The 57671-nt window shown below is 70.5% G+C and carries 47 protein-coding genes and 1 pseudogene (2 of these 48 running past the window's edge); 29 read left to right on the forward strand and 19 right to left on the reverse strand.

Annotated elements, in window-relative coordinates:
• The 8 genes from yjfF to mmsB (ACFYP0_RS29360) all read left to right on the forward strand — a co-directional run.
• On the forward strand, positions 1 to 190 hold the end of the coding sequence (yjfF, locus tag ACFYP0_RS29325; protein ID WP_124860723.1) for a galactofuranose ABC transporter, permease protein YjfF. Its footprint begins 800 nt before the window's first position; 190 of the gene's 990 nt are visible here — the last part of the coding sequence; the start codon falls outside the window, past its left edge; its stop codon occupies positions 188 to 190.
• Between the two features lie 26 nt (positions 191 to 216).
• Complete coding sequence (gene araA / locus ACFYP0_RS29330) at positions 217 to 1719, forward strand: L-arabinose isomerase (protein WP_355498828.1); 1503 nt, start codon at positions 217 to 219, stop codon at positions 1717 to 1719.
• Positions 1720 to 2056: 337 nt separating this feature from the next.
• Positions 2057 to 4177 carry a family 43 glycosylhydrolase gene (locus ACFYP0_RS29335; RefSeq protein WP_355498831.1) on the forward strand — a complete coding sequence of 707 codons (2121 nt, stop codon included), beginning with the start codon at positions 2057 to 2059 and terminating at the stop codon, positions 4175 to 4177.
• 411 nt (positions 4178 to 4588) lie between these two features.
• The gene (locus tag ACFYP0_RS29340) at positions 4589 to 5575 is read left to right on the forward strand and encodes a LacI family DNA-binding transcriptional regulator (protein ID WP_181539476.1); all 987 of its coding nucleotides are present in this window, start codon (positions 4589 to 4591) and stop codon (positions 5573 to 5575) included.
• Between the two features lie 355 nt (positions 5576 to 5930).
• Positions 5931 to 7586, forward strand: a complete 1656-nt coding sequence (locus ACFYP0_RS29345; protein ID WP_124860731.1) for a glycoside hydrolase family 27 protein — start codon at positions 5931 to 5933, stop codon at positions 7584 to 7586.
• A 311-nt stretch (positions 7587 to 7897) separates the two neighbouring features.
• Positions 7898 to 9040: a multiple monosaccharide ABC transporter substrate-binding protein gene (gene chvE, locus ACFYP0_RS29350; protein ID WP_124860733.1), complete on the forward strand. Its 1143-nt coding sequence runs from the start codon at positions 7898 to 7900 to the stop codon at positions 9038 to 9040.
• 83 nt (positions 9041 to 9123) lie between these two features.
• Entirely contained in the window at positions 9124 to 10662 is a 1539-nt protein-coding gene (mmsA, locus tag ACFYP0_RS29355; RefSeq protein WP_355498833.1) for a multiple monosaccharide ABC transporter ATP-binding protein, read from the forward strand.
• Positions 10659 to 11909: a multiple monosaccharide ABC transporter permease gene (gene mmsB, locus ACFYP0_RS29360; protein WP_124860737.1), complete on the forward strand. Its 1251-nt coding sequence runs from the start codon at positions 10659 to 10661 to the stop codon at positions 11907 to 11909. The genes mmsA (ACFYP0_RS29355) and mmsB (ACFYP0_RS29360) overlap by 4 nt, the downstream gene beginning before the upstream one ends.
• Positions 11910 to 12113: 204 nt before the next feature.
• On the opposite strand, the pseudogene ACFYP0_RS29365 reads toward mmsB (ACFYP0_RS29360), so the two are convergent.
• Positions 12114 to 12701: pseudogene (locus tag ACFYP0_RS29365) on the reverse strand (metallophosphoesterase family protein); the annotation flags it as partial.
• A 62-nt stretch (positions 12702 to 12763) separates the two neighbouring features.
• On the opposite strand from ACFYP0_RS29365, the gene ACFYP0_RS29370 reads away from it, so the two are divergent.
• The 3 genes from ACFYP0_RS29370 (at position 12764) to ACFYP0_RS29380 (ending at position 15756) form a co-directional block, all read left to right on the forward strand.
• Entirely contained in the window at positions 12764 to 12919 is a 156-nt protein-coding gene (locus tag ACFYP0_RS29370; protein ID WP_356980247.1) for a hypothetical protein, read from the forward strand.
• Positions 12920 to 13138: 219 nt separating this feature from the next.
• Entirely contained in the window at positions 13139 to 14305 is a 1167-nt protein-coding gene (locus tag ACFYP0_RS29375) for a peptidoglycan DD-metalloendopeptidase family protein (protein ID WP_356980195.1), read from the forward strand.
• Between the two features lie 65 nt (positions 14306 to 14370).
• Entirely contained in the window at positions 14371 to 15756 is a 1386-nt protein-coding gene (locus tag ACFYP0_RS29380; RefSeq protein WP_124856323.1) for an N-acetylmuramoyl-L-alanine amidase, read from the forward strand.
• Between the two features lie 23 nt (positions 15757 to 15779).
• Here ACFYP0_RS29380 and ACFYP0_RS29385 read toward each other — a convergent pair whose 3' ends face one another.
• From ACFYP0_RS29385 to ACFYP0_RS29395, 3 genes are read right to left on the reverse strand one after another with little or no spacing between them, the layout of a single operon-like run.
• Entirely contained in the window at positions 15780 to 16361 is a 582-nt protein-coding gene (locus tag ACFYP0_RS29385) for a TetR/AcrR family transcriptional regulator (protein WP_124856321.1), read from the reverse strand.
• Positions 16362 to 16412: 51 nt separating this feature from the next.
• Positions 16413 to 17078 carry a hypothetical protein gene (locus tag ACFYP0_RS29390; RefSeq protein WP_124856319.1) on the reverse strand — a complete coding sequence of 222 codons (666 nt, stop codon included), beginning with the start codon at positions 17076 to 17078 and terminating at the stop codon, positions 16413 to 16415.
• The gene (locus tag ACFYP0_RS29395; RefSeq protein WP_124856317.1) at positions 17075 to 19519 is read right to left on the reverse strand and encodes a PEP/pyruvate-binding domain-containing protein; all 2445 of its coding nucleotides are present in this window, start codon (positions 19517 to 19519) and stop codon (positions 17075 to 17077) included. Before ACFYP0_RS29395 ends, ACFYP0_RS29390 begins: the two co-directional genes overlap by 4 nt.
• A gap of 122 nt (positions 19520 to 19641) precedes the next feature.
• On the opposite strand from ACFYP0_RS29395, the gene ACFYP0_RS29400 reads away from it, so the two are divergent.
• From ACFYP0_RS29400 to ACFYP0_RS29410, 3 genes are all read left to right on the forward strand, one after another.
• On the forward strand, positions 19642 to 20301 hold the full coding sequence (locus ACFYP0_RS29400; RefSeq protein ID WP_355498843.1) for a M23 family metallopeptidase: 660 nt from the start codon (positions 19642 to 19644) through the stop codon (positions 20299 to 20301).
• A gap of 74 nt (positions 20302 to 20375) precedes the next feature.
• Complete coding sequence (locus ACFYP0_RS29405; RefSeq protein ID WP_124856313.1) at positions 20376 to 20606, forward strand: DUF2188 domain-containing protein; 231 nt, start codon at positions 20376 to 20378, stop codon at positions 20604 to 20606.
• Between the two features lie 161 nt (positions 20607 to 20767).
• Positions 20768 to 23776, forward strand: a complete 3009-nt coding sequence (locus tag ACFYP0_RS29410) for a fibronectin type III domain-containing protein (protein ID WP_355498846.1) — start codon at positions 20768 to 20770, stop codon at positions 23774 to 23776.
• Between the two features lie 224 nt (positions 23777 to 24000).
• Here ACFYP0_RS29410 and ACFYP0_RS29415 read toward each other — a convergent pair whose 3' ends face one another.
• The 4 genes from ACFYP0_RS29415 to ACFYP0_RS29430 all read right to left on the reverse strand — a co-directional run bounded on the left by ACFYP0_RS29415 (position 24001) and on the right by ACFYP0_RS29430 (position 28269).
• Complete coding sequence (locus ACFYP0_RS29415) at positions 24001 to 24924, reverse strand: hypothetical protein (RefSeq protein WP_356980680.1); 924 nt, start codon at positions 24922 to 24924, stop codon at positions 24001 to 24003.
• 76 nt (positions 24925 to 25000) lie between these two features.
• Complete coding sequence (locus ACFYP0_RS29420; protein ID WP_355498852.1) at positions 25001 to 25546, reverse strand: hypothetical protein; 546 nt, start codon at positions 25544 to 25546, stop codon at positions 25001 to 25003.
• Positions 25547 to 25818: 272 nt separating this feature from the next.
• Positions 25819 to 26841, reverse strand: a complete 1023-nt coding sequence (locus ACFYP0_RS29425) for a DUF4331 family protein (protein ID WP_355498855.1) — start codon at positions 26839 to 26841, stop codon at positions 25819 to 25821.
• Positions 26842 to 27009: 168 nt separating this feature from the next.
• Complete coding sequence (locus ACFYP0_RS29430; RefSeq protein ID WP_355498858.1) at positions 27010 to 28269, reverse strand: family 16 glycosylhydrolase; 1260 nt, start codon at positions 28267 to 28269, stop codon at positions 27010 to 27012.
• Between the two features lie 376 nt (positions 28270 to 28645).
• On the opposite strand from ACFYP0_RS29430, the gene ACFYP0_RS29435 reads away from it, so the two are divergent.
• Positions 28646 to 29044, forward strand: coding sequence for a hypothetical protein (locus ACFYP0_RS29435; protein WP_112638248.1), 399 nt, complete (start codon positions 28646 to 28648; stop codon positions 29042 to 29044).
• 8 nt (positions 29045 to 29052) lie between these two features.
• Here the strand turns inward: ACFYP0_RS29435 and ACFYP0_RS29440 are convergent, their stop codons facing one another.
• From ACFYP0_RS29440 to ACFYP0_RS29450, 3 genes are all read right to left on the reverse strand, one after another.
• Positions 29053 to 30510, reverse strand: a complete 1458-nt coding sequence (locus ACFYP0_RS29440) for an aminotransferase class V-fold PLP-dependent enzyme (RefSeq protein WP_355498861.1) — start codon at positions 30508 to 30510, stop codon at positions 29053 to 29055.
• Positions 30500 to 32185 carry an ABC transporter ATP-binding protein/permease gene (locus ACFYP0_RS29445; RefSeq protein WP_355498863.1) on the reverse strand — a complete coding sequence of 562 codons (1686 nt, stop codon included), beginning with the start codon at positions 32183 to 32185 and terminating at the stop codon, positions 30500 to 30502. Before ACFYP0_RS29445 ends, ACFYP0_RS29440 begins: the two co-directional genes overlap by 11 nt.
• Before the next feature lie 112 nt (positions 32186 to 32297).
• On the reverse strand, positions 32298 to 32918 hold the full coding sequence (locus ACFYP0_RS29450) for a TetR/AcrR family transcriptional regulator (protein WP_124856297.1): 621 nt from the start codon (positions 32916 to 32918) through the stop codon (positions 32298 to 32300).
• Positions 32919 to 32986: 68 nt separating this feature from the next.
• On the opposite strand from ACFYP0_RS29450, the gene ACFYP0_RS29455 reads away from it, so the two are divergent.
• Positions 32987 to 33703: an SDR family NAD(P)-dependent oxidoreductase gene (locus tag ACFYP0_RS29455; protein ID WP_356980676.1), complete on the forward strand. Its 717-nt coding sequence runs from the start codon at positions 32987 to 32989 to the stop codon at positions 33701 to 33703.
• Positions 33704 to 33922: 219 nt separating this feature from the next.
• Here ACFYP0_RS29455 and ACFYP0_RS29460 read toward each other — a convergent pair whose 3' ends face one another.
• Both ACFYP0_RS29460 and ACFYP0_RS29465 read right to left on the reverse strand, forming a co-directional pair.
• Complete coding sequence (locus tag ACFYP0_RS29460) at positions 33923 to 34756, reverse strand: alpha/beta fold hydrolase (RefSeq protein ID WP_356980674.1); 834 nt, start codon at positions 34754 to 34756, stop codon at positions 33923 to 33925.
• Complete coding sequence (locus ACFYP0_RS29465; RefSeq protein WP_355006849.1) at positions 34753 to 35337, reverse strand: TetR/AcrR family transcriptional regulator; 585 nt, start codon at positions 35335 to 35337, stop codon at positions 34753 to 34755. The genes ACFYP0_RS29460 and ACFYP0_RS29465 overlap by 4 nt, the downstream gene beginning before the upstream one ends.
• Before the next feature lie 135 nt (positions 35338 to 35472).
• On the opposite strand from ACFYP0_RS29465, the gene ACFYP0_RS29470 reads away from it, so the two are divergent.
• From ACFYP0_RS29470 to ACFYP0_RS29505, 8 genes are all read left to right on the forward strand, one after another.
• A complete protein-coding gene (locus ACFYP0_RS29470; RefSeq protein WP_356980672.1) occupies positions 35473 to 36651 on the forward strand; it encodes an alcohol dehydrogenase catalytic domain-containing protein in 1179 nt (392 codons plus the stop codon).
• Between the two features lie 535 nt (positions 36652 to 37186).
• On the forward strand, positions 37187 to 38734 hold the full coding sequence (gene mmsA / locus ACFYP0_RS29475; RefSeq protein ID WP_356980670.1) for a multiple monosaccharide ABC transporter ATP-binding protein: 1548 nt from the start codon (positions 37187 to 37189) through the stop codon (positions 38732 to 38734).
• The gene (gene mmsB / locus ACFYP0_RS29480) at positions 38731 to 40029 is read left to right on the forward strand and encodes a multiple monosaccharide ABC transporter permease (RefSeq protein ID WP_124856285.1); all 1299 of its coding nucleotides are present in this window, start codon (positions 38731 to 38733) and stop codon (positions 40027 to 40029) included. Before mmsA (ACFYP0_RS29475) ends, mmsB (ACFYP0_RS29480) begins: the two co-directional genes overlap by 4 nt.
• Before the next feature lie 52 nt (positions 40030 to 40081).
• Positions 40082 to 41185, forward strand: coding sequence for a substrate-binding domain-containing protein (locus ACFYP0_RS29485; RefSeq protein WP_124856283.1), 1104 nt, complete (start codon positions 40082 to 40084; stop codon positions 41183 to 41185).
• A 111-nt stretch (positions 41186 to 41296) separates the two neighbouring features.
• Positions 41297 to 42559 (forward strand): ROK family transcriptional regulator, encoded by a 1263-nt coding sequence (locus ACFYP0_RS29490; RefSeq protein ID WP_355498871.1) that lies wholly within the window; start codon positions 41297 to 41299, stop codon positions 42557 to 42559.
• Between the two features lie 174 nt (positions 42560 to 42733).
• On the forward strand, positions 42734 to 43699 hold the full coding sequence (locus ACFYP0_RS29495; RefSeq protein WP_355498874.1) for an ATP-binding cassette domain-containing protein: 966 nt from the start codon (positions 42734 to 42736) through the stop codon (positions 43697 to 43699).
• The gene (locus ACFYP0_RS29500; RefSeq protein ID WP_124856277.1) at positions 43696 to 44526 is read left to right on the forward strand and encodes an ABC transporter permease; all 831 of its coding nucleotides are present in this window, start codon (positions 43696 to 43698) and stop codon (positions 44524 to 44526) included. The genes ACFYP0_RS29495 and ACFYP0_RS29500 overlap by 4 nt, the downstream gene beginning before the upstream one ends.
• 69 nt (positions 44527 to 44595) lie before the next feature.
• On the forward strand, positions 44596 to 45684 hold the full coding sequence (locus ACFYP0_RS29505) for a DNA glycosylase AlkZ-like family protein (protein ID WP_355498878.1): 1089 nt from the start codon (positions 44596 to 44598) through the stop codon (positions 45682 to 45684).
• A 48-nt stretch (positions 45685 to 45732) separates the two neighbouring features.
• Here ACFYP0_RS29505 and ACFYP0_RS29510 read toward each other — a convergent pair whose 3' ends face one another.
• From ACFYP0_RS29510 to ACFYP0_RS29520, 3 genes are read right to left on the reverse strand one after another with little or no spacing between them, the layout of a single operon-like run.
• On the reverse strand, positions 45733 to 46719 hold the full coding sequence (locus tag ACFYP0_RS29510; RefSeq protein WP_355498881.1) for an ABC transporter permease: 987 nt from the start codon (positions 46717 to 46719) through the stop codon (positions 45733 to 45735).
• Positions 46716 to 47606, reverse strand: coding sequence for an ABC transporter ATP-binding protein (locus ACFYP0_RS29515; RefSeq protein WP_355498884.1), 891 nt, complete (start codon positions 47604 to 47606; stop codon positions 46716 to 46718). The genes ACFYP0_RS29510 and ACFYP0_RS29515 overlap by 4 nt, the downstream gene beginning before the upstream one ends.
• A gap of 20 nt (positions 47607 to 47626) precedes the next feature.
• On the reverse strand, positions 47627 to 48034 hold the full coding sequence (locus ACFYP0_RS29520) for a GntR family transcriptional regulator (protein ID WP_112678633.1): 408 nt from the start codon (positions 48032 to 48034) through the stop codon (positions 47627 to 47629).
• A gap of 264 nt (positions 48035 to 48298) precedes the next feature.
• Here ACFYP0_RS29520 and ACFYP0_RS29525 point away from each other — a divergent pair, with 264 nt between their 5' ends.
• Complete coding sequence (locus ACFYP0_RS29525; RefSeq protein WP_112624877.1) at positions 48299 to 49567, forward strand: Nramp family divalent metal transporter; 1269 nt, start codon at positions 48299 to 48301, stop codon at positions 49565 to 49567.
• A 203-nt stretch (positions 49568 to 49770) separates the two neighbouring features.
• Here ACFYP0_RS29525 and ACFYP0_RS29530 read toward each other — a convergent pair whose 3' ends face one another.
• The 3 genes from ACFYP0_RS29530 to ACFYP0_RS29540 form a co-directional block, all read right to left on the reverse strand.
• Entirely contained in the window at positions 49771 to 50043 is a 273-nt protein-coding gene (locus ACFYP0_RS29530) for a hypothetical protein (protein WP_112698206.1), read from the reverse strand.
• 177 nt (positions 50044 to 50220) lie between these two features.
• On the reverse strand, positions 50221 to 52524 hold the full coding sequence (locus tag ACFYP0_RS29535; RefSeq protein WP_355498888.1) for a M64 family metallopeptidase: 2304 nt from the start codon (positions 52522 to 52524) through the stop codon (positions 50221 to 50223).
• A 137-nt stretch (positions 52525 to 52661) separates the two neighbouring features.
• A complete protein-coding gene (locus ACFYP0_RS29540; RefSeq protein ID WP_355498891.1) occupies positions 52662 to 53621 on the reverse strand; it encodes a hypothetical protein in 960 nt (319 codons plus the stop codon).
• A 151-nt stretch (positions 53622 to 53772) separates the two neighbouring features.
• Between ACFYP0_RS29540 and ACFYP0_RS29545 the strand changes: the two genes are divergently transcribed.
• From ACFYP0_RS29545 to ACFYP0_RS29560, 4 genes are all read left to right on the forward strand, one after another.
• On the forward strand, positions 53773 to 54906 hold the full coding sequence (locus tag ACFYP0_RS29545; RefSeq protein ID WP_355498894.1) for a hypothetical protein: 1134 nt from the start codon (positions 53773 to 53775) through the stop codon (positions 54904 to 54906).
• Between the two features lie 29 nt (positions 54907 to 54935).
• Positions 54936 to 55985, forward strand: coding sequence for an NAD(P)H-dependent flavin oxidoreductase (locus ACFYP0_RS29550; protein ID WP_386998298.1), 1050 nt, complete (start codon positions 54936 to 54938; stop codon positions 55983 to 55985).
• A gap of 68 nt (positions 55986 to 56053) precedes the next feature.
• Positions 56054 to 57157 (forward strand): SRPBCC domain-containing protein, encoded by a 1104-nt coding sequence (locus ACFYP0_RS29555; RefSeq protein ID WP_386998299.1) that lies wholly within the window; start codon positions 56054 to 56056, stop codon positions 57155 to 57157.
• Between the two features lie 13 nt (positions 57158 to 57170).
• Positions 57171 to 57671: the 5' portion of a CG0192-related protein gene (locus ACFYP0_RS29560; RefSeq protein WP_386998300.1), read on the forward strand. Its footprint extends 135 nt past the window's final position; 501 of the gene's 636 nt are visible here — the first part of the coding sequence; it begins with the start codon at positions 57171 to 57173; the stop codon falls past the right edge of the window.

Here is a 57671-nt window from a genome sequence, read left to right on the forward strand (position 1 = left end):
TGGCACGGTGCTCACCGGCGGCGCGGGTTACGTCTTCGGCACGGTGCTCGGCGTGCTGGTTCTCGGCGTGATCCAGACCCTCATCACCTTCGATGGGAGCCTCAACTCCTGGTGGACCAAGATCGTGATTGGCGGTCTGCTCTTCGCGTTCATCCTCCTTCAGCGCCTCATCGGAATTCGTTACAAGTGACCGCCCCTCTCGCGGAAGGCAACTCCATGGCACCACACACCGAACCCGAGATCTGGTTCCTCACCGGCAGCCAAGGCATGTACGGCGAGGAGACGCTCCGCCAGGTGGCCGAGCAGTCTCGCCAGATCGCGGCCGCACTCGACGACTCGCCGCAGATTCCCGCCCGCGTGGTCTGGAAGCCCGTCCTGACCAACAGCGGTGAGATCCTGCAGGTCTGCCGGGAGGCCGCCGCTCAGGGTGCCGTCGGGGTCATCGCCTGGATGCACACGTTCTCACCGGCCAAGATGTGGATCTCCGGTCTGGACGCGTTGCAGACACCGCTGCTGCACCTGCACACCCAGGCCAACGTTCTGCTGCCGTGGAACGACATCGACATGGACTTCATGAACCTGAACCAGGCCGCCCACGGCGACCGTGAGTTCGGGTACATCCAGACGCGTCTCGGTGTGGCCCGTAAGACCGTGGCCGGGCACGTCAGCGACCCGCGGGTGACCACTCGGATCGGGGCCTGGGCCCGCGCCGCGCTGGGCTGGTCGGCGATGCGGTCGCTGCGCCTGGCCCGCTTCGGCGACAACATGCGCGACGTCGCGGTGACCGAGGGCGACAAGGTCGAGGCCGAGCTGCGGTTCGGGGTCTCGGTCAACACCTACGGCGTCAACGACCTGGTCGAGGTGGTCGGCGAGGTCACCGACGCGCAGGTGGACGACCTGGTCAAGGAGTACGAGGACACCTACCGCATCGTCGGCGAACTGCTGCCCGGTGGCGAGCAGCACGACTCGCTGCGGTACGCCGCGCGCGTGGAGTTGGGCATGCGCGCCTTCCTGGACGCGGGCGGGTTCCGGGCCTTCACGACGAACTTCGAGGACCTCGGTGGGCTGCGTCAGCTGCCGGGCATCGCCGTGCAGCGGCTGATGGCGGACGGCTACGGCTTCGGCGGTGAGGGCGACTGGAAGACCTCGGTCCTGGTCCGCACCCTCAAGGCGATGTCGGTGGGCGTGAGCGGCGGCACGTCGTTCATGGAGGACTACACCTACGACCTCACCCCGGGCAACGAGTTGGTGCTCGGCGCCCACATGCTGGAGGTCTGCCCGACGATCGCCTCCGACGTGCCCAACGTGGAGATCCATCCGCTGAGCATCGGTGGCCGGGAGGACCCGGTCCGGCTGGTGTTCGACGCCGCGCCCGGTCCGGCCGTGGTGCTCGGGCTGTCCGACATGGGGGAGCGTTTCCGGCTGGTGGCCAACGAGATCGACGTGGTGGCGCCGCCCCAGCCGCTGCGCCGGTTGCCGGTTGCCCGCGCCGTCTGGCGTCCGCGCCCCGACCTGCCGGTCTCGGCCGAGGCGTGGATCACCGCGGGCGCCCCGCACCACACCGTGCTGTCGCAGGCGGTGGGCGTGGAGGAGCTGCACGACCTGGCGGAGATGAGCCGCACCGAACTCGTCGTCATCGACGCCACCACGGAGCCTCGCCGCTTCGCCGACGAGCTGCGCTGGAACCAGGCCTACTACCGGCTGGCCCGCGGCTTCTGATTCACGCGGTCGGACCGCACGAAACGGGTGGTCCACCCCTGCCTGCGGGCGGGGGTGGGCCACCCGTTCGCGTGTGCGCCAGCCGGGCCACGAGGCGGTTGTGTTACGCCTTGACTAACAGCATGTTATCGCTCACAGTCTATAACCAAGATGGTCGATGTCGTTGGCTGGTCCGGCCGCGCGCACGTCCTACCCCCGCGGTTTCGGCGCCTCGTCACCGCGGCGGTAGGGCGATCGGTGTTAGCGATCACATGGCCGGGCGTGGTCAGCTCGGTGCCCCGCCCGGTGCCGCGGACGCCGACCCAGACCGCACGGTTCGCGTCAGCAGAGGAGGATCATGCTTTCCATCGGTCGGGTTCCCCGGGGTGCGCCACGACGGCGCGGGTGGCTGTCGAGACTCGCCGTCGCCGCGATGGTGCTGGTGGTCGGTGGCGCGGCTGCTGCCGTCGCCTCGTCGCCCGCGTCAGCGGCCACCGTCGACACCAGCGCCTGGTACGTGTTGGTGAACCGCAACAGTGGCAAAGCCGTGGACGTGTACAACCTGGCTACGAACGACGGTGCGCGGATCACCCAGTGGACGCGTAACAACGGCAACCAGCAGCAGTGGCAGTTCGTGGACTCCGGAGGCGGCTACTACCGACTCAAGTCGAGGTTGTCGGGCAAGGTGCTGGACGTCTCGGGCTTCTCGACCGCCAACGGCGCCAGCATCGTGCAGTGGAGCGACAACAACAGCACCAACCAGCAGTTCCGGCTGGCCGACTCGGACGGCGGGTACGTCCGGTTGATCAACCGCAACAGCAACAAGGCGATGGAGGTGCAGGGCGCCTCGACCGCCGACGGCGGAAACATCGTGCAGTACGACGACTGGAACGGCACCAACCAGCAGTGGCAGCTCGCCCGCGTCGACGGCGGGACCGACCCCACGACGCCGCCCCCCACCACGCCGCCCCCGTCGAACGGTACGTTCTCGAACCCGGCTGTCTGGCAGGACTTCGCCGACGTCGACATCATCCGGGTGGACAACGCCTACTACATGTCGGCGTCCACCATGCACTACTCGCCTGGCGCTCCGGTCCTGCGCTCGTACGACCTGGTGAACTGGGAGTTCGCCGGTCACTCCGTGCCTCGACTCGACTTCGGCTCGAAGTACGACATGAGCGGTGGTAACGCCTACGTCGACGGCATCTGGGCGTCGACGCTGAACTACCGGCCGAGCAACCGGACGTACTACTGGGCCGGGTGCATCGACTTCGCGCAGACCCACATCTACACCGCGTCCGCCGTCGACAGCACCTGGAGCAAGCACACCACCATCCCCAACTGCTACTACGACGCGGGGATGCTGATCGACGACAACGACACCATGTACGTGGCGTACGGCAACGGGACCATCAGCGTGGCGCAGCTGTCCGCGGACGGGAAGTCCCAGGTTCGCGCCCAGCAGGTGTATACGACGCCGTCGAGCATCGGCACGCTGGAGGGCGCCCGCTTCTACAAGCGCAACGGTGCCTACTACATCTGGCTCACCCGCCCCGCCAACGGCCAGTACGTGCTGAAGTCGACGAACGGCCCGTTCGGCCCGTACGAGCAGCGTCAGGTGCTGCTCAACCTGCCCGGCCCGATCTCCGGTGGCGGTGTGCCGCACCAGGGTGGGCTGGTGCAGACCCAGAACGGCGACTGGTACTACATGTCCTTCGTCGACGCGTACCCCGGTGGCCGGATGCCGGCCCTGGCCCCGATCACCTGGACCGGCGACGGCTGGCCCGTGCTGCAGACGGTCAACGGCACGTGGGGCAGCTCGTACCCGAAGCCGAACCTGCCCGCGCCGCCCCGGGCGGTCAAGCCGCTCACCGGCACCGACACGTTCGCCGGCACCACGCTCGGCCCGCAGTGGGAGTGGAACCACAACCCGGACAACAGCAAGTGGTCGGTCAACAACGGGCTGAACCTGCAGACCGCCACCGTCACCGGCGACCTGTACAAGGCGCGCAACACGCTGACCCACCGCATCCAGGGCCCCACCTCGACCGCGACGATCGAGTTGGACTACTCCACCATGCGCGACGGTGATCGCACCGGCCTGGCGGTGCTACGCAACTCGTCGGCCTGGATCGGAGTCCGACGGGACAACGGCTCCACCCGACTGGTCATGCAGAACGGTCTGACGATGGACGGCAGCTGGAACACCACCAGCACCGGCAGCGAGGTGGCGAGCACCGCTGTCTCCGGTGGCCGGATCTGGTTGCGCGCCAACGCCGACATCAGACCCGGCTCCGGCCGACAGGCTCGTTTCTCGTACAGCACCGACGGGGTGAACTTCACCTCGTTCGGCAACGCCCTGACGCTGGCGAACAACTGGCAGTTCTTCATGGGCTACCGATTCGCCATCTTCAACCACGCGACGCAGTCGCTCGGTGGCGCGGTCACCGTGCGGCGGTTCGACCTGACCACCCCGTGACACCGGTCACATGACGATCGATCTGACCGGTGGCGCTGGCGACGCAGCCCTGGCGGCATGTGAAGTCCGCGCCACCGCGTCAGGTCCTCGCCGGCCTGTTCCACGCTCTGCCCAGGAGCGAGGGCAGGCCGGCGAACCACATCGGGACCCTGCCCGTACCGGTTGGTTGGTGACTCCGGGCGGGCATCGCGTCGTACGGCTTCGGCGCGTGGAGCGGTCCCCGCACAGCCGTGCCGTGTTCGGGGCCGTTGCTGGCGTAGACTGTCGGCGATCCAGCGCTGGTCACCTGGGATTCAGCACCGGCGTGGTGACTGAGCGAGGGGGATCGGGCCGGGCCGCTCCAGTCGACGTCGACGGGCCGCGGGCCGGCGATGTAGCGGGGGGAGTGAAATGGCCGTCCACGGTCCCGCGATGACGGACGTTGCTCGTCTCGCCGGTGTCTCCCATCAGACGGTGTCGCGGGTGCTCAATGGGCACCCCAACGTCCGTGAGCAGACCCGGCTTCGGGTACGCGCGGCGATCGCCGAACTCGGCTACCGCCCCAACGGCGCGGCACGCGCTCTGGTGACCGGTCGATCACAGGTCATCGGTGTGGTCGCGCAGAACACGACGCTCTACGGTCCGGCGTCGCTGCTGGCCGCCCTGGAGCAGACCGCCGCCGAAGAGGGCTTCGCGGTCAGCGTCGGCAGCGTGCGCAACCTGGACCACCGCTCCATCTCGGCGGCCGTCGAGCGGCACCTGTCGCACCGGGTCGCCGGCATCGTGGTCATCGCCCCGGTCGAGTCGGCCGGCGAGGCGCTGGAGCGCCTGCCCAAGGATGTCCCGCTGGTCACGGTCGACGGTGACCCGAGCCGGCCGGTGCCGTTGGTGACGGTCGACCAGGTGGCGGGCGCCCGGGCGGCGACGCAACATCTGCTCGACGCCGGGCACCGCACCGTCTGGCACGTCTCCGGGCCGACCGACTGGTTCGACAGCGTGGGTCGGATCGACGGCTGGCGGCAGGCGTTGCTGGCCGCCGGGCTGGATCCGCCGCCGCCGATGCCGGGGGACTGGTCCGCCGCGTCGGGTTACCGGTGCGGGCAGATGTTGGCGCGGATGCCGGAGGTCACCGCCGTCTTCACCGCCAACGACCATCTCGCGCTGGGCGTGCTGCGGGCGCTGCACGAGTTCGGTCGACGGGTGCCGCACGAGATCAGCGTTGTCGGCTTCGACGACGTGCCGGAGGCGGCGTACTTCATTCCGCCGCTGACCACCGTCCGACCGGACTTCGACGCGGTGGCGCGAGCGAGCCTGCAGATGCTGCTGTCCCAGATCGAGTCGGGCACCGGTGGGGCGCTGCGGCAGACCATCGCCCCCGCTCTGGTCGCCCGCGAGAGCGTCGCTCCACCTCGTCGCTGACGGTCGGACCGACCGGAGGTCGCCCATCGCGTAGTGCGGGGAGCGGTCCCGCCGCCGCTCTCCGCCCAGCGGCGCACGCGCGTGCGGGTCCGTGCCAGCGGCGCACGCCGTGCGGGTTCGTGCCCAGCGTGCGCCAATTTTCGGCTTCCTCGCTCGATAAGACGCAACTCGATGGGTTACGCAGCGTGCCCAATCGATGCCGAGCGATACGAAGCGGTGAAGGTATTGAACCTCGTGAAATGTCGCCGTAACATGATGGGCGTCTCTGTTAACGCTAACAAAAATTGGCGTCCAACTATCGGCGTGCCGACCATAGATCGTAATCACGGGCGGGCGTCACCGACAAGGAGGCTCGATGAACCGCAATACCCGAGGTCGTCGCTGGGGGAGCGCACTGGCTGCCGGAATTCTGCTCGCCGGTGCCCTGGTCGGCCTTCGCGCCCCGACGGCGCAGGCACTGGACAACGGCGTGGCGCGCACTCCCCCCATGGGTTGGAATTCGTGGAACTCGTTCGGCTGCAACATCAACGAGGCGCTGATCCGGCAGACGGCGGATGCGATCGTCAGCAGCGGCATGCGGGACCTGGGCTACAACTACGTCGTGGTCGACGACTGCTGGTTCAACCCCAACCGGGACAGCTCCGGCAACATCCAGGGCGACCCCGGCCGGTTCCCCAGCGGGATGAAGGCGCTCGGCGACTACCTGCACGCCCGGAACCTGAAGTTCGGCCTCTACCAGGTGCCGGTCGACAAGACCTGCGCGCAGTACTTCGGCTCCTACCCCGGCGCGACCGGCAGCCGTGGCCACGAGGTGCAGGACGCGCGCCAGTTCGCCGCCTGGGGTGTCGACTTCCTGAAGTACGACTGGTGCTCGCCGGAGGGCAGCATCAACGACCAGGTGACCACCTTCGCCAAGATGCGTGACGCGCTGGCCGCCACCGGCCGACCGATCGTCTACAGCATCAACTCCAACAGCATCCACGCCAAGACCGGCCCGCAGCGCAACTGGGGCGACGTGGCGAACATGTGGCGAACCACCGAGGACATCACCAACGCGTGGGACACCGGCCAGAGCAACGGCTACCCGATGGGCATCCAGAACATCATCAACGTGACCGTTCCGTTGGCGTCCTACGCGAGGCCGGGTGGGTTCAACGACCCCGACATGATGGAGATCGGCCGCGGCGGCATGAACGACACGGAGATGCGCAGCCACTTCGCGATGTGGGCGATCATGGCGTCTCCGCTGATCGCCGGCAACGACGTGCGGAACATGAACGCCGCGACGCAGACAATCCTCAAGAACGCCAACCTGATCGCGATCAACCAGGACTCGCTCGGGTTGCAGGGGACGCAGGTGTCGTTCGACGGCACGCGTCGGGTGCTGGCCAAGCGGCTCGCCAACGGTGACGTCGCCGTGGCCCTCTTCAACCAGGGCGGCTCGACGACGACGATCTCGACCACGGCCGCGGCCATCGGCAAGTCCGGCTCGTCGTTCACCCTGGTGGACGCGTGGACCGGTGGCACCAGCTCCAGCAGCGGGACCATCAGCGCCAGCGTCCCCGCGCACGGCACTGTGGTGTACCGGGTCAGCGGCGGCGGAACCACTCCTCCGACGACGCCTCCGCCGACCACGTCGAGCGCGTATGCCAGCGCCGCCTCCGGCCGCTGCCTCGACGTGCCGAACAGCAACACGACCAACGGCACACAACCGGTCATCTGGGACTGCAACGGCGCCGCCAACCAGCGCTGGACCCGCAGCGGTCAGGCCCTGCAAGCTCTCGGCAAGTGCCTGGACGCGCCGCTGAACGCCACGGCCGGCGCCAAGGCGCAGCTCTGGGACTGCAACGGCGGGACCAACCAGCAGTGGACGGTCAACGCCAACGGCACGATCAGCAACACGCAGTCGGGTCTCTGCCTGGACGTCAACAACAACGGCACGGCCAACGGCACCACGGTGATCCTCTGGACCTGCACCGGAGCGGCGAACCAGCGGTGGTCGCAGCGGTAGCCGATCGGGACCGCCGACCGCCGAGGTCGCGGCAACCCACCTGATCCGGCGTGATGCTGGTGCCCGCGGACGACAGACGTCGTCCGCGGGCATCGGTCTGTAGAGTGCTGCGGACGACCACGCTGAGTCGCCGCGTCCTGCCCTTCCGGTGGATCGGCCACATGGCTACGCTCGCCCAGATGCTCCGTTACGAGACCGTGACACCGGTATTACGGATCTGGTGTTGACGCAATCTATGTGAGCGCTAACACTACCCGAAAGATGACAGTTGGCCCCGGCAGTCGGCGGGGGAGTCCAGAGAGGAGAAGCCCGTGGGCAGGAAATTCCTGGTTGCTCTCGGCGGCGCGGCACTCGCGCTGAGTTTGGCGGCGTGCAGCGGCGGGGGTGCGGGCAGCGGTGAGAAGTCCGGCGACGAGAAGCCGAGCGATCTGACCATCGGTGTGTCGATGCCGACCCAGACCTCGGAGCGGTGGATCGCCGACGGCAACGCGGTGAAGTCGAAGCTCGAGGCCAAGGGCTACAAGGTCGACCTCCAGTACGCCGGCGACGACATCCCCACGCAGTCGCAGCAGGTCGACCAGATGATCACCCAGGGTGCGGACGTCCTGATCCTCGCCGCGATCGACGGCACTGCCCTCAGCAGCCAGCTGCAGGCCGCCGCGGCCGCGAAGATCCCGGTCATCTCCTACGACCGACTGATCCGTGGCAGCAAGGACGTCGACTTCTACGTCAGCTTCGACAACTACAAGGTTGGCGTCGCCCAAGGCACCGCGCTGCTCGTCGGTCTCGGCCTGCTGAACAAGGACGGCTCGAAGGGCACCGCCAAGGGGCCGCTGAACGTCGAACTCTTCGCCGGGTCGCTGGATGACAACAACACCCAGTTCTTCTTCGGCGGCGCGATGGACACGCTGAAGCCGTTCATCGACGACGGCACGCTCGTCGTCAAGTCCAAGCAGACCACCCCCGAGCAGGTAGCCACCCTGCGGTGGCAGCAGGAGACCGCGCAGAAGCGGATGGAGAACCTGCTCACCTCGGCCTACAACGACGGCTCGAAGGTCGACGGGGTGCTCTCGCCGTACGACGGCATCTCCCGCGGCATCATCACCGCCCTGCAGAACGCCGGCTACGGCAAGGGCGCGAAGAAGCTCCCCGTGGTGACCGGCCAGGACGCGGAGATCGCCTCGATCAAGCTGATCAACGACGGCGTGCAGAGCTCCACGGTCTTCAAGGACACCCGGCTGCTGGCCGAGCAGGCCGTGAACGCGGCCGAGGCCTTCCTGCAGAAGAAGCAGCCGCAGGCCAACGACACCAAGACGTACAACAACGGCGTCAAGGTCGTCCCGGCGTACCTGCTGCCGATCGCGACCGTCTACAAGGACGACATCAAGGCGACGCTGATCGACTCCGGCTACTGGACGGCGGAAGAGGTCGCCGCCGGTCAGGCCAAGAAGTAAGCCACTCGTCGGGCCCGGCGGTCACCCGCCGGGCCCGACGCCTGGGCGCGTACCACGTCCAGACCTGACGGAGGACAGTGACCATGGACGACACCATCCTCGAGATGCGTCGCATCACCAAGACCTTCCCCGGCGTGACCGCGCTGGAGGACGTCAACCTCGCAGTGCGCCGCGGGGAGATCCACGCCATCTGTGGTGAGAACGGCGCCGGCAAGTCCACCCTGATGAAGGTGCTGTCCGGCGTCTACCCGTCCGGCTCGTACGACGGCGAGATCCTCTTCGACGGCAAGCCGATGCAGTTCCGGGGCATCCGCGACAGCGAGGCCAACGGCATCGTCATCATCCACCAGGAGCTCGCCCTGGTGCCGTACCTGTCGATCGCGGAGAACATCTTCCTCGGTAACGAGCGTCGCGGCCGCAGCGGGCTCATCGACTGGAACTTCGCCAACGCCGAAGCGGCGAAGCTGCTGGCGTCCGTCGGGCTGCACGAGAACCCGGTCACCCCGGTCATCCAGCTCGGCGTCGGCAAGCAGCAGCTCGTGGAGATCGCCAAGGCGCTGTCGAAGAAGGTGCGCCTGCTCATCCTGGACGAGCCGACCGCCGCGCTCAACGACATCGACTCGGCGCACCTGCTCGACCTGTTGCGGGCCCTCAAGGAGCAGGGCATCACCTGCATCATGATCTCGCACAAGCTCAACGAGATCACCGCCATCGCCGACTCGACCACGGTCATCCGCGACGGCCGCGCCGTGGAGACCCTCGACATGCGGTCCGACGAGGTGACCCAGCAGCGGATCATCCGGGGCATGGTCGGGCGCGACCTGGACAGCTTCTACCCCGACCGCGAGTCGTCCCCCGGTGACGAGGTCCTGCGGATCGAGGACTGGACCGTGCGGCACCCGGTCCAGGACCGGATGGTCGTCGAGGGCGTCGGGCTGTCCGTACGCGCCGGCGAGGTCGTCGGCATCGCGGGCCTCATGGGCGCCGGGCGGACCGAGCTGGCCATGAGCGTCTTCGGTCGGTCCTACGGGCGCGACATCCGGGGCCGACTCTTCGTCCACGGGCGGGAGGTGCAGGCGCGCACCGTCGCCGAGGCGATCGACAACGGCATCGCCTACGTCACCGAGGACCGCAAGCGTTACGGCCTCAACCTCATCGACGACGTGCGGCGCAACGTGTCCGCCGCCGCGTTGGACCGGCTGTCCCGCCTGGGCTGGGTGAACGGCAACGAGGAGATCAAGGTTGCCGAGACGAGCCGCAAGGAGATGAACATCCGGACGCCGAGCGTCATGGCGGTGGTCGGCAAACTCTCCGGTGGCAACCAGCAGAAGGTCGTGCTGTCGAAGTGGCTGTTCACCGACCCGGACGTGCTGATCCTCGACGAGCCCACCCGCGGCATCGACGTCGGCGCCAAGTACGAGATCTACACGATCATCAACCGGCTGGTGGCCGCCGGTAAGGCGGTGATCGTCATCTCCTCCGAGCTGCCGGAGCTGCTCGGAATGTGCGACCGCATCTACACCCTCGCCGCCGGCCGGATCACCGGCGAGATGCCGGTGGCCGAGGCGACTCAGGAGAGCCTCATGGAGCTGATGACCAAGGACAAGGAGCTCGTCGGATGACCAGCATCAAGACCCCTTCGACGGAGCACCCCACGCCCCCGGACAGCCCGCCCGCCGCCGCCCTGCACAGCGGGACGAACGACCTGCGGGCGCTGGTGTTGAACAACCTGCGGCAGAGCGGGATCTACGTCGCCCTGGTCGTCATCGTCGCGCTCTTCGCGGTCCTGACCGACGGGGTGCTGCTGAGCCCCGGCAACATCACCAACATCGTCCTCCAGTACTCGTACATCCTGGTCCTCGCGATCGGGATGGTCATCCTGATCATCGGCGGGCACATCGACCTGTCGGTCGGATCGGTCGTCGCGCTCACCGGAGCGGTCTCCGCCGTCCTGGTGATCCAGCAGGGCCATCCCTGGTGGATCGGCGTCGTGGCCGCGCTGGTCGTCGGCGTCGCGGTCGGGGCGTGGCACGGGTTCTGGGTGGCGTACGCCGGCATTCCGGCCTTCATCGTGACCCTCGCCGGCATGCTGCTGTTCCGGGGTCTGACCCTGCGGGTGCTCGACAACATCTCGCTGTCGCCGTTCCCGTCCGAGTACCAGCAGGTCGCGGCCGGCTTCCTCAACGGCCTGCTCGGTGGGCAGGGCTTCGACGCCTTCACGCTGCTGATCGGCGCCATCGCCGTGGCCGGCTACGCGGTCAGCGGCTTCCGCACCCGCGTGGCGCGGATCCGCTACCAGCAGCCCGTCGAGTCGTTCCCGCTCTTCGTCGCCCGGGTCGTACTGGTCGGCGCGGTCCTCATGTACTTCGCCTGGCAGCTGGCGCACGCCCGAGGGCTGCCGATCGTGCTGATCATCCTGGCGGTCCTGGTCCTGGTCTACGGCCTGCTCACCCGGCGTACCGTCTTCGGTCGCCAGGTCTACGCGATCGGCGGCAACCTGTCGGCGGCGGCGCTGTCCGGGGTGAAGGTCCGCACCGTCAACTTCTGGATGTTCGTCAACATGGGCTTCCTGGCGGCGGTGGCCGGCGTCATCTACTCGTCGCGGTCGAACGGCGCCCAGCCCGCCGCCGGCAACATGTTCGAGCTGGACGCGATCGCCGCGGCCTTCATCGGCGGCGCGGCGGTCACCGGTGGCGTGGGCACCGTGGTGGGCGCGATGGTCGGTGGTCTGATCATGGCGGTGATGAGCAACGGCATGCAGCTGATGGGCATCGACCAGTCGACCCAGTCGGTGGTGAAGGGTCTCGTCCTGCTCGTCGCGGTCGCCTTCGACGTCTACAACAAGCGCCGCGCCGGTACGGCCCGCTGACGCTCGGCCGGTACGCACGTGCCCCCTGCCCGCCTCGCGGACAGGGGGCACGCGCGTACTAACCGACTCCGCGATCTTGCACTTTGTGTTGACGATCTGCGGCTTATGCGGCAGAAGTCGGGACAGAAAGTGCAAGATCGACGGGGGGTGGGGTGGGGTGGGGTGGGGTGGGGTGGGGTGGGGTGGAGTGGGTGGGTGGTGGGGTTAGTGGCAGGTGCTGGTGCCGCTGTCGGTGTAGGTCTGGCCGGCCACCGGTACGAACTGCCAGTCGTAGCTGTTGGAGTGCAGGGTGAACTTCAGTACGCCCCACGCCGAGCTGTTACGCGCCTCGCTGTTGGGCTGGATGGTGCCGAAGCCGTAGTGGCCGGCGCCGCCCATCCCGGCGACGAAGCTGCGCAGACCCCGGCTGGAGTCTGCGCCACCGGCCGGGTTCATCGGAGCGAACCGCTCGTAGACGTGGTTGTGCCCCCACACCACGACGTCGGCGTCGTAGTCGTAGAGGGCCTGGTACAGCGGACGCGTCGACGTCGACGGCGCGTGGTTGGAGCTGGACGTGAACAGCGGGTGGTGCCAGTACGCGATCGTGCACGGCTTGCTGCTGGCGGCCAGGTCCGCGCGCAGCCACTGCTCCTGCGTCGAGCCGGCCGACATGCTGATGTTCGAGTTCAGCGACACGACGTGCCAGTTGCCGAGGTCGAACGAGTAGTACCCGCGACCGCTCGGGCCGGCGGACGTACCGAAGTAGTTGTAGTAGCCGCTCGCCCCCGACGTGTTGTAGTCGTGGTTGCCCGGCGACGGGCGGGTGCGGGACCTGTGCCGACCCCAGGTGGGCTCGTAGTAGCTGTTGAACTGCGATGCCGTCCCAGGCCGCGTGGCTGAACAACGAAGAGCTGGCCTACACGCTGCGCCGGGACGACGGCCAGCCCGACGTCTGGAGCGTCCCGGCGGACGGGTCCGGCACACCGACGCTGGTGATCCCCGGCGCCGAGTCGCCGTCGCCGCTCACCTGACGGTCCGGCCCCCGGCCCCAACGGTCCGGAAACCTGTAGGAAACCTTCGATGAGTGCGTTGACTTCGACGGTTTACTACACAACAATCAGCTTCAATATTTATGTCTATCTCTTGAACCTTGCAGTCGCCGCTGCTCAGACCCGCCGGCACTGCACCCCTCAGCGGCCACGGGCTCTGCATCAAGCCGGCCCGAGACCCCAATCGAGAGTGAGGGCACGATGAGAAACGGTCGACGATTGGCCGGCGGCGTCGCCGCGGCCCTGTTGATGGTCACGAGTCTGATCGGGGCCGCCCCCAGCGCCGCCTCCGCGGCCGTGACCCCCACGCTCACCGCTGCGGTGACCGCCAAACTGCTCGGCACCGCCGAGCTGTCCGCCGCCGATGCGCAACCGGAGACCCGGATCACCGTCAGCCGCACCAGCGGCCGGTGGGCGTTCGGCACCGCCGTCGCGCTCGCGCCCCGACAGGAGGACGCCCACCCGACCGGTTCGATCTTCATCGCCCGGTCCGAGCCCGCCGGGTGGCGGATCGCCTTCGACGGCGAGGCCGCCTTCGGTGCGCTGGCCGCCGAGTCGCCCCTGATGGCAAGCCAGGAGAAGAGCGTGTTCACCACCACCCCCACCCCGATGTACGCGGGCGGGGACTACCGGACCGGAATGGCCCTGCCGTTCGGTGTGGGCCAGACGTGGACGCTCACCAGTGGCCCACACGGCTGGGGTGGAACCGAGTCGCCGTACAGCTCGGTCGACCTGGCCGGTGGTGACCAGGTGGTCCGCGCCGCCCGGGCCGGAGCGGCGTACATGATGTGTCAGGGGTGGATCCGGGTGATCCACGACCGGGGCTACTCGACCGACTACTACCACCTGTGGAACAGCATCTCCGTCAACGGCGCCAGCGTCGGCCAGGGCGCCGCCCTGGGCAACACGGGCACCGACGTCACCTGCGGCGGAGCCGCCTACGGCCGGCACGTCCACTTCGGGCTCCGGCAGAACAGCGCGTACGTGCCGATCGCCGGCCACGACATCGGCAAGTGGGTACTGGCCAACGGCGCCGCCGCGTACCAGGGCGGGGCGCGGCACGGGTCGGCCTGGGCCGGTGCCGGCGGCGGCCTGTACAACTACGGCGCGCTCGGCTTCAACCAGGGGGTGGTCGACGCGAACGGCGGCGGGGTGCTCACCCGACGTGCCGGGCCGGGGACCGGCTACGGCTCGCTGGGCTCGGTGGCCGACGGCGCCACGGTCACGATCTCCTGCTCCGCCAACGGCACCTCCCACACCGGCCGGTACGGCACCACGGCGCTGTGGAACCGGTTGAGCGACGGCAGTTGGGTGTCCGACGCCTACCTGTCGACCGGTGTGAACGGCCCGATCAACGGCTGGTGCTGACGAGGTTCATCCTGCGGGTTGGCGGCCCACCGGCCGCCAACCCTCAGTCACCGTAAGGAGGGCTCATGTCCGTTCGCACCTTCCACCGAGGCCGGCTCCTGCTCGCCCTGACCACCGCCCTGACCACCGCCCTGACCGGAGTCGTCGCGGTCGCGTCACCGGCTTTCGCCGACCCCGGTGGGACGCCAGCGCCGGCCACCCCGCTGGCCGTCGCGTTCGACACCGCCGCCGCGCGATACGACGTGCCACGCGACCTGCTGGTGGCGCTGGGGTACGCCGAGTCGCGGCTGGACATGCACGCCCGCACACCGAGCGCGGCGGGCGGTCACGGGCTGATGCACCTGGCGAGCGCCCCCGGCGTGCGCACCCTGGACGAGGCCGCCGCGCTGACCCGGCTCAGTCCGGCCGCGCTGCGGACCGAACCCGCGGCGAACGTGCTCGGGGCGGCGGCCGTGCTGCGCTCGTACGCCGACCAGGCGGGCCTCGACGCCGCAACGCGCGACGACGTGAACGGTTGGTACGGCGCGGTCGCCCGGTACGGCGGCGCCAGCGAGGCGTCGGTCGCGCGGCTCTACGCCGACACCGTCTACGACCTGCTGCGGACCGGGTTCACCGGGCGCGGCGAGGCGGTGGCCGGGCGACCGGTCGCGCCCCGGCGGGGTGGCCTGGAGCGGGCCGCCGTGCTCGGCGGGATCGGCACCCTCAGCACCGACTACGGGCCGGCCGCGTGGGCGCCGGCGAGCACGAGCAACTACACGGTGGCCAGTCGACCGGGCAGCCACCCGGTCACCCGCATCGTCATCCACATGACGCAGGGCTCGTACGCCGGCGCTGTCAGCTGGTTCCAGAACCCGGCCGCCCAGGCCAGCGCGCACTACACCTTCCGCTCCTCCGACGGGGCCGTCACCCAGTCGGTGCGGGAGAAGGACATCGCCTGGCACGCCGGCAACTGGACCTACAACACCGAGTCGATCGGCATCGAGCACGAGGGGTTCGTCGACAACCCCGCCTGGTTCACCGACTCGATGTACCGCGCCTCGGCCGCGCTCACCCGTAGCCTCGCCACGAAGTACGGCATACCCAGGGACCGGGCGCACATCATCGCCCACCGTGAGGTGCCCGGTGCCACCCACACCGACCCGGGCCCGAACTGGAACTGGACCTACTACATGCAGTTGGTGAATGGAATCACTGGCATCGGCTCCGGCGTGGTGACCACCGAGGCGTCCAGCCTCAACGTGCGCTCCGGCCCCGGCGCCAGCTATCCGGTCGTCGGCTCGGTCGCCGACGGCGCCACCGTCGCCGTCTACTGCCAGGCCGTCGGCAGCACGGTCACCGGCCCGTACGGCACGACCTCCGTCTGGAACCGGATCGGCACCAACCGCTACGTCTCGGACGCCTTCGTGGTGACCGGCTACGACGGGTACATACCGAACGTGCCGCGCTGCTGAGGGCGCGGTACGACCACGACCGCTCAGGCGGCCGCCGACGAGCCGAAGAGCAGGTCCAGCTGGGCGTCCAGCGCGCCCAGCGCCTGCTCGGCGGTGTACTGCCCGCCCAGCAGATAGACGCCGAGCCCCTCCATCAGCGCGAGCAGGCCGGCCGCGGCGGCGGCACCGTGGCGGTCGGGCAGGACGCTGGCGATGAACCCGGTGAACTGCGCGGTGTCCTCGTGCAGGCTCGGCGCGGCCGACGGTCGCACCGCCGTGTAGGCGAGGAACGCGAGTGCCACCCGCCCGTTGTCGCGGGTGCGTTCGTCGAGCGGCAACAGCGCGGCGAGCATCGTGCGCAGCAGCAGCCGAGGCGACGGGTTCTCGCCCAGCCCTGCCACCGCCTCGGTGACCCGGAGCTGGCTGCGCTCCCGCACCACGCTCAACGCGAACGCCATCATCTCGTCCTTGGTCCGGAAGTAGTGCTGGACCATCCCGGCGGACACGCCGGCCTCGGCAGCCACGTGTCGGAGGCTGACGGCCTCCAGGCCCTGGTCCGCGGCGACCCGCATCAGCGCGTCCGCGATGAGGGTGCGTCGCTCCTGGTGATCGACCTTCTTGGGCATGGCCTCGATCGTTTCACAGTGGGTGGCCCGGAGACTCCGCCAGCGCGACGGTCACCGGCTGACGGTCTGGCTCACCGGAGTGCCCCGCGCGCTGCGCAGCAGGCCGTCCGGGTCGTCGGCGTACAGTCGCAGCTCGTTCACCGGCGTGGACCCGGCCTTCGGCAGGTCGAAGGTCAGCGGCCGGCGCAGCAGGACGTCGATGCTGGTCTGGCTGCCGACCGAGATGGACACCACCCGACGGTCACCCTCCTGCTCGACCTGCACCGATCTGCTCGACGGCAGCGAACGGTAGCGCTTGCGCAGCGCCTCGACGTCCGTCCACGGGATCCAGATGTCGATGCCCGAGCTGAGCCGCACCCGCAGGCCCCGGTCGCCCACGACGTGGGGGTGGATCGTCATGCTGGCGAACAGGCCGATCATCCAGAGCAGACCCCAGATGCCGAGGCCCAGCACGATCCAGCGGGCGGGCCGCCACGGCACCACGTGGGTGACCACCACGTCGAAGATCGGGATCTCCACGACCGACAGGCCGATGAAGATGCCCAGGATCGGCTTGACCACGCCGAGGTAGCCGAACGGCTCGTCGCCGGGCCCCAGCGGCAGTGGACGACGCCGCGCCCACACGTACAGGCTGCGCCACGTCGCGGCCTCGGCCTCGGCCGCCCGACGCAGCAGCGGGCCCACCCGCGCCCTGGTCGGTGTCCTGGTGTCGTTCATGGTCGTCCTTCTCGCTCGGGGGCCGACGGTCCGTGCGGCGTGACGGTTCCGGCGCCGCCGTCCACTGTGACGAGCTGCCCGGTGGTGATGGTCCGGGTGGCGTCCGGCACGCAGATGACGGCGGGAATGCCGTACTCACGGGCCACCGTCGGGCCGTGCGCCATGATCGCGCCGGTCTCGGTGACCAGCGCCGCCGCGGTGAGGAACAGCGGGGTCCAGCCGGGGTCCGTGGTCGCGGCGACCAGGACTTCGCCGGGCTCGACGTGGGCCCAGCCCGGGTCGTTCACGACCCGGGCTGGGCCGGTCACCCGGCCCGCTGACGCACCCACTCCGGCGAGCGTCCCGTCGCCGGTCGATGCCGCCGGCAGGACGGTCTCCACATCCGTACCGTCGGAGAGCAGTGCCACCGGCACCGTCCGACGCCGCATCTCGCGGCGGTGCACGGCCCGTCGGGCGGCGACGGTGCCGCGCAGATCAACACCCTGGTGTACGACGGTGTGCACCTCGTCGAGGGTCAGGAACATGATGTCGTCGGGTTGGTCCAGCGACCCGCGGGCGTGCAGGTCGACGCCGATGAGCAGCAGTTGGCGACGGGTCTCGCGCAGCGGGTACAGCCCGGCGAACTTGCCGGCCTCGCGCAGGCCGGCCAACGACCGCGCCCGGCGCAACAGGAAACCGGCGATCCTGCCCCGCACCGGCCGCCGACGGCGAGCTCGGGTGACCAGTTCCTGCAGCGCTGTCTCGGCCGCCGAGGCGGCCCGCTGGAAGCGCTGGTCGGGACCCTGTTGCGGATCGGTCACCCGCAGGTAGTTGGCGACCGCGGCGAAGACCGGCGTGGGGTCCTCCGCCCAACGTGGCACCCCGAGGTCGACTTCGGCGACGCCCCGATGCCCGTAGACGTCCAGGAAGGCCGCCATGCCGATGTCGGGCAGCGTCCCGCGCAGGTGGCGTGCGGCCAACTCGGCCGGCGGGGTGTCGAGGAGAAGCCGGCGGTGCTCGCCCACGCCCTGGGCGAGCCGCCACAGGGCCAGGTCCATCTCGATGGTGACGTTGTGCGGCATGCCGCCGAGCACGGTGTGGATCTCGTCCGGGCCGGCGACGCCCTTGAGCAGCGCGGTCGGCAGGGCGGCGGCGAGCATCCCGGCGACGATCGGCCACATGATCGCGTCGGCGCGGTCGTCGGCGTCGGCGTCGTCCTGTGCCTGCACGAAGCGCAGCCGGTCGGCGGTGGTACGCAGGTCGGCGGGGGCGGCGGAGCTCACCCTCAGCTGCTCGATCGCCTCGAACATCCGGGTCCGCGCGGCCTCCGGACGGGCCAGCGCCCGCAGGATCCCCGCCACCGCGCGACGGGCCGTGCGCAGCGACGCGGCTCCCGATGCCCCACCGCGCCGGTCGCCGCCGCTGGTCGGGGCGAACCGGGGATCCGCCAGCACGTGCTGCATCACAGCCTGGGCGCGCGGCCCGAAGTCGACCGCCAGGAGCTTCACCAGTCGCTTGCGGGACGACCGGTCGCGCGCGAGGTCGGTCAGGTCGCCGTAGAGGCGGCCGCCGATGTCGACGATCTCGACCCGTACCCCGAGCGCGGCGAGCATCGCGGCGATCTGCGTCCGCAGGGTCGACATGCCCATCGGGGTGACCGGTTGAAGCATGCCCTGAACGTGCCCGAATTCCAGGTAGACGCGGGGGAGGGGCTTCTCGCTGAGCGGCGGGGCGGGGAACAGGCTGGTGATCGGCCGGGACTGGAGGAGCCACAGCGCGTCGTCCGCGTCGATGGCCCACTCGACATCCTGTGGGCAGCCGAAGTGGGCCTGCAACCGATCGCCGGTGGCGCGAAGGCGGGCCAGTTGCGGGGACGTCAGGCATCCGGCCTCGGTGCGCGTGACGTCGTCGAGGATGTAGTGGTCGACGGCGGCGGCGCCGTCCACCACTGTCGTACCGAGGCCGGCAGCGGCGTCGACGGCCATCTCGTCGCGGCGACCGGTCAGCGGGTTCGCGGTGAACAGCACTCCCGCCACCGTGGGCGTGACCATGCGCTGCACGACGACGGCCATCCGCACCGTTTGGTGATCGATGCCGCGGGCGTCGCGGTAGGCGGTCGCGCGGTCGCCGTGCAGCGAAGCCCAGCACTTCTCGATGGCGGCGATCAGCTCGGCGGTGCCGGTGACGTCGAGGACGGTGTCCTGCTGCCCGGCGAAGCTCGCGTCCGGCAGGTCCTCGGCGGTGGCGCTGGAGCGCACCGCCACCGGGCCCGCGCCGAGCCGCTGGTACGCGGCGACGACCTGGGCCGTGGGGACGACGCCGAGCCGGTATGCCTCGGTGGTGACGCAGAAACCGTCGGGGACCCGCTCGCCGTGCCGGATCAGCTCGCCCAGCCCGGCCGCCTTGCCGCCGACCAGGGCGGTCATGGTGGCGGTCACCTCGGACAACGCGATCACGTGCATGGGAGCCCACTCTCATTGCAATACAACTGCATTGCATCTGACCGTACCCTCTTGGCGATGCGACTGCAATGTCACCGCTGTGGGTGCGCCACCTCGGGATCGGAACGTTGCCGGGATCTGCCATGCTCGGGCCGGTGACGACCGGCCGCCCGACCACAGCCCGTTCCCACCGCCGCCCTCGAAGCCGTGCCATCCGCGTCCTCCTCGCGCTCGTCGCGGCGGCGGCCGTCCTGGGCGTCGCGGTGGTCGCGGTGCCGATGCTGCGACCGGCCGGGCCGCGCCCGCTCTTCCAGATGCCGGTGACCTGCGGCGAGACGTGGCAGCTCAGCACCTACCCCGGTCACGACGACTACGACGTCGATTTCTTCCCGACCGAGGGTGAGACGTGGGGGCGGCCGGTGCTCGCCTCGTACGCCGGCACGGTCACCGTGGCGGGCATCAACGGCTCGCTGGGTGGTCGGAACCCGGAGAACCCGGACGGTCCACGGGGGCGCGGCGGCGGCTACTGGGTGAAGATCGACCACGGTGGCAAGTGGGAGACGCAGTACCTGCACATGCTCGAACCGCCACTGGTCACGGTCGGTCAGAAGGTCGCCCAGGGTGACCAGATCGGGCGGCTCGGCAGCACCGGCAACTCCGGCGCACCGCACCTGCACTACGAGCAGCGCCGCGGCTGGGACAAGGTCGAGACCCACTTCGACGGCACGCCGTCGGGCATCACCACCGACGAACGCGAACAGATCCTGCGGCGGGTGAGCAACAACTGCCCGGCCGTTCCCTGAGGACCGCAGTTTGCCCGGCACGGCTCGGGGGCACTGATTCGATGGACAGTGCAGACGCAGGGGAGGAGCCGGTCATGGCCAAGGGTGACGTCGACACGTACCACGAGGACGGGCAGTGGAAGAACAAGCCGGAGGGCCACGAGCGGGCCACCAGCACGCATGACGTGAAGGCCGACGCGCAGGCCGAGGGCCGCGAGATGGCGGCCGAGCGCGGCGTCGAACACGTGATCAAGAAGCAGGACGGCACGATCGGGGAGAAGAACACCTACCCCCGCAGCCGCGACCCTCGGGACATCGAGGGCTGACAGCCTCCAGTCTCAGCGGACCGACCTCCTCGGCGTGGCAGAGGAGGTCGGTCCGCTTGTGCGTGGCCGATGCCGAACCAGCTTTATCCCCGTACGAAAAATATGGGTGTTTTGTGGGGTTATAGTCCAGTTCGGGGCTGGAGTGAAAGCTGGGAGTGGGCATGTCGTTTCGGGGCCGGCGTCGTCCGAGCAGCATCGCAGCGCTGGCGGTAGCCGTGACTGTGGGAGTTCTCGGGGTTGCGCCGCTCCCGGCGTCGGCGGCCGGTTCCGTCCTGTTCGACCAACCCTTCCACAACAACACCGCCAACGGCATCGGCCCGCTTGCGGTGCCCGCCGTGCCCGGCGCCGGCGCCACCAACGCCGCCTGCCTGAGCGCCGCAGGCAACTCCACCACCGGCCCGCTGCTCAGTTGCACCACCTCCACCGACCCGCAGGGCGCGGGCAAACTGCGCCTCACCCCCGCCACCATCAACCGGCAGGGCGGCGTGTTCGGCGCGGTGAGCGTTCCCACCTCGCAGGGCCTGCACCTCACCTTCAACACCTACCAGTACGGCGGCACGAACCCGGGCGCCGACGGCCTGGCCTTCGCCCTGGCCGCCGTGGACCCCGCCAACCCGAGGTCCCCGTCGACCCTCGGCCCATCGGGCGGCTCGCTGGGCTACTCCGCGGCGTTCAACGGCGTGTCCGCAGGTCTCTCCAACGGCTACCTGGGCGTCGGGCTCGACGTCTTCGGCAACTTCAGCAACAGCACCTACCAGGGGACCGGCTGCACCAACCCGCCGTACATCTCGACCACCGGCGGGCGGGTCCCCGGCCAGGTCGTGATCCGTGGACCAGGCGGCAACGGCGTCGGCTACTGTGCCATCGACAGCACCGCCGGAAGCACCTCGGCACCTGCCCTGCCGCTGCGGGCCAGCACCCGGGCCGCGTCCGTGGTGCCGGTCGAGGTCGTCATCAACACCACCTCGTCGCCGTACTCCACCGATACCGGTATCACCACTCCGGCCGGTCAGTACCGGGTCAGGTTCACCCCGGTCGGCGGGGCCGCCCGGACCCTGTCAGGCATGCTTCCGGTCGTGTCGCCCGGCCTGTACCCGTCGCCGACCTGGCTGAACGCCAGCGGCTACCCACGGCAGGTCGCCTTCGGCTGGGTGGGCTCGACCGGCTCGGTCACCGACTTCCACGAGGTGGACAACGCTCGGGCGGTCAGCTTCAACCCGGTGCCCGACCTGAACGTGTCACAGACCAGCTCCGTCGGCGCCTCCCCGCAGCCCGGTGACCCGGTCACCTACTCGATCACCGCCGGGGTCGATGCCGGCGCCACCGAGACGTCGCCGATCTCGGTCACCCAGACCGTTCCCGCCGGTGTCCTCCCACGCGCCGCGTACGGCTCCGGCTGGGTCTGCGCCGCACCATCCGGACAGACCGTCACCTGCACCAACAGCAACGGCCCGTTCGTCGGCGGCACCTCCCTGCCGCCCATCACCGTCGTCGCGACAGTCACCGGCACCGGTGTCACACCGACGCAGATCCAGACCACGACAGTCGCGACCTCGTCGTCGATCGACGCGAACCCGGGCCTCGCCACCAGCACCACACCTGTCGCGCCGGCCACCGCACCCAGTGGCGTCACCGTCACCCCGGCCCAGAGCTCCGTCTCCGGGGGCGTCCCGGTCACCGTCGGCGGCAGCAACCTCGCCGGCGCCACCGCGATCACCATCGGTACGGCCGCCGAACAGCAGGCCGGCACGTCCGTGCTGCTGGTGCCGTGTACCTCCGGCCCGGCCTCCGGGTGTTTCACAGTGAACCCCAACGGCACCCTCGCCATCTCCTCCATGCCCGCCCGGTCCGGCCCGGCGACGGTCACGGTCAGCGTCGTCACCCGAGGCTCGGCCGGGTCGGCGAACTTCGTCTACGCGTCCACACCGGGCACGCCCACCACCCCCACAGCGGTCGCGGGCGTCACCAGCGCCACAGTGAGCTGGACCGCGCCGGACAACAACGGCAGCCCGATCACCAGCTACCTGATCACCCCGATCCGGGACGGCGTCACCCAACCGACCCTGACCTTCGACGCCTCCACCACCAGCCGCACCCTGACCGGGCTCACCGCAGGCTCGTCGTACGCCTTCCGGGTGGCGGCGGTGAACGCGTTCGGCACCGGCGTGGCCAGCCCACCCTCGGCGGCGGTGGTCCCGTACACAGTGCCGGGAGCGCCGACGAACACCTCGGCCACCGCCGGAACCAACGCCGCCAGGGTGAGCTGGACGACCCCGGCCAACGGGGGATCGCCGATCACCGGTTACACGGTGACGCCGTATCTCGGCGCGGTGGCGCAGACACCCCGGGTCTTCAGCGGAACCGCCACGACCCAGATCGTCACGGGGCTGACCGCCGGTGCCACGTACACCTTCCGGGTGGCCGCGACGAACGCCGGCGGGACCGGCCCGCAGTCGGCCCCCTCCGGGCCGGTGACGGTCAACGCGACACCGACGCTGACCTTCCCGCCGCCCCCACCCGGCAAGGCGTACGAGCCGTACCAGTACCAGCTCACGGTGACCGGCGGCACCGGCCCGTTCACCTGGTCCGTCAGCGCCGGGAGCCTGCCCGCCGGGCTGACCCTCGACCCGGTCACCGGTCTGCTCTCCGGCACGCCCACAGTGTCCGGGACGTTCCCGTTCACCGTCCGGGTGACCGACTCGTTCAACCAGTCCGCGACCCGACCGGTCGACCTGCTCATCACCCCGCTCGGTGGACTCTCCATCAACGTCCCGGCGATCTCGGCGCTCGGCACCGTCACCTCGGGCACCACCGGCGTCTCGGGCCAACTCGGCCCGGTGACCGTCACCGACGACCGTGGCCCGTTCTCCGGCAACTGGGTCAGCGTCGTCTCCAGCACGAGCTTCACCACCGGCTCCGGCTCGGGCGGAGAGACCATCCCCAACAGCAACATCACGTACGCCTCGGGGCCTGCCCTCGCCGGCACCGGGGTCGGATCCTTCGTCCCGCAGCCCGGGGCGGTGCTGAACACCCCGCGTGTGGCCGCGGGGTGGTCCGGCCAGGCTGGAGGCCCGAACTCCGCCACCTGGAACCCCACGCTGTTTCTGACCCTCCCGTCCGGGGTGGTGGTCGGCGACTACGTGGCGGTCGTGACGCACTCCGTCATCTAGCCCCCTCCAGCCCTCGCCCTGCCGCCCCCGCCCGCACCCGCCCCCGCCCCGCCCCGCCCTCGCCCTCCCATGTCGATCATGGAGTTGTGGTGGGTGGCGAATCGGTCTTGTCGTTCTCAAGCCGGGCACCACAAGTCCATGATCGACTTGCTGGACGATGCTGCCCGGCCGTTCCGGGGAACGGCCGGGCAGGTGGTGGGTGGAGTGGGGCGGTGGGTGGGTGGTCAGGCCCACCGGGTCTGGCGCCGGCGGACGAGGTACCAGCCACCAAGGGCGACCAGCACCAGCAGGGCGATGCCGCCGACCGTGTAGACCAGCCAACTCGGCCCGCTGGACGTCGCGACCGTCATCGGCGCCGCGACGGGTAGGACGATCTTCCCGGTAGCGGTGCGTTCCACGGTGCCGCTGGCGAGCTTCGCGTGCACGTCCCAGGTCCCGGCGGGCAGGGCCTGGTTGACCTCGATCCGAACCTGACCGCTCTGGCCGGGCAGGATCGTCACGCCGTTGGTCACCTTGAACGGACCGGCCTGGACCGCCGCCTTGGTCAGCGACAGGGTGCCGGTCATGTCCAGCGCACGTTCGCCGGTATTGGTGACCTTCGCGGTGACCACGGGGAACTCCCCGGTGCCCGGCTCCGCGGCCAACCCTTCGATCCGGAAGTCCGTTGGCGGCTCACCACCGGGACCGATGTCGAGGTAGACCCGGATGCCCACCCGGTGGATCTGGGTGACGTTGCCGGTGCGCTCCTTCACGCTGGTGACCTGCGCCCAGATCGCGGCGTACCGCTCGCCCTTCGACGCCTTCTTCGGCACGGCGAGCTCGACCTCGACCGGTCGTCGCTCGCCCGGGTCCAGCCGCATCGTGGAGGTCTTCAGCCGGATCCACCCGCTCAGTTCGTTGCCGGTTCGCCCCTCGGGCACGGTGAAGGCGTTGTTCTCGACCGACGCGGCTCCGGAATAGAACTCGATTTTCTGCGCCTCGGCGGAGGTGTTCTGCACCTCGACCCGGCGGTTGATCGTTGTGCCGGGCTTCAGGTGATCCACGATGTAGACCTGGGCCCTCGGGTCCTGCACCCGGCTGGCCGGGATGTCCAGCATCCGGATGCTGATCGCGGCTTCCTCGGCTGGGTCCTGTTGCTGCTCCCGCACGGCAACGGCTGGTGCCGCCGAAACCCCGAGCGCCACGAGGGCGACCGAGGCCAGCAGCACCAGCCGGCCGAGCGGCTCAGAACACCGAATGTGTCACCGTCCCGGTGTAGACACCCTGGACGGTGCCGACGGGGATGTTCACCACCAGGGTGGGGTTCCAGGTGGCGAAGTTGTTGCCGGTGCCACCGGTGTGTGTCATCGCCGTCCGGGGGACGTTGATGATCACCTGCTGGGCCGCGGTGGGTTGGCCCGCCGTGAAGGTGCCAGTGCCGGCGGTCGCCGTAGCGGGGCCGGACCAGTACAGAACGTTGATGTTCGGGATCGTCTCCCCGGAGGAGCCGCCACCGGTGATGAAGTCGGTGGAGATGACGCTGGCCGTCCAGTTGGGGGTGAGTGAACCTCGCTGGTCCAGCACGGTGACCGGGCCGAGCAGACCGGTGACGGTCGAGCCCTCAATGCCGTGACCGATGTTGGCCGTCGCCGGCACGGTGATCGACAGGCCGCCGGCGGCGTCGACGGTGAGGGTCACGATCGTGTCACCCGTGGTGTCCGCGGCGGCCGGTCCGGCGAGCGCTACGACGGCGGCGACGCCGGCCAAGCCCGCGAGAATCTTTCTACGCATCGAGTCTCCTTTGTCCTAAAGAGCGCTGGGAAGCACTTAAGAGACTAACTACGCAAAACGCCCATTCATGCTCGAATGACGCGAGCGTCACCCGGTGGACGTTCGATGATCGTGCTCGATCCTGGATGCGGTGGCGTCGTGTTCGCGGGAGGGGCCTCTTTCCTGGATCGAGCACGATCATGGATGGCTCGCCGCGCGCGCTGGGCCCGCGCGGAAGGGCGCGCACGGCAAGGGCTCGGCGCCGTACCGGCCGCCGAGCCCTGCTAGCGGATTCAGGCCGCTACCACGTACGGGAACGTGGCGGAACGGGCGGCCTTGGTGACCTCCGAGGTGAGGCCCGCCGTGGTGCCGGTGTTGAGGACCAGGGAGAACATCACCTCGGGCACGTTGTCGGCCAGGGTGCGCCCGTTGCGGACCGCGAAGCCGAAGTTCGCGGCCGTGCCGACCTTGTACGAGAGCAGGTCGGGGTAGAGCTGCCGGGCGACGCTCCAGCCGTACGCCTGCGGGTCCGGTGCGGTGCCGTTCGCCTTGACCACCCCGGCGACCGCGTTCGCGATCTCCTCCCCGCCCTCGGCGAGGTCGTTGCTGGGGTGCCGGAAGTTGGCGGGGTCGGAGAAGTCGGTGTCGTGGGGCCAGAAGATCGGCCACATCATGGGGTGGGCGGCGCGGTTGATCTGGCGCCATCCGCCGGCGTCGGTGGCCAGCATGGTGCGACACCACACGCCGATCTCGGTGCCGTCGCGCAGCAGTGGCTCGTCGTGGGAGACCTCGAGGACGATCGACTCGACGGTGGTTCCGGCGAAGCTGTTCTTGGCCTGGTCGGCCCGCCACGCCGAGCGGTCCACCCGCGAACCGTTCTTGACCGCGCCGTTGACGGTGGCGAGTTCGTCGAGGTCGATGAAGAAGGGGTCGGTGATCCGGCCGGCCCAGATCCGGACGTTGCCGCCGGTCGTCACCTCGCCGGTTCGCCCCTCGGCGACGGGGGTGCCCATCGCGGCGTCGTCACGGGCGTCCGCTCCGGTGAGCTCGTACAACTGGAGGGCCTGCCGGGCGTCGCCGTCCGGCTCGCCGAAGGCGAACCGGTAGGTCAGGTCCTCCACCTCGGCGCCGTTGATGTGAATCTTGATCTCGTAACGCGCCTCGGCGTGGAAGCCGCGCTTGATGTCGGCCTTGGTCACCGAGCTGTTGACGTCCATGACGAACACCGTGGCGCGGTCACCGTTGAAGACGTACAGGTCGTCGATGTACAACTGGCCGCCCTGGGCGGCCAGGGGCGTATCGAGGTGGTGCGACATGAGCTCACTCCCGGAACTGCCGGATTCTTGACTAATCCGAACATAGTGGGCATGAGCCGGACCTCCCCTCCCATCGAGTCAATCCGGTTCGAGGAGGTGGGCGAGGGCTCCAACGGCGGTGGGCCGCCCGAGTTCACCTCGGACGGCCCTCGCCTTCGCTCGGGTTGATCAGATGCGAGACCACTTCTGGTTGGCGGCGCCGAGGCAGTCCCAGAGGTGCAGCTTGCCGCCGTTGTTGGGGTTGGCCTCCCGTACGTCCACGCACTTGTTGGCGTTGAGGTTGACCAGGTCGCCGGAGGCGTTGAGGGTGAAGCGTTGCGCGGTGTTGCCGTTGCAACTGACCAGGTTGACCTCGGTGCCGTTGGCGGTGCCGGCCCAGGCCGGGTCCATGCACTTGCCCATCGCGCGGACGGTCCCGTCGGAGGCGAAGGTCCAGCTCTGGGCCGCCGTGGTGTTGCAGTCCCAGATCTGGAGTTTGGCGCCCTCGACCGGGTCGGCGCCGGGGATGTCGATGCAGCGACCGCTCTGCGCGCCCCGGATCCGGTTGGTGCCGGGAGTCGGGTCGCCCCCGCCACCCGAGGTGTAGCTGGACACTCGGACGTAGTCGACGAGCATCTGCTGCGGGAACTGGGTCGAGCCGTCCGGGTAACCGGGCCAGTTACCACCGACCGCCACGTTGAGGATCATGAAGAAGGGGTGGTCGAACACCCAGCGGCTGCCGCCGAGCCGAGCGGGATCGACCCGGTGGTACTGCACCCCGTCGACGTACCAGGTGATGACGTTCGGCTCCCAGTCCACCCGGTAGGTGTGGAAGGTGTCGGCGAGCGGCGCGCCAAGGGTGCGGCTGCCCGTGATGCCGCCGCCGCCGGAGTAGCCGGGCCCGTGCACGGTGCCGTAGACGGTGTTGGGCTCCCGGCCGATGTTCTCCATGACGTCGATCTCGCCCGCGTCGGGCCACCCGCCGCCGGTGCCGAGCATCCAGAAGGCCGGCCAGATGCCCTGACCGCGCGGGATCTTGATCCGGGCCTCGAACCGCCCGTACGTCTGGGTGAAGGTGGCCGCCGTCAGCAACCGCGCCGACGTGTACTCGCAGCGCCCGTAGTGGCACTGGTAGTTGGCGGGATTGTCCCGGCGGGCGGTGATGACCAGGTTGCCCTGGCCGTCGTGGACGGCGTTGCTGGTGCTGTTCGTGTAGTACTGCCGCTCGTTGTTGCCCCAGCCGCCGCCGCCGGTGTCGAACCGCCACTTGTTCTGGTCGACGGGCGTGCCGGCGGGAGAGTTGAACTCGTCCTGCCAGCTGATGGGGCCGATGGCGGCCTCGGCCCGGTCGGGGTGCGCCGGGACGACGAGCGCCGTCGCGGTCGCGACGAGGGCGGCCGCCAGGAGTACGAGGGGGCGGAAGCGGAGGCTGGGCCGGGCTGTGAACACGGGAGGCTCCTCAGCTTGGGAGTGGTGGAGGCGGTTCGCCAGGATAGAGAGCGCTCTCTAGAGCGAAGCATGTCGATATCATGCGTTTCTGTCAAGAGTGTTTCCAGTATCACGACTGTCCGTTACCGCCCGATGCTGACCAGTGAGCGGCGGAGCGCTGACCCCGGTCGTCGCCGTTGCATCGCTCGATGCCTCCGAGATGGACGACGCGACCATCGAAGGAGTTCGGCGCGGCCGAGGGTTACTCGATAGCGGTCGAATCGACCCTTCCTATTGCCGTGGGGCGTCCACGCGGGACAGGATGACGAGGCGTGCCGGAAACTTTCCCGTAACCTGCGCGCTGCTGGTCTCTGTCACAAGGAAGTGGGAGTCAGTCATGAGCGAGGCGTCGACGGCGCTGGGTGTGCGCCTCTACCCGGATCTGGTCGAGCGGGGTGGCCTGGCCCCCGCGCTGATCGAAACCGCTGCCCGCCACGGGCTCGACATCGGCCGGGTGACCGCGCCGGAGCAGGGGCGGGCCCGGTTCACCTGCGCCGAGCTGCATTCCGACGAGGGCGTGGTCTGCGTGGGGCTGGGCTCGCAGGCCCGCTACTTCATGATTGACCTGCGCGTCTCGGGAGAGGTTCTCGCCCGCGGTGACGTCATGGACCTGGTGCAGGTCGCCCAGGTGGCCGCTGCCTGGCGGGCCGGCCTGACGTTCGCCGAGCTGACCGCCCGGTTCCCGTTCATGGAGGAGATCAAGCACCGCCCGGCGCCGGTGGCCCAGGTCAGCTAGTCGGCAGGTCAGCAGCGCAGCCGAGGCGGCAGAGGTGACTCCGCACCGGCACTCCGGTTGAGGTAGGTCGACTGGACGAAGTCGACGAGGCGCTCCGCGTCGGTCGCAATCGAGGCCAGTCCGAACGAGACGCGGACCGCGCCGCCCGTCGGTAGCCCCAGCGCGGCGAGGTACTGGTCGATCGTGTCGACCCCCGCCAACAGCCGCTGCCGCATCGACGTCCGGCTCAACCCGAACGCGCCCTCGGCCGCGCCCGGGTTACAGAAACAGCCGGTACGCAGGGAGAGCCCGGCCGTTGCCGCCTCCCGCGCCACGAGCCGTTCGTCGACCAGCGTGCCGTCCGGGTGCCGGAGGTTGAAGGTCACCGTGCCGCCGCGCCCCGCACCCGTCGTCGGCCCGTACACCTGGACCAGCGGCCCGCCGGTGTCGTGCCGCAGGGTGGCCAGCCGCTCCAGCAGCCACTCGGTGAGCAGGCCGACCCGGGCGTGGACGAGGTCCACGCCGATCGAGTCGAGCCAGCGCAACCCGAACTCCACGTCCGGGATGCTCAGGAAGTTGAGCGTGCCGTCCTCGAACGCCGACTCGTCGTCCATCGGCCGGTGCCAGTCGCCCTGCACGCTCACCGCGCGGATCGTGCCGCCGGCGAACCACGGTCGACGCAACCGGGCCAGCGCCGAACGGCGCGCCAACAGCGCGCCGACCCCGGTGGGATACCCGAAGAGCTTGTACCAGCTCAGGCAGACGAAATCCGGCCGGACGACGCCGAGGTCCAGCCGGTTCGTCGGCGCGAAGGCGGCCGCGTCGAGCAGCACGTCGTAGCCGCGCTGGTGGGCCAGCTCCACCCACCCCAGCGGGTGCTGCACCCCGGAGAAGTTGCTCTGCGCCGGATAGGCGAACAGCCCGCGCCGACCGGGCCGACCCCACCGACGGGCTCGGCTGGCGTCCAGCGCCGCGACCAGGTCCGACTCGGCGAACCGCAGCTCCGGCCCGTTCAGCGGCAGGTAGCGTACGGACGCGCGAGCCGACCGGGCGTACTCGCGGATGCCGTTGACCGAGTTGTGGTTGTCCCAGCTGAGCACGAGCGGCGCGGCCCGGCCGAAGTCGTATGCCTCGCCGACCAGCCGGCAGGCGCCGCTGGCGTTCGGGGTGAAGATGACCGCGTACTCGTCCGGGTCGGCGCGGAAGAAGTCGAGCACCGCGCGTCGTGCCGACTCCACCAACGAGCCCGCCGCCACGCTCGTGGGGTTCTCCGAGTGGGGGTTGCTGTACAGGCCGGCGAGCAACCGGTCGTGGTGGGCGCGAACCTGCGCCTGGGCGGCCACCCCGGCTCCGGCGTAGTCGAGGTACACCTGCCCGTCGGTGTCCAGGTGTCGGTACTCGCTGGCGCGCAGCTCGTCGATCCGGCCGGTGGCGGCGTATCCCGGCAACGCCGTGGGGGAGGCGGGTGGCGTCGGGTCAGGACGCACGACGGGGATCCCGTCGGAGCAGGACCGCCCAGGCCGCGCCCAGGAAGAGCAGCACGAAACCGCCGAGCACCAGCCAGTCGACCCACAGCGGCCGGGAGAAGCTGTCGCCGTACGTGGCCAGCAGCGGCGGGCCGAGTGGGGAGCCGCCGTCGCGCCAGAGCCGCTCCACCCCGGCGGTGTGCCCCAGGCCTTCGAACGCCCACCGGTTCGACATCGCGTAGCTGAGCCACTGACCGCCGGCCGCCATGGCCGGCACCGGCAGGATCGCGCCGACGAACAGCACCTGTGGGAAGCAGAGCATCGGCAGCATGAGCGTCGCCTGGGCCGCGTCGGACACGGCCGCCGAGCAGAGCAGACCGAGGGCGAGCGCCGCCGCCGAGGAGAGCAGCAGGGTCGCGTACAGGGCGGCGAAATCGGTGCCGCCGACCGGCGGTAACCGGTCCATGGCGCGCAGCACCCCGAGCAGGGCCAGGTCCACCAGGGCGAGCAGCGGCAGCAGCACCGCGACCTTCGCCAACAGGTACGGGACCAGCCGGACACCGGCGAGCCGCTCCCGGCGCAGGATCGGCAGCTCGGTGCAGATCTGGAGGAGCCCGTAGGTCAGCCCGAAGAAGAAGCCGCCGAACGCGATCCAGAACAGGATCATGACGGTCACCGTCGGGCTGGGTCTGGTCGGCTCGAACGCCCCCGGGCGGAACAGCAGTGCGAACATGCCGAGCACCATCAGCGGCGAGCCGAGCAGGATCGCAAGGGTCAGCCGGTTGCGGCCGACGATCTCCGTGTTGCGCGCGGTGAGGACCGCCCACTGGCGCAGCCGGCCGACGCGCCGGGGCGGCGTCGCGGCGACGTCAGCGTCGTCGGTGGTACGGGGTCGCTGTTCGGCCGCGCGCTGCTCGGCGAAGCGATCGGGCCACTCGGCGGGTTGCGTCGCCTCGTCGAGCCGGAGGTGGACCTCGACCAGGGACCGCAGGCCGAAGAACTCCCGGGCGGCGGCCGGGGTGCCGGTGAACGCCAGCCGGCCCTGACTGGTCAGCACGACGACCCGGTCGCAATGGTCCACGTCGGTGATCTGGTGAGTGGTCAGCACGACGGTGGCACCTGTGTCGACGAGCGCGCGGAGCACCCGGAGCAGCTCCACGGCGATCGCCGGGTCCAATCCGGAGGTGGGCTCGTCCAGGAAGAACACGCCGGGTCGGGTGAGCAGCTCGACGGCGATGCTGGCGCGCTTGCGTTCACCGCCGCTGAGTAGGCCGACCGGCGTGGCGGCCCGGTCGGTGAGTCGCAGCTCGGCGAGCACCTCCGCGACCCGGCCACTGATCTCGGCCGGCCCGGTGGTGGAGGGCAGGCGTAGTCGGGCGGCGTACCGCAGGGTGCGGGCCAGGGGCAGCTCGCGGTGGATGATGTCGTCCTGCGGAACGACACCGATGGTGCCGGCCGCGGCGCTGCCGTCGTACGTCACGGTGCCCGCCGCCGGTCGCTGTACCCCGGCGAGGATCTCCAGCAGGGTGGTCTTACCGGCGCCGCTGGCGCCGATGATCGCGACCAGCTCGCCCGGCGCGATGCTCAGGCAGATGTCGGTCAGGATCTGGCGACCGCTCCGGACGCTCTGGCCCAGCCCCTGAGCGGCGATGCCGACACCGGCACGCGGGGGAGACGTGGTCTGCTCGGTCGTCATGTCGAGTGCTCGATCCGGTCGGGGATTGGTCCGCCTGAATATCGTGCCTCGCCGATGCTACTGAGCGGCCGAGCAGTGCGCCCGGAGTGGACGGTCAGCGACCGTCGTCCGTTCAGCCAGTGGTGGTCCGCGCCTGCGCCGGCACCTGGAGGAGATCGAGGCAGTTGCGCCACAGCGTCTCCAGCTGGGTCGGATCGTTGAGCAACTTCGCGAGCAGGACCCGTCCCTCGATCTGGGCGACGATCGATCGGGCGGCCTCCCGGCTGTCGACCGCCGGGCCCGCCAGGCCGCGCTCCTTCGCCTCGACGACGACCTGCTCGATGAGGCTGATCTGCTCCTCGAAGATCTCCTGGAGCCGACCGCGGATCTCCTCGGCCTGGTTGCTGAGTTCGAGGGCGAGGTTGCCGAACAGGCAGCCCGCGACCACGCCGGCCTTCTGCTGGCCGACGCGCTGGACCTCCTCGGTGGCCTCGAACAGGTCCCGGAGCCGCTGCAGCGGGTCGCGCTCGCTGCCGAGCAACTGCTCCCACTGGCGGCGCTGGGTGACCCAGTGCTCGTCGATGACGGTGCGGGCGAGCGCCTGCTTCGACTCGAAGAAGTAGTAGAAGCTGCCCTTCGGTACGCCCGCCGCCGCGCAGATCTCGGCCACGCCGAGCGCCGTGTAGCCGCGCTGCTCGATCAGCGTGGCGGCGGCGTCGAGGATCTTGTTCTTCGCGTCACTGGTCCGACCCATGCCTCGACGATACACGACCGGTCGGCTAGTTTTTAGTAGACCAGTCGTCTAGTGAAGGTGGTTTCCTCATGAACAGCAGTCAGAGCCAGAAGGTCGTCGTGATCACCGGTGCCTCCCAGGGCATCGGTGCCGACCTCGTGACCGCCTACCGCAAGCTCGGGTACGGCGTCGTGGCGACCTCGCGCTCGATCGGCGCGTCCGACGACCCGGAGATCGTCACGGTCCGGGGCGACATCGCCGAGGCGGACACCGCCGAGCGGGTGGTGCGTGCCGCACTCGACCGCTTCGGGCGGATCGACAGCCTGGTGAACAACGCGGGCGTCTTCGTCGCCAAGCCGTTCACCGACTACACCGACGAGGACTTCGACCAGGTCACCGGGATCAACCTCGCCGGGTTCTTCCACCTCACCCAGCGCGCCATGCCGCACCTGCTGGCCAGCGGGGCCGGTCATGTCGTCAGCATCACGACGAGCTTCGTCGACCAGCCCAACTCCAACGTCCCGTCGGTGCTCGCGTCGTTGACCAAGGGCGGCCTCAGCTCGGCGACCAAGTCGCTGGCCATCGAGTACGCGGGTCGCGGTGTCCGGGTCAACGCCGTCGCACCCGGCGTCATCAAGACCCCGATGCACCCGGTCGAGACGCACCAGACGCTCGCGGGCCTGCACCCGGTGGGCCGGATGGGCGAGACCAGCGACGTCGTCGACGCCGTGGTCTACCTCGAGTCCGCACCGTTCGTCACCGGCGAGATCCTGCACGTCGACGGCGGGCAGAACGCCGGTCACTGATCCCGCCACACCGAGCAGGCCGCCCACCGATGTGTGGGGGCAGGATCCGCACCGCCGGTGCGGATCCTGCCCGACGGCGGCCGGTGCGACACCCCGCGCGGGGTACGCCTCGTGCGCCGGTGGGTCACCGGCCGCAGTCATCGAGCCCGAGCGGATGCGTTCGACGGGCTGAGGTGGTGAGGTGTCTCGGCGGTGCCGCCGGTGCCTCGGCCGGCTCGGCTAGGCGGCGGGTACCGCGGCGAAGAACTGCCGCAGCGCGTCGGCGACCAGGGTGGGTGCCGTCATGGTCACGAAGTGCGACTGACCTGGCCAGACGACGTAACGGGCCGCTGGAATCGCCCGCGCGAGGGCGTTCATCGTGGTGGGCATCGGCTCCCAGGTGTCCGCGCCGGCCAGCAGGAGAGTCGGCACGGCGATCGAGGACCACCGGGTGATGTCGGTGCTGTCCTGCGCGAGCGCCTCCAGATCGTGCAGCCAGCCGACCGCCGAGCGGCGCGCCTCGACCGGGTCGGGCACCCGATCTCCCGCGTCGGCGGCCATCGCGGCGACGATCTCGGCCGGAACCCGCGTCACATCGTTGAGGGCCGCTGCCATCGCGGCGGCGTCGTCGCGCTCGAAGGCGGCACGGTACCGGTCGAGCAGCGGCGCGACCTGCGCTCCGGCCGCGAAGAGCGGCGGCTCGAAGATCGCCAGGGAGCGTACGTCGCGCGGATCGACCACGGTGGTGTGCAACGCCAGGGTCGCTCCGTAGGACGCGCCGACGAGATGGACCGGTCGGCCCGAGGATCGCCGGGCGGCCTCGATGACGGCGAGCAGGTCGGCGGTCTCGTCCCGGAAGGACTTGGTGCCGGCCGGGACGTCGCTGGGACCGTATCCGCGCCGGGCCGGCAGCCACACCTCGTGGTCCTGGGTCAGGTGCTCCGCGACGGTGGCCCAGGAGTGCAGCCCGCCACCCGAGCCGTGCACCAGGACGACGGGGTCTCCGACGCCCAGTCGTCGTACCACCAGGTGGGTTCCGTCGGCCGACTCGACCGACTGATCGTGGCTGCTCACTGCTGCTCCTGTTTCTGGGTCGGCCAGTTGCTCAACGTGGTGTGCACCGCGTCGAGGATCGACTGCCACGACGCGTCGACAGCGCGGGGATGCCCGAAACCGTCGACCGTTTCGAGGCTCACGAAGCCGTGGAAGGTGCTGCGGACGAATCGGATGGCGTCGGTCAGGGCCGGCTCGTCGAGCCCGTACCCGCGCAGCATCGCGTAACTCAGCTCGATCAGGCGTAGGTGCCCGGCCGACCGGGTGCCGACCTCGGGCGGCAGTTGGAGCTGGGTCGCCGCGTACTGCCCCGGATGGGTGACGGCGAACGCGCGCCACGCGTCGGCGAATCCGACCAGGGCCTGGCGGCCGGCCCGCCCCGCCACCGCGATCGCCAGCGCGTCGGCGAAGGTGGCCGCCGCCCGGACCGCGACGTGCTCGATCAACGCGTCCCGGCTGCGGACGTGCACGTACAGGGCCGCGTCCGAGACCCCGAAGTGCCGGGCGACGGCGGCGACGGTCAACCGGGACAGGCCGACCGAATCCGCCAGCTCGGCAGCGGCGGCCGAGACGCGCGCGTTGGTCAGACCCTGCCGTGGCATCCCGGACCTTTGCTTCGCTAGGAAATAACTTAGGGCCCCTAAGATAGCGCCGCAGTCGGCTGCTGGGTTCGGGCAGGCATGAACTGCCCAGTCGGGGGAAGACCGGCCGTTCCACCGCCGAACAGGAGAGCCGGGATGAAAGCCGTCGTCTACACCGGCGTCCGGACGGTCGCGGTGAGGGAGGTGCCCGACGCGACGCTGGAGGCGGAGACCGACGCGCTCGTGCGGATAACCTCCACCGCCCTGTGCGGCACCGACCTGCACATGTACGACGGACGCACTAGCGCCGAGCCCGGTCTGGTGCTCGGGCACGAACCGTTGGGCGTGGTGCAGGAGGTGGGCGCCGCGGTGCAGACCGTCCGGCCGGGGACCCGGGTGGTGATCCCCACGCACCTGTTCTGCGGGACGTGTGTGATGTGTGCCCGCGGGCTCTCGGCGGCCTGCCTGCGGGCACGGGCCGCGGGGCCGGGCGCGGCGTACGGGTACGCCGGGATGGGTCCGTACCGGGGAGCGCAGGCCGACCTGCTGCGGGTGCCGTGGGCCGACGCCAACTGCGTACCCCTGCCCGGGGAGCCGGGGGACGCGTACGAGGACGACTTCGTGCTGCTGGCCGACGCGTTCGTCACCGGGTGGCACGCCGCCACCACCCTCGCCGAGGTCGGGCCCGGTGACACCGTGGCGGTGTTCGGCGCCGGCACAATCGGCCTGCTCGGCGCCTACGCGGCGCTGCTCCGAGGCGCCCGGGTCGTGTACTCCGTCGACGGCGTCGACGCCCGACTCGACAAGGCCGGTGAGATCGGGGCCGTGCCGATCGACTTCCGCCGGGGCGACCCGGTCGAGCAGATCCGGGCCGACCGGGCCCGGACCGGGCTGCCGCTCGGAGAGGAGAAACTGGGCGGTGTCGACAAGGTCATCGACGCGGTCGGGTTCCAGGCCCGCGACCGGGAGCACCCCGACCGGGAGCGCCCGAACCAGGTCATCACCGACGCGGCCCGGCTGGTCAACGCCGCCGGCGCGATCGCGGTCGCCGGTGTGTACCCGGACCGGGACCCACACCCCGGGCCCGGCGCGGATGGCCACGAGAACCTGGTCGCGCCGTGGGGAGTGCTGTTCAGCAGGGGGGTCGCGGTCCGTTTCGGTCGCACCCACGACCGCCGCTACACCGTCCTGCTGCGGGACCTGGTCGTCGCGGGCCGGGCGCGGCCCAGCGTGATCGTCACCCACCACGGCACTCTGGCCGACGCCCCCGAGTTGTATCGCCACTTCGACCGGCGGGAGCACGGTGTGATCAAGGCGGTGCTGCACCCGAGCTGACCGGCCGGGATGGCGCCGGTGTGCCGCCCACGAACCGCCCTTAACGGACGTCAGGGCACTGATCTGTCGTCCGGTGAACGCCGCTCCGCGAAGGTGGCGGTCGATGCGTCCGGCCGGCAGAGGCGTGGGTCACATCAGTTGCCCGAGACCCGTGATGCGCCTCCCGTGCGGCGTTGGGCCTCGTTGCCGATCACCGTCGTTCGATGGCACGGCGGGTGCGCTGCGTTACCGGCCGCACCCTCCCTGGCGCGTCTTGCCTGGTGGGAAAGCTGCGGGTAGCGGCGCGGGTCGATCGGCGCGTTGTCGCAGGTCGGCGTGGGTGCGGGAGCCGAAGCGGGGTGCCGGGAGGGGCTACGGTGGCCGCTGTGGCAGGCGAACACTCTGCCACATCTATATTGCCGGATTGTTACCTTTTCAACAGTCCCTCGCCTTGCGGATGGCCCTTCGGCCGCAATACGTTGCCGTCAACAACAAAACCAAGTGAAGGTTCAACCTTCCGGAGGCAACCGATGACGTTGGCGAGGTGGTACGAGCGATGAGCGACGTGCCCATCCTCCTTGAGATGCGCTCCATCACCAAGGAGTTTCCCGGAGTCAAGGCCCTCTCCGACGTCAACCTGGTGGTTCGCGCCGGCGAGATCCATGCCATCTGCGGCGAGAACGGCGCGGGCAAGTCCACCCTGATGAAGGTGCTCAGCGGGGTGTACCCGCACGGCACCTACGACGGCAAGATCATTTATCAGGGGTCGGAGAGCAAGTTCTCCGACATCCGGGCCAGTGAGAACGCCGGCATCGTGATCATCCACCAGGAGCTCGCGCTCATTCCAGGGATGTCGATCGCCGAGAACATCTTCCTCGGCAACGAACCGCGCAAGCGGGGCGCGATCGACTGGAAGGCCGCGAACCGGATGGCGCTGGACCTGATGGCCCGGGTCGGTCTGGAAGAGGACCCGGACACCCTGATCAAGGACATCGGGGTCGGCAAGCAGCAGCTCGTGGAGATCGCCAAGGCGTTCGCCAAGGACGTGAAGCTGCTGATCCTCGACGAGCCCACCGCGGCTCTCAACGAGGCCGACTCCCGTCACCTGCTGGACCTGCTTCGCGGTTTCCGCTCCCGTGGCATCACCTCGATCATGATCTCGCACAAGCTCAACGAGATCGAGGCGATCGCCGACCAGATCACCATCCTGCGCGACGGCCGGACCGTGGAGACCCTCGACGTCAAGGCGGACGGGGTCGACGAGGACCGGATCGTGCGGGGCATGGTCGGCCGCGAGCTGAGCAGCCGGTTCCCGGACCACACGCCGAAGATCGGTGAGGTCTTCTTCGAGGTCCGCAACTGGAACGTCCGGCACCCGATCTCCGCCGATCGGCAGGTCTGCAAGAACGAGAGCTTCGTGGTGCGCCGCGGGGAGATCGTCGGCTTCGCCGGCCTGATGGGTGCGGGCCGCACGGAACTCGCGATGAGTGTCTTCGGCCGCTCCTACGGGGTGTACGAGTCGGGCACGATCATCAAGGACGGCAAGGAGATCGTGCTGAAGTCGGTGGCGGACGCCATCGACAACGGGCTCGCCTACGTCAGCGAGGACCGTAAGGCGCTCGGCCTCAACCTGCTCGACGACATCAAGACGTCGACGGTGGCCGCGAAGCTGTCCAAGATCTCGCACCATGGCGTGCTGGACGAGGTCGAGGAGTACCAGGCGGCCGAGGCGTACCGCAAGGAGTTGCGGACCAAGGCGCCGACGGTCGACGAGGGCGTCTCCAAGCTCTCCGGCGGCAACCAGCAGAAGGTCGTCCTGGCCAAGTGGATGTTCAGCGACCCGGACCTGCTGATCCTCGACGAGCCGACCCGCGGTATCGACGTGGGCGCCAAGTACGAGATCTACGGCATCATCCAGCGGCTCGCCGACCAGGGGAAGGGCGTCGTCGTCATCTCCTCGGAGCTGCCTGAGCTGATCGGGCTCTGCGACCGCATCTACACCGTGTTTGAAGGTGCCATCACGGGCGAGATCGCTCGGGCGGACGCGAACCCGGAGACCCTCATGAAGCAGATGACCTCGACGAAGAAGTTGGCCACCCGATGAGCCGTATCAAGGACCTTCAGAAGAACCTGTTTGGAGGCACGACCTCCAACGCCCGCCAGTTCGGGATGATCTTCACCCTGGTGGCGATCGTCTTGATCTTCCAGATCTGGACCAATGGGCTGACGCTGCGGTCGGACAACCTGATCGCGCTGTTCCAGCAGAACTCGTACATCCTGATTCTGGCCATCGGCATGCTCATGGTGATCGTCGCCGGGCACATCGACCTCTCGGTCGGCTCGGTCGCGGCATTCACCGGCATCCTGGTCGCCAAGTCGATGACCGAGTGGGATCTGCCCTGGCCCGCCGCCATCGTGTTCGGCCTCGCCATCGGCGCGGTGATCGGCGCGTGGCAGGGCTTCTGGGTGGCGTACGTCGGGGTGCCGGCGTTCATCGTCACCCTGGCCGGCATGCTGCTGTTCCGCGGTGGCAACCAGTTCATCGGCAACGCGCAGAGCATTCCGGTGCCGGAGGGCTTCCGGGAGATCGGCTCGGGCTTCCTGCCCGAGTTCGGTCCGAACACCGGCTACAACAACGCGACGCTGCTGCTCGGTCTGGCCGCGGCGGTGGCGGTGGTGTGGCGCGAGATCCAGGCCCGCAAGACCCGTCGGGCGATGGACGCCGACCCGGTGCCGATGTGGATCTCCATCCTCCGGATGGCCGTCATGGTCGGGGTCATCGCCTTCGCGGCGCTGCGCTTCGCCAGCGGTCGCGTCGGCACCAGCTTCCCGATCTCGGGCATCATCCTGGTGGCGCTGGTCATCGCGTACTCCTTCTACACCCGCAACACGGCCGGCGGCCGGCACATCTACGCGGTGGGCGGCAACTCCCGGGCGGCCGAGCTGTCCGGCGTGAAGCTCAAGCGGGTCAACTTCTTCGTCATGATGAACATGTCCGTCCTGGCCGCGCTGGCCGGCATGATCTTCGTGGCCCGTTCGCAGGCATCTGGCCCGCAGGACGGCAACGGCTGGGAGTTGGACGCCATCGCCGCGGTCTTCATCGGCGGCGCGGCCGTCGCCGGCGGCATCGGCACCATCAGCGGCTCCATCGTCGGTGGTCTGGTCATGGCCGTGCTCAACAACGGCCTCCAGCTTCAGGGCGTGGGCACCGACAAGGTCCAGATCATCAAGGGCCTGGTCCTGCTGCTGGCGGTCGCGATCGACGTCTACAACAAGAGCCAGGGGCGGTTCTCCATCATCGGGAGCCTGATGCGGCCCTTCCGCCGCGACGACTCCGTCCCACCCGCCTCACCGCCGGACGCGGAGCGCGAGCCCGCCAAGGCAGCGGTGTCCGGCTGACGGTCACCGACCTCACCACCCTGTTACACCTCCAGAAAGGCAAGTCCTCACCATGCGTAAATTCTTCGGCACGTCGGTGGTCGCGGTCAGCGCCGCCGCCATGCTGGCCCTCGCCGGCTGCGGTTCCGGCCGCGACGGCGACAGCAGCTCCAGCGGCGACGCCGCCAAGGGCTTCGCGGCCAACTCCCTGATCGGCGTGGCCCTCCCGGCCAAGACCTCGGAGAACTGGGTCCTCGCCGGTGACCTGTTCAGCAACGGCCTCAAGGAGGCCGGTTTCCAGGCTGACGTGCAGTACGCCGGCGCGTCGACCACGGTCGCCGACCAGCAGGCCCAGATCACCGCCATGACCACCAAGGGCGCCAAGGTCATCGTCATCGGCGCGACCGACGCCGCGCAGCTGGCGACCCAGGTCGCGGCGGCGCACGCCGCCGGCGCCAAGGTGATCGCGTACGACCGGCTCATCACCAACACGCCCGACCTCGACTACTACGTCGCGTTCGACAACTTCAAGGTCGGCCAGCTCCAGGGCCAGGCCCTGCTGGACGGCATGAAGGCCAAGAAGCCGAACGGCCCGTACAACATCGAGCTGTTCTCCGGCTCGCCGGACGACAACAACGCCGGTGTCTTCTTCAACGGCGCGATGGACGTGCTCAAGCCGGAGATCGACAAGGGCAACGTCGTTGTCGCCTCGGGTCAGAAGGACGTCAAGCAGACCGCCATCCAGGGCTGGAAGGCCGAGGGTGCGCAGGCCCGCATGGACCAGCTGCTGACCTCGACCTACGGCAGCAAGGAGCTGGACGGCGTCCTCTCCCCGAACGACACCCTGGCCCGCGCGATCCTGACCTCGGTCAAGGGCGCAGGCAAGCCGGTCCCGGTCGTCACCGGCCAGGACTCCGAGGTGGAGTCGGTCAAGTCGATCGTCAAGGGCGAGCAGTACATGACGATCAACAAGGACACCCGCAACCTGGTGAAGGAGACCATCAACATGGTCAAGGCTCTCCAGGCCGGCGACAAGCCGCAGGTGAACGACACCGAGTCCTACAACAACGGCAGCAAGGTCGTCGACACGTACCTGCTTCCGCCGGTCGCCGTCACCAAGGCGAACGCGGCTGAGGCGTACGCCAACGACCCGAAGCTCGCGCCGCTCACCAAGTAATCACGCACGGTAGGCAGTAACGCCGATGGGTCCCGGGTCTCCTCTACCGGGACCCATCGTCGTCCCTGCACCCCCGCACCAACCGGCCTCGACCCGGAAGGAGGTCTGACCGTGGCGATACCAGTACGGGCCAGGCCAGCCGGCGTCGGCCGCAACGCCGAATCCCCGCTGCCGGCGGTTCCCGGCGCCAGCCAGGAGGAGATCCGGCGGCAGAACCTCGGCGCTGTGCTGCGCTACGTCCACCTGCACGGACCGACGTCCCGCGCCGAGTTGACCAGCCGGCTCGGCCTCAACCGAAGCACCATCGGCGCCCTCGCTGCCGACCTGGTCGCCAGCGGCCTGGTCACCGAGGAGGCTCCGACCACCGCCCGCCGCGCCGGCCGCCCCTCGCTGGTCGTCAGCCCTCGCTCCGACCGGGTCTACGCCCACGCGTTGAGCATCGACGCGGACCGGCTGCGTGCCGCCCGGGTCGGCCTCGGCGGGCAGATCCTCGATCTACGGGAAATCCCCCGACCCGGCGGCATGTCGGCGATCGAAGCCGTGGGGCCCCTCGCCGACCTGGTCCGCGACATGGAACGTTCGGTGGCCGGCGACGCGCTGCTTGTCGGCGGCGCCGCCGCGGTCACCGACACCACCCGCGACCCGGACGGCAGGCTCCGGATCGCCAGCATCGACGAGACGCTCGGCGCCGCGCTGGAGGCGGAGTTCAGCTCCGGCCCCGGTTTCGTGGCCGGCGACCTGGCCGACATCGCCGGCTTGGCCGAGCATGTCCGGGGCGTCGCGGTCGGCATCGACGACGTCATCTACCTGCACGGCGACCTGGGCATCAGCGCCGGCATCATCGTCGGTGGCCGACTGGTGATCGGCCACCGGGGTCACAGCGGCAAGGTCGGCCACATGGTCGTCAACCCCAACGGCCTGCCCTGCGGCTGCGGTTCACGCGGTTGCTGGGAGACCGAGATCTCCGAGGCCGCGCTGTTGCGGCACGCCGGCCGTGACCCGAGCGACCGCGCGGCGGTGGCCGAGGTGCTGCGCGCGGCGGCGGACGGCGACCCGACCGCCCGCGCGGCGGTCGAGCAGGTGGCGGACTGGCTCGGCTTCGGCGTGGCGAACCTGGTCAACGTGGTCAACCCGGACGCCGTGGTGTTCGGTGGCTCGCTGCGCGACATCTTCACCGCCGGCGCGGACGTGGTCCGGGACCGGCTCGACACCATGCCACTGCCCGCCTCCCGCGAGCACCTGAGGTTGCGCGCGGCGGCGCTCGGCCGCGACGCCGTCCTGATCGGCACCGCCGAGTTGGCGTTCGACAAACTCCTGGCCGACCCGTTGAACGTCGGCGTCGCGGGCCAGGTCGGCACCGCCGATCCCGCGTAACCGCGACTCCCCACCGGTGCCGCCTGGCTCCGGAAGTTACCTGACGTCGGCCGCGACGCTTGCCGCTGGCACCACCCTGCCCCCACTCGGTCTGGTCTTCATGGGACCTCCCGTACGCGCTATCGTACGGTGTACGGTAGCGCGGCCAGACAGTTTCGGGAGGGGAGCGCGCTGATGACAAGAGCCGACGCGATAGTGGCGCAAGGGCTGCGCAAGCGGTATCGGGACCGGTACGCGCTGGACGGGTTCGACCTGCGGGTGCCGCGGGGAACCGTGTGCGGCCTGCTGGGCCCGAACGGGGCCGGCAAGACCACCTCGGTACGGATCCTCTCCACCCTGCTCCGACTCGACGAGGGTCGTGCCGAGGTGGCCGGCTTCGACGTGACCCGCGAGCCCGACCAGGTGCGCTACCGGATCGGGTTGGTGGGGCAGCATCCCGCGCTCGACGAGGCGCTGAGCGGCCGGCAGAATCTCGTGCTCTTCGGCCGGCTGTTCCACCTGGGTCGCCGCCGGGCCCGCCAACGGGCTGTCGAGCTGCTGGAACGCTTCGGCCTTGCCGACGCCGCCGAGCAGCCGGTCAGCACGTACTCCGGCGGCATGCGCCGACGGCTCGACCTGGCGGCCGGCATGATCCTGGCCCCCGCGGTCCTCTTCCTCGACGAGCCCACCACCGGGCTGGACCCGCGTGGCCGCAACGAGGTGTGGGAGTCGGTCCGGGAGTTGGTACGCACCGGCACCACAGTGCTGCTCACCACCCAGCAACTGGACGAGGCCGACCAACTCGCCGACCGGATCTCGGTGGTCGAGGCCGGCCGGGTGATCGCCGAGGGAACTCCGGACGACCTCAAGACCCGGCTCGGCGGCGATCGGATCGAGGTGGTCGTCGCAGCGCCGACCGACCTTGCCGCCGCCGTCGCCCAGATACGCCGGGCGGCCGACGACGAACCGACTGTCGACGTGGACCGGCGGATGGTGAGCGTCCGGGTCGGTCACCAGGCCGGTGCGCTCGTCGACGTGTTGCGGGCGCTCGACGCCGTGAACGTCCCGGTGGCGGACGTCGCGCTGCGCCGCCCAACCCTGGACGACGTGTTCCTGCACCTCACCGGGCACCGGGCGGCGACCGCCGAGGTGGCGGCATGAGCGCGGTGACCGTGCCGGCCCCGCCGGTGGATCTGACGCCCGGCCGGCCCGCCCTCCTGGCCGACAGCGGCACGCTCGTCTGGCGCGGCCTGGCCCGGTGGCGACGCGATCCTGGCCCACTGATCGCCTCGCTCGGCTTCAACATCCTGATCGTGTTGATGTTCGCCTACCTGTTCGGTGGCGCGTTGCAGGTGCCCGGCGGTGGCAGCTACCGAGAGTTCCTGATGCCCGGCATGTTCGTGATGACCATGGTCTTCGGCATCAGCCTCACCACGATCGCCGTTGCCGAGGACCTGGAGCGCGGGGTGACCGACCGGCTCCGATCGATGCCCGTGTCACCGCTGGCGCCGCTGGCGGCCCGGGCGGTGGCCGACATGCTGTTCGCGGTTGTCACCCTCGGAGTCCTGCTGCTGACCGGTCTCGCAACCGGGTGGCGGGCACACGGTGGGGTCGGTGCCACGCTGGCGGCGGTGGGATTGATCCTGCTGCTGCGCTTCGCCCTGATCTGGGTCGGCATCTTCCTCGGGCTGGTCGCCCGTGGGCAGACCGCCGTGGTGGCCGTGCAGACCCTGGAGTTTCCGCTCGGCTTCCTCTCCAACGCGTTCGTCGCACCGTCCACCATGCCCGCCTGGCTCGGGGCGGTGGCCGCGTGGAACCCGCTGTCGGCGACCGTCGGCGCCACCCGTGAGCTGTTCGGCAACCCCGGTTGGGGCGGCGACTCCTGGGCGGCGCAGCACTACCCGTTGCTGGCGGTGCTCTGGCCGCTCGTCCTGGTCGCGGTCTTCCTGCCGCTCTCGGTGGCCCGGTACCGACGGCTGGCCGGCTGAGACCGCACGGACGCGGGTTTGACCCTCTGGGCCCGATCGGTGTCGGTGGTCGTCGTTAGGCTCACCGGCGTGGATGTGCACCGACTCGATCGGGCCCAGGCGCGGCGGATCGCCATCCGGGCCCAGCTGCTGGCCGCTCCGCGTCCGACCGACCTGATGACCGTGGTCCGCCAGTTGACCCTGGTACAGATCGACCCGACCGCGGCCGTCGCGCCCAGCGCCGACCTCGTCTGCTGGAGCCGGCTCGGCTCGTCGTACCAGCCAGCGCACATGCGCGAGGCCCTCGAACGGGACCGGACGCTCTTCGAGCACCAGGCGATGGTGCGGCCGATGGACGACCTGGGGCTCTTCCTCGCGGCGATGGCGGCGTCGCCCGGTCATGAGCGCCACCGCGAGTGGCTGCGCGCCAACGACTCGTTCCGGCGAGACGTCCTCGACCTGCTCGGCCGTGCCGGTCCGCTGCTCTCCCGCGACATCCCGGACACGAGCGCCGTGCCCTGGCCGTCGTCGGGCTGGACCAACAACCGCAACGTCACCCAGATGCTGGAGTTCCTGGTCCTGCGCGGCGAGGTCGCGATCGCCGGCCGCCAGGGCCGACAGCGGCTCTGGGACGTGGCCGAGCGGGTCTACCCGGCCGACGTCCCCGTCATCGAGCTGGAGCAGGCGCGCCGACTTCGCAACGAGCGACGGCTGCGGGCGCTGGGCATCGCTCGGGAGAAGGCGGTGGTCGTGCCCGGCGAGCCGGCCGAGGTCGATGACGCCGGCGAGCCAGCGATCATCGAGGGCGTCGCGGGGGAGTGGCGAGTGGACCCGGCCGCGCTCGGTCAGCCCTTCACCGGGCGTACGGCGCTGTTGTCGCCGTTCGACCGGCTGGTGCACGACCGGGTCCGCCTCGCCGACCTCTTCGAGTACGAGTACGTGCTGGAGATGTACAAGCCCAGGGCGAGTCGGCGGTGGGGCTACTTCGCGCTGCCGATCCTGCACGGCGATCGGCTGGTCGGAAAGGTGGACGCCACGGCCGAGCGTCGGCGCGGCACGCTCGCCGTGCACGCCGTCCACGAGGACGTGCCCTTCACGCCCGAGGTGACCCGGGCCGTGCACGAGGAGCTGCACGACCTGGCGTCCTGGCTGTCGCTGACCGTCGAGGGCCTGCGCTGACGGGTGATCGCCGAGGCCCCCGCTCCCCGACGAGCACCCGTCGCCCAGCTACGCGATCCGGCGGACCCGGCGGATGGCCAGGTAGAGCAGCAGCACGGCGAGGGCGACGAAGATGCCCGTCTCGATGCCCTGGAACAGCCAGAATCGGTCCGCCGGTTGGTAGAGCTGCCAGTTGTACGCGCCCGGTTCCAGGCCCAACTCGGCCCCGCAGACCCGACCGTCCGGCCCCTTCCCGCCCGGCGGGCACTGGATCCGGCCGTCCGAGACCAACTCTCCGTCGGGGTTACGGATGCCCTGGGCGAGGACCCAGTCCCCCCGGCTGATCTCCGGCGGCCCTTCCCCCTCAATGGGGAAGGTCTGGGTGCGGGCCGGCTGGTAGTGCGGTCGGGCCAGGATCGCCACAGCCGCCCGTACCCCGATGAACCCGGCGAGGGTGATGCCCATGGCGGGCAGCATCCGCTTCCAGACGGTGCCGACGAAGACGCCGAGCGCGACGGCGAAGAGGGTGTAGCCGATCGGCGCGACGCCCTGCAGGTCGAAGACGATCACGCCGAACCGACCCTCGAACGCGGCCTGGGTGAGCGGGTCGACCCACCACGACATGCCCAGCCCGTAGACCGCTGCGAGGAGCACGACCGCCGCGCCCACCAGCCCGAACTTCACCACGGCCCAGCGGGTCCGGCCGACGCCCTGGGTCCAGACGAACCGGTGCGTGCCCTGCTCCACCTCGCGGGCGACGAGCGGGGCACCCCAGAACAGGCCGACAAGCGCCGGCAGGGTGATCAGCAGGACGGCCACCAGGTTCAGGCTGCCGTACTTGTTGCTGAAGCGGTGGAACCCCGCGTCGCAGGTCGCCCGGGTCGCCTGCGCCACGTCGGCGCGGGCGAGTTGGCTGGCACAGTCGGTCAGCCCGAGGTCGGCGAAGGTGTGCCGCATCGCGATGCCGATCGGCACCAGCAGGGCAGCGAGCGCCACGAGCGCCAGCAGCGTGTAGAACGCCTGCTTGCGGTGTTGCCGCCAGGTCAACCAGATCATGCTGCTACCCCCCACTCGCTGTGACTGGTCTTCGTGGTGCCGTCGGCCAGGTATGCCAGCACGACGTCCTCCAGGCTCACCTCGCGGACCGTCCAGGCCGGATCGGTGACCGGCCCGTCGGCGCGGACCAGCAACGTGGACTGCCGGTCGGTGTGGCTGGCCCGGACCACTGCGGCGACGCCCCCGATGACGCCGCCGTCGTGTCGCGGCCCGACGAGCTGCCGGTGCTCGGCGACCAGGTCGTCGACCGCGCCGGTGAGCTGCACCTGGGAGGCGTTCAGCACGATCAGGTAGTCACAGACCCGTTCCAGGTCGGCCAGCAGGTGCGAGGAAAGCAGAACGGTGGTGCCCGACTCCGCGACGCTGCCCATCAACGACTGGAGGAACTCCCGTCGAGCCAGCGGGTCGAGGCTGGCGACCGGTTCGTCGAGCAGCAGCAGCCGCGGCTGCTTCGCCAGCGCCAGAGCAAGCGCGACCTGGGCCCGTTGACCGCCGGAGAGCTTGCCGACCGGCTTGTCCGGCGGGATGCCGAGCTGCGCCAGCCGGGTTCGGGCCAACGTCGCGTCCCACCGCTTGTTCAGCTTGTCGCCGGCGATGACCAACTCGGACGCCGTGAAGTCCCGGTACAACGGGGTGTCCTGGGCGACGAACCCGATGTCGGCCAGTCCCTCCGTGTCGCCGTACGGGGAGCGACCGAACACCCGGACCGTGCCGGCATCGGGTTTGAGCAGCCCGACGGCCAGGTGCAGCAGCGTGCTCTTGCCCGCGCCGTTCGGCCCGACCAGCGCGGCGATCCGGCCGGCCGGCAGATGCAGCGAGCAGTCCCGTAACGCCCAGGTGCTGCCGTACCGCTTGCCGAGCCGGTCTGCTTCCAAGACCATGTCCATCCCTTGTCCTCTCGTTCCGCTCACGCGGGCTCCTTCTGTGGGGCGTCGTCGGCGAGGGTGGCGCGCAGCGTCGTCTCCACCAGGGCGATGACGTCCTCGGCCGTGAGGCCGGCGGCTTGCGCTCGGTGCAGCCAGGCGACCAGGTCGTCGCGCAGCTCGGCCTGGTTGGGCAGGGACGCGCTGGCCAGGGTGCGCTGGACGAACGTGCCCACCCCGGGTCGGCCGCCGACCAGACCCTCGATCTCCAACTCCCGGTACGCCTTCAGCACCGTGTTCGGGTTGATCGCCAGGGATTGCGCGACGTCCCGGACCTTCGGCAACTGGTCCCCCGGTGTCAGCAGGCCAACCCGTAGCGCCTGTTTCACCTGCTGCACGAGCTGCATGTAGGTGTTCACCTTCGACCGGCTGTCCAGTACGAACTCGATCACTCCCGATGATCCTTCCTGTTGTCCTACGACAGTAGGACTAATAGACAGCTTCATCGGTGACCCACCGGCTGTCAAGCCCGGCGCGGCATGTTCTGTTCGGGCGCGGCGCGTCTCATCCGGCGCGCCGCTTGCTGGTCGTCGGGCGCATCGGGCCCGGCGCGGCGGGCAGGACCCTGGTGGCACCGGCAGGCCACCGGTTGGCACCCAAGGGTCAGCCCGCGGGGAAGGAGCCGGCAGCGATCCGTGTGGACGGGGAGGTGTCGGGTGGTCACCAACGAACTGACGACGTCGAGGGCGACTCCACTACAGGCCGCTCGCGCCCGGGGCCGCGTACGCGGGCGGTTGATCCTGCTCGGCCCGGCGTTCGTCGCCGCCGTCGCGTACGTCGACCCCGGCAACTTCGCCACCAACTCCGCTGCCGGCGCCCGCTACGGCTACCTGCTGGTCTGGGTCGTGGTGGTGGCCAACCTGATGGCGATGCTGGTGCAGACGCTCACCGCGAAGCTGGGTCTGGCCACCGGGCGCAGCCTGCCCGAGTTGTGTCGGGAACGCCTACCCCGGCCGGTGAACCGGGTGATGTGGGTGCAGGCCGAGTTGGTCGCCATGGCCACCGACCTGGCCGAGGTGATCGGTGGCGCGGTCGCCCTGTACCTGCTCTTCGGCATCCCCCTGCTGCCCGGCGGGATCATCATCGGCACGGCCGCGTTCGCCGTGCTCGCCCTGCGCTCGCGCGGCTACCGAGCCTTCGAAGTTGTCATCGCCGTCCTGCTCGGGGTGATCGTCCTGGCCTTCGCCGCCAACCTGCTCGCCTCCGGCTCCGACCCTGCCTCGGCCATGGCCGGTCTGGTGCCGCGCCTACAGGGCACGGACAGCGTGCTGTTGGCCGCCGGCATCCTCGGCGCGACAGTCATGCCGCACGTCATCTACGTGCACTCCGCGCTCACCCGCGACCGCATTCCCGCCGCCGACGACACCGAGCGTCGGATCCTGTTCCGGGGCCAGCGCACCGACGTGCTGCTCGCCCTGAGCGCGGCCGGCGCGGTCAACCTCGCCATGCTGCTGATCGCCGCGGCCAGCTTCCGGGGCGGCGGCCCGGGTGGTGCGGACAGCCTGGAGGGGGTGCACGCCGGGCTCGGCCAGACCATCGGGACCGCCGCCGCGTTTGGGTTCGCCGTCGCCCTGCTGGTCTCCGGGCTCGCCTCCACGAGCGTCGGCACCTACGCCGGAGAGGTGATCATGCAGGGCTTCCTGCGTCGGCGGGTGCCGCTGCTGCTGCGTCGGTTGGTCACCCTGCTGCCCGCGCTGGCCGTGCTCGCCATCGGCCTCGACCCGACCCGGGCGCTCGTGCTGTCCCAGGTCATCCTCAGCTTCGGCATCCCGTTCGCGCTGATCCCGGTGGTCGCCTTCACCCGCCGCCGCGACCTGATGGGCAACCTGGTCAACCACCCGCTCACCACCGCCGCCGCGTCCCTGGTGGCCGTGCTGGTGGTCGCGCTCAACGCGTTCCTCCTCTGGCAGGTCGTCGCCGGCTGAGCCGGCTGGTCGGCGTCGCCGGCTGAGCCGGTCGGCGCTGGCGTGAGCGGGGCTGGCTGCCTGGGCCCGGACATCCCCACGAGCGTTATGCCTGTGAGTCATTCTCATGACTCACAGGCATAACGCGTTGAAGACCATGTCGGGCCGGACCCCGTGTGGGCGGCCATCCCTGTGGGCGGATGGGCCGGTGGGAGCGGTCGTGGTCAGGTGCGCCGCCCCTCGTCGCGGGTCGGGATCTCCTGGCGCTGTTCGAGGGCGTCCGCCGGGTTGGCGTCGGCTGGCAGCGACGTCACCTCTTCGAGCGTGCCCGCCGGGAAGGCGCCCTGCTCGGCCAGGTCGGCCTCGGCGGCCTCCGGGTCGACATCACCCGACACCCGGTCCGGCGGCCCGACGTCGAACGCGTCCTGCCGTTGTTCCAGGGCATCCGCCTCCGGCGGGGGGAACGTGCCGCCCTGTTCGTCCCGGTACGTGCTCATCGGAGCCTCCCACCCGGCGGGTGTCGACATGCCGCCGGGCCGCTGCCTACCCGTCAGCGCCGCACTCACGCCGCCACGCTGGTCAAGATCTGGGCAGTTTCAGGGAAGGCGCTGCCTCCGCAGGCGGCGGAAGCAGCCCCTCCCCGGTAGTTGCGCGGATCTTGGGAGGGTCTGGCGTCACGCCCGGCGGCAGTGGCCTGCGGTCGGCTTTCGTACCGTGGTGGGTGCCCTCAGGTCGACCGGGCTCGGGCCGCCCGAGCAGGCCAACGCGCCCACCTGGCCGCCGGCGAGGATGGGCGCCGATGCGGTGCCGGTCAGCGCCAACGGCCCGGCCACCCGGGCCCCCACCATCGTGACGTGGTCGGTGGTGCCGGTCAGCGCCACCGCGCCGCGTACCTCGGTGTTCAGCACCTCGACGGCCGTGGCACGGGACGCCGTCAGATTCCCGGCGATCGAGGAGCCCTGGGCGACCAGGGCGGCGCCGGGCGCGACGGTGATCGGGCCGGTCACGGTTGCCGCGCGCAGGCAGGTGACACCGCCGGTGACGGTCAGCGGGCCGGCGTGTCGGCCGGTGACCACTGTGGTGCAGGCCGGTGGTGGCGGGATCAGGGTGGCCACGAACGCCCGGGCCGGCCCGATGTTGCCGACGGCGTCGATGCCTCGGTACTCGACGCGGTGCCGGCCGTACCCGGGAGACCGCTCAGCGAACGGGGACACGGACAGGCCGCCCGAGCCGAGGTTGCCGTAGACCAGGCCGTCCACGTCGGTGCCGGTGGCGGTGAACAGGAACGGCGATCGGGCATCGGTGGGCCAGCCGTAGTAGTTGTGCCACCCGTCGCCGTCGAGCCGGAACTCCGAGGTGACCTGGCCGGTGCCGTCGTCGGTGCCGGTCAACCCCATGGTGAACGGGCCGTTGTACACGTACTCGGTGGGTCGGCCGGGCCGGGTGACGGTGAGCAACGGCTCGGAGAGGGCGTACGCCACGTCGGGCCGCGTCGCGTCGACCGTCCAGGTGCGGGTCACCGTCCTCCCGGTGCCCGGCTCGTCTACCCGGGCGGTCAGCCGGTGGGTACCCCGCGACAGGCGCAGCGCGCCCAGGTCCACGTCGCGGTCGGTGCCGGTGTCGGCCACCGGCCTGCCGTCGAGTGTCCAGCGCACGCGTGGCGCCCGATCGGTGGGCTGGTTGGTCCGCACGTACACCACGTCGTGCGCGCCGACCGGCCGGTCGGTCGCGGTGGACGCGGTGATCGCCAACGGCGACTCCACCACCGGGGTACGCACCGCGGTGTCCACGGTCCAGGCGCGGGTCTGGGTCAGCGCCGGTGAGCTGCGGACCGCAGGGTCGCGGACGAACTCCGTCGGGTCGGTCACCGTGGCGGTCACCGTGTGCCGGCCGGGAGAGAGCCGTAGTTTCCGCAGGTCCAGGTGGCGGGCATTGCCGGTACGAGGCACCGCTCTGCCGTCCACCGACCATGTCACTGTCAGCGCGTGGCTCACCGGGTGCAGGGTGTCCACCCAGAGCAGCCGGTCCACACCGACCGCCTGATCGGTGGCCGTGCCGCCCTGAACGATGCCGACCCGGGCGGCGATCCGTTCGGTCATGCGCTCCCGGCCGACCTGGTCGAAGTAGAAGCCCAGCGACTTCATCATCGAATGCCGGCTCGGTCGCCACACCCCACGCTGGAGGTACAGGCCGCCCTCGTAGCGGCCGATCGTTCCGCCCGCCTCGCTCGGCTCACCCAGCCAGCGCCACCACTTGGCCCGGGTGTCGCGCATCTGCCGCTCGGTCAGCACGGTGTGATGCACCGAGCCCGGTTCCGGCCCGCTGTAGGTGTCGCCCGGCACCCCACGGCCGTAGTAGTCGTACTCGTCCTGCAAGCCACCGAGCGAGTGCCCCAGCTCGTGCGGACTGATCAGCGCGGAGAGCGCGTTGCCGCCGGAGGCGGTGGCGTTGCTGCCGCCGGCCCCACCGTAGGTGCCGCTGTTGGCCAGCGCGATCAACTGGCGGTTGCCGGGGTTGGTGCCGCCGGCCAGGTCGGCGTACGCGTTCGCGGCGGCGCCGTCGACCGTGAGCAGACGCTGCACGCTCGCCGGGTTGCAACCACCCCAGAAGCCCATGCCCAGCGCGGTGTCGCGTCGCGGCGCGGACAGGCCGGGGTCGCAGTCCACCCCGGACTCCGCCGAGACGATCTCCACGGCGTAGACGTTGAAGTAGCTGCGGTAGGACTTGAACGGCTCGATCGTCCACAGGGTGTTGAGGTGCCGGTCCACGTGTGCTCGGAAAGAGGGTAGGTCGGCCTCGGTGTAACCGTCGCCCAGCAGCACCAGGTTGAACCGCGTCGCCGGGTCACCGGTGACCTGGATCGGCACCACGGTGGCGCCGGCCACCGGGACGGCGGCCGGTGTGGCGGCGGCCGGTGTGGCGACCGTCAGTCCCGCCGCGACCAGCGCCGCGACACACAACCCCACTTTGATCCGCACCCTGCGCCCCTTCCATGGCCGGTCGGCCTGGCGGTGCCGGGCGCCGGGCCCGGCGGGGGCGCCGTCGTCCGGGCCTGCCGCGACAGTGGACATCTCGGACCGTACCGGTCTGAGCACCGACAGGTAACCCTCGGCGGTCAGTCGGCCGTCGCCTCGGGTGTGGTGTTCCGGCGGGTTCCGGCGGCCAGCGCCAGCGCCAGCAGCGCGCACACCGCGCCGACCAGGAAGAGCAGCGAGGCGGCCGGCTGGCCCAGCCACTCCCAGTACGGGTGCCAGGCCGGATGGGCCTCGCCGAGGTGGTGGTACAGCAGCTGCGGTGCGGCCAGCAACACCGGCAGCCACCACAGCACCGTGGCCACACCGATCAGGCCGTTCACCGTGGCGCGGCTACGGCGTTCCTCGGTGCGTCGGCTGGCCCAGCCGAAGACCAGCCAACCGGCCACCGCGCCCAGCACCGTGCCGAGCACTCCGGCGGGGACCACCAGGGTCGGCGGCGCGCGGTGCAGCTCGACCGAGAGGTAGCTGGCGTCGACGGCTGTCTGCGAGGAGATCGACGCGTTCAGGATGGTGTCGCCACGTCGGGCGGTCAGCTCGGTGTCGGTGACCGCCCGCGGGGTGGCGCACATCTTGTCCGCGCAGCTCACGCGGTCGGACACCTGTTGTTCGTACACCCGCCAGCCGGCACCGGTCAGGCGCTCCCGGGCCACCGAGACGATCTGCTCGGCGGGCACCGGTGGCGCGCCGAGGGCGCCGGCGCCGGTGGCGCTCTCCTGGTACTCGCCGCCGTCACCGAGCACCAGGGTCTTGACCGTCGACAGGCGCAGCGCGTGCCCGTAGACGACGAAGAGCGCCGGCGGGGTGTCGATCTCGCCGAGGTCGTGGCCGGGAAAGACCTCGGTGAGGATGGCGGCGGCCTCGGCCCGGTCGGGTTGCGGTCGGGAGGTCTCCCAGGCGGCCCGGCTGGCCAGGGCGCCGGTGAAGAGGCCGCAGACGACAGCGGCGAGCGGCACCCATGCGACGGCGGAGCCGCCGGCCGGGCGGCCGAGGCGGCGCAGCAGCCGCCGTGCGAACCGGGTGGCCCGCGCGGTGTCGCTCACGGACATGTCCACCCTCCGGCGTGAAGATCAGGCGGAGCGACAGTACATCGACCAGGGGTCCCGGCGCGTCCCCCGGATGACCGCCGACCGTGGCCGGGATCGGCCAGGATGGGCGGGTGGCCGGTCACGGCCGCGACGAGGAGGGTGGGCGATGCGGGGACGTGGACGGTTGACCTGGGGGCGGCGTGCTCGTGCGGGGGCGGTGGTGACCGCGTTGCTCGCGGGCGTGGTACCGCCGGCCGTGGTGCTGGTGCCGGGCGCTGCCACGGCGGGCGCTGCCGCGGCGGGCGCTGCCGCGGCGGCGGGGACGCCGGTCTGCCAGGTGCGCGACGACCGGCTGCGCGAGATCTCCGGGATGGTCGCCACCGACGACGGGTACGTGGTGATCAACGACGGGGCCGACGACGAGGCCCGCCGTCGGATCTTCTTCCTCGACCAGCGCTGCGCGGTGGTGCGCACCGTCTCCTTCCCGTCCCGGCCCCGCGACACCGAGGACCTGGCCATCGGCCGGGACGGCACCGTCTGGGTCGCCGACATCGGTGACAACGACCGTTCCCGGCCGACGGTCGGTGTGTGGCGGCTGGCGCCGGGGGCGAAGCAGCCGGTGCTGCACCGGATGACCTACCCGGACCGTCCGCACGACGCCGAGGCGCTGCTGCTCGACGCGTCCGGTCGGCCGCTGATCGTCACCAAGGGCGGCAGTGGCACGGTCTTCCTGTACGCGCCGGCCACCGCGCTGCGGTCGGACGCGACGACGCCGCTGACCGCACTCGGCCAGGTGACAGTGCCCTCGACCACGACCAGCAACCCGTTCTCGTTCCTGGGGCGCGGGGTGATCACCGGCGCGGCGAGCGCGCCGGACGGACGGCGGGTGGTGCTGCGCAGCTACGCCGACGCCTTCGAGTACGACGTGCCCGACGGCGACGTGGTCCGCGCGTTGACCACCGGCACCCCGCGGATCACGCCCTTGCCGGACGAGCCCCAGGGCGAGTCGATCACCTACAGTCGCGACGGTCGGTCGTTGCTCACCGTCTCCGAGTCCGCCGGTCAACCAGCAGGCACCCGCTCGACGATCCTGCGCTACCCGGCCACCGCCAGCGCGGCCACGGCTGCGCCCTCCACGGAGTCCGTCGACCCGGTGTCGCCCACGGCGGTCCGTCCGGCTGCCGGGGAGATCGGCGGCGGGGCTGGGCGGACCTGGCCGCTGGCCCTCGGCGCGGGAACACTGCTGATCCTGCTCGGGTTGGCCGGCGTGCTGTGGTGGAGGCACACCGCGCGCCGGTGAGCGGGCCGGGCCTGCGGCAGGATGGGGGGATGTCCGTCCTGTCCACGTTGCGCCACCCGATCATCGCCGCCCCGATGGCTGGTGGCCCGTCCACGCCCGCGCTGGTGGCCGCCGTGTCCGCCGCGGGTGGGTTGGGCTTCCTCGCCGCCGGGATGATCGACACCGGCCGGCTGGTCGCCGACGTCGCCGAGGTCCGCGCGCGTACCGACCGGCCGTTCGGTGTGAACCTCTTCCTGCCCGACCCCGGCGGCGTCGACGAGGCCGCCGTCCGGGCGTACGCCGAACGGCTCGCCCCGCAGGCCGCGCAACGCGGCGTGAGCCTGGGCGAGCCGGTGGGCGGCGACGACGCGTACCCGGAGAAGTTGGCCGCGCTGCTCGCGGACCCGGTCCCGGTCGTGTCCTTCGTTTTCGGGCTGCCCGACCGGGCGGCGGTGACCGCCCTGCGCGAGCGGGGCACCGAGGTGTGGGCCACCGTCACCCGCCCGGACGCCGCGACCGCCGCCGCCGACCTTGGCGTGGACGCGGTGGTGGTGCAGGGCACCGAGGCCGGTGGGCATCGCGGCGGCCTGCCGGACGACGACGACTACGGGTTGCTGCCGCTGCTCCGACTGACCGCCGCCCGCTGTGACCGGCCGTTGGTGGCCGCGGGTGGCCTCGTCGACGGCCCCTCGGTGGCCGCCGTGCTGACTGCCGGCGCTGCCGCCGCGCAACTCGGCACGGCCTTCCTGCGCTGCCCGGAGGCGGGCAGTTCGCCGATGCACCGGGCAGCGGTTGCCAGTGCCACGCCGACCGCGTTGACCCGGGCGTACACCGGTAAGCGGGCCCGTGGCGTGGCCAACGACTTCCTGCGCCAGCACGACGCGGTGGCACCGAGCGGTTACCCCCAGGTGCTGCACCTGACGCGTCCACTGCTCGCCGCGGCCCGGCGCGACGCGGACGCATCGGTGACCAACCTGTGGGCCGGGCAGGCGCACCCGCTGGCCCGGGACGTGCCGGCGGCGCAGGTGGTCGCCGAGGTGAGCGCCGACGCCCGGGCCGCGCTGGCCACAGTGGTCGAGCGGTCCAGCCGCTGGGGCTGAGCAGGACGCCGGCAACCGCGCCGGGCGGGCGGGACAGGGCCAGGCGGGCAACCCGTTAGAGTCTCGCCGTGATCGAGATCGGTGCGCAGGTCGAGCTGTCCCACCCGGCTGAGCGGGTCTGGCGCGCTCTGACCGATCGGGAGTTGCTCGGCCGGTGGATCGCCGAGGCCGAGATGGTCGAGGGCGTACCGGACCGGCTGCTGCTGCACACCGCCGGCCTGCCCGGCTTCCAGGCCGACGTCGAGGTCGAGGTGACCGAGCGGCAGGAGCCGGACCTCCTCGTGCTGGCCTGCGACGAGGCCGGCCGGCTCAGCGAGGTGACCTGCGACGTCACGGCCACGACTCAGGGCTGCCGGCTGGAGGTGCGGGAGGTCACCACGCACGGCGGGTGGTCGGTCGAGCAGCAGAAGCCACGCGAGCAGCAACTCCGGCAGGCGCTGACGGTACGACTGCCGGCCATTCTCGACTGGCTCGCCTTCCAGCAGGTCGACCTGCGCCGGGCCGACGGTGGGATGACCGCGGAACTGCCGCTGATCGGCGTACGTGGCAGGGCCGGTCGCAACCCCCGTCGGCGTCGTACGGTCGTCGTCGCCGTGGTCGCCGGCGCCGTCCTGCTGGCGGGGACCGCGGCATGGGTGACGTTGCCGCCCGACTCGAAGCCGGTCGCCGCGCCCGCACCGACCGCGACGGCGTCCGCGTTGCCGACCGCGACGGCCGGCAGGGCGACGGTCGTCTCCACGGCGACCCCCTCGGCGCGCCCCTCCCGGGCCACCGCATCGGCGACCACCCGGCCGAGCCGGACCCCGTCGGCGAAGCCCTCGCTGGCGCCCACGTCGGCTGCCCCACCTCCGCCTTCGGCGCCGTCCGTCACGGCCCGCTACGAGACCGAATCCGACCGACTGTTCGGCTACACCGGAGAGATCGTGGTCGGCAACCCCGGCGGCGCACCGGTGGCGGACTGGGCCGTGGTGGTCACCCTCGCCGAAGGCACCACCGTCGACGACGTCGACGGCGCGACCTGGCGACAGGACCGACGGGTGATCACCTTCACCGGAGCGGCGGTGGCGGCCGGGGGATCCCAGACGATCAGCTTCGACGTCCGCGACAGCCGGCCGAACGCCCGGGAGCCGGAGAGCTGCACGATCGGCGGGCAACCCTGCGCGGGCCTCTGACTAGGCTGCCGTCATGGCATTGCTGCACAGGGCCACCCTGCACCCCACGAAGCTGGACCTGCTGACGGCCTGGCTGCCCTCACGACAGTGGTTCGCCGGACCGCCCGGCGTCGGGGTGGTGAGCCGGGGCGCCTACCGCTTCGACGACCCGGCCGGCGAGGTCGGCATCGAGACGATGCTGGTCAGCGCCGCCGACGGGCCGGTCCACCATGTTCCGCTCACCTACCGCGCCGCGCCTCTCGACGGTGCGGACGGCTGGCTGGTCGGCACCACCGAGCATTCGGTGCTCGGCCGGCGCTGGGTGTACGACGGCTGCGTCGACCCGGTGTACGCGGCCGCGCTCGCCCACGCGATCCTCACCGGCAGCGGCCAGGCGGAGCAGTACTTCGAGGTCGACGGCCGGCGCGAGGTGCGTGAGCCGACCATGACGGTCGTCGTCGACGGCGTGGCCGACGCCCAGGCACCGGCCGTCGGCGCGGTACGACGGGTGGTCGATGAGGACCAGACGCTCATC

The sequence above is a fragment of the Micromonospora arida genome, assembly GCF_042873195.1.
Taxonomy (GTDB): domain Bacteria; phylum Actinomycetota; class Actinomycetes; order Mycobacteriales; family Micromonosporaceae; genus Micromonospora; species Micromonospora arida.

Excerpts from the sequence above, each read along its gene's own strand:
- araA (WP_355498828.1), top strand. The coding sequence starts at position 217 with ATGGCACCACACACCGAACCCGAGATCTGGTTCCTCACCGGCAGCCAA.
- ACFYP0_RS29335 (WP_355498831.1), top strand. The coding sequence starts at position 2,057 with ATGCTTTCCATCGGTCGGGTTCCCCGGGGTGCGCCACGACGGCGCGGG.
- ACFYP0_RS29340 (WP_181539476.1), top strand. The coding sequence starts at position 4,589 with ATGACGGACGTTGCTCGTCTCGCCGGTGTCTCCCATCAGACGGTGTCG.
- ACFYP0_RS29345 (WP_124860731.1), top strand. The coding sequence starts at position 5,931 with ATGAACCGCAATACCCGAGGTCGTCGCTGGGGGAGCGCACTGGCTGCC.
- mmsA (WP_355498833.1), top strand. The coding sequence starts at position 9,124 with ATGGACGACACCATCCTCGAGATGCGTCGCATCACCAAGACCTTCCCC.
- mmsB (WP_124860737.1), top strand. The coding sequence starts at position 10,659 with ATGACCAGCATCAAGACCCCTTCGACGGAGCACCCCACGCCCCCGGAC.
- ACFYP0_RS29370 (WP_356980247.1), top strand. The coding sequence starts at position 12,764 with ATGCCGTCCCAGGCCGCGTGGCTGAACAACGAAGAGCTGGCCTACACG.
- ACFYP0_RS29375 (WP_356980195.1), top strand. The coding sequence starts at position 13,139 with ATGAGAAACGGTCGACGATTGGCCGGCGGCGTCGCCGCGGCCCTGTTG.
- ACFYP0_RS29380 (WP_124856323.1), top strand. The coding sequence starts at position 14,371 with ATGTCCGTTCGCACCTTCCACCGAGGCCGGCTCCTGCTCGCCCTGACC.
- ACFYP0_RS29385 (WP_124856321.1), bottom strand. The coding sequence starts at position 16,361 with ATGCCCAAGAAGGTCGATCACCAGGAGCGACGCACCCTCATCGCGGAC.
- ACFYP0_RS29390 (WP_124856319.1), bottom strand. The coding sequence starts at position 17,078 with ATGAACGACACCAGGACACCGACCAGGGCGCGGGTGGGCCCGCTGCTG.
- ACFYP0_RS29395 (WP_124856317.1), bottom strand. The coding sequence starts at position 19,519 with ATGCACGTGATCGCGTTGTCCGAGGTGACCGCCACCATGACCGCCCTG.
- ACFYP0_RS29400 (WP_355498843.1), top strand. The coding sequence starts at position 19,642 with ATGCTCGGGCCGGTGACGACCGGCCGCCCGACCACAGCCCGTTCCCAC.
- ACFYP0_RS29405 (WP_124856313.1), top strand. The coding sequence starts at position 20,376 with ATGGCCAAGGGTGACGTCGACACGTACCACGAGGACGGGCAGTGGAAG.
- ACFYP0_RS29410 (WP_355498846.1), top strand. The coding sequence starts at position 20,768 with ATGTCGTTTCGGGGCCGGCGTCGTCCGAGCAGCATCGCAGCGCTGGCG.
- ACFYP0_RS29420 (WP_355498852.1), bottom strand. The coding sequence starts at position 25,546 with ATGCGTAGAAAGATTCTCGCGGGCTTGGCCGGCGTCGCCGCCGTCGTA.
- ACFYP0_RS29425 (WP_355498855.1), bottom strand. The coding sequence starts at position 26,841 with ATGTCGCACCACCTCGATACGCCCCTGGCCGCCCAGGGCGGCCAGTTG.
- ACFYP0_RS29435 (WP_112638248.1), top strand. The coding sequence starts at position 28,646 with ATGAGCGAGGCGTCGACGGCGCTGGGTGTGCGCCTCTACCCGGATCTG.
- ACFYP0_RS29445 (WP_355498863.1), bottom strand. The coding sequence starts at position 32,185 with ATGACGACCGAGCAGACCACGTCTCCCCCGCGTGCCGGTGTCGGCATC.
- ACFYP0_RS29450 (WP_124856297.1), bottom strand. The coding sequence starts at position 32,918 with ATGGGTCGGACCAGTGACGCGAAGAACAAGATCCTCGACGCCGCCGCC.
- ACFYP0_RS29455 (WP_356980676.1), top strand. The coding sequence starts at position 32,987 with ATGAACAGCAGTCAGAGCCAGAAGGTCGTCGTGATCACCGGTGCCTCC.
- ACFYP0_RS29465 (WP_355006849.1), bottom strand. The coding sequence starts at position 35,337 with ATGCCACGGCAGGGTCTGACCAACGCGCGCGTCTCGGCCGCCGCTGCC.
- ACFYP0_RS29470 (WP_356980672.1), top strand. The coding sequence starts at position 35,473 with ATGAAAGCCGTCGTCTACACCGGCGTCCGGACGGTCGCGGTGAGGGAG.
- mmsA (WP_356980670.1), top strand. The coding sequence starts at position 37,187 with ATGAGCGACGTGCCCATCCTCCTTGAGATGCGCTCCATCACCAAGGAG.
- mmsB (WP_124856285.1), top strand. The coding sequence starts at position 38,731 with ATGAGCCGTATCAAGGACCTTCAGAAGAACCTGTTTGGAGGCACGACC.
- ACFYP0_RS29485 (WP_124856283.1), top strand. The coding sequence starts at position 40,082 with ATGCGTAAATTCTTCGGCACGTCGGTGGTCGCGGTCAGCGCCGCCGCC.
- ACFYP0_RS29495 (WP_355498874.1), top strand. The coding sequence starts at position 42,734 with ATGACAAGAGCCGACGCGATAGTGGCGCAAGGGCTGCGCAAGCGGTAT.
- ACFYP0_RS29500 (WP_124856277.1), top strand. The coding sequence starts at position 43,696 with ATGAGCGCGGTGACCGTGCCGGCCCCGCCGGTGGATCTGACGCCCGGC.
- ACFYP0_RS29510 (WP_355498881.1), bottom strand. The coding sequence starts at position 46,719 with ATGATCTGGTTGACCTGGCGGCAACACCGCAAGCAGGCGTTCTACACG.
- ACFYP0_RS29515 (WP_355498884.1), bottom strand. The coding sequence starts at position 47,606 with ATGGACATGGTCTTGGAAGCAGACCGGCTCGGCAAGCGGTACGGCAGC.
- ACFYP0_RS29530 (WP_112698206.1), bottom strand. The coding sequence starts at position 50,043 with ATGAGCACGTACCGGGACGAACAGGGCGGCACGTTCCCCCCGCCGGAG.
- ACFYP0_RS29545 (WP_355498894.1), top strand. The coding sequence starts at position 53,773 with ATGCGGGGACGTGGACGGTTGACCTGGGGGCGGCGTGCTCGTGCGGGG.
- ACFYP0_RS29550 (WP_386998298.1), top strand. The coding sequence starts at position 54,936 with ATGTCCGTCCTGTCCACGTTGCGCCACCCGATCATCGCCGCCCCGATG.